The sequence below is a fragment of the Paenibacillus sp. J22P169 genome (assembly GCF_059691995.1).
In genome coordinates this window covers 115,343-173,013 of the sequence record NZ_JCAUAO010000003.1, presented here as the reverse complement: position 1 = coordinate 173,013, position 57,671 = coordinate 115,343, and the positions used below count along the sequence as shown (strand labels likewise).

General features: G+C 46.0%; 55 protein-coding genes (2 of these 55 running past the window's edge). 6 read left to right on the top strand and 49 right to left on the bottom strand.

Annotation, left to right across the window (positions count from 1 at the left end):
• The 10 genes from AC58QG_RS18645 to AC58QG_RS18600 form a co-directional block, all read right to left on the bottom strand.
• On the bottom strand, nucleotides 1–323 hold the 5' end (the start) of the coding sequence (locus AC58QG_RS18645; RefSeq protein ID WP_497363630.1) for an MFS transporter. Its footprint begins 1,123 nt before the window's first position; the window shows 323 of its 1,446 coding nt (coding positions 1–323); its start codon is at nucleotides 321–323; its stop codon lies off the left edge, out of view.
• A 225-nt stretch (nucleotides 324–548) separates the two neighbouring features.
• Complete coding sequence (locus AC58QG_RS18640; RefSeq protein ID WP_497363629.1) at nucleotides 549–1,070, bottom strand: TetR/AcrR family transcriptional regulator; 522 nt, start codon at nucleotides 1,068–1,070, stop codon at nucleotides 549–551.
• Between the two features lie 309 nt (nucleotides 1,071–1,379).
• A complete protein-coding gene (locus AC58QG_RS18635) occupies nucleotides 1,380–2,630 on the bottom strand; it encodes a hypothetical protein (RefSeq protein ID WP_497363628.1) in 1,251 nt (416 codons plus the stop codon).
• A 670-nt stretch (nucleotides 2,631–3,300) separates the two neighbouring features.
• Entirely contained in the window at nucleotides 3,301–4,272 is a 972-nt protein-coding gene (locus tag AC58QG_RS18630; RefSeq protein ID WP_497363627.1) for a 2-hydroxyacid dehydrogenase, read from the bottom strand.
• A 190-nt stretch (nucleotides 4,273–4,462) separates the two neighbouring features.
• Nucleotides 4,463–5,755, bottom strand: coding sequence for a glycoside hydrolase family protein (locus tag AC58QG_RS18625; protein WP_497363626.1), 1,293 nt, complete (start codon nucleotides 5,753–5,755; stop codon nucleotides 4,463–4,465).
• Nucleotides 5,756–5,791: 36 nt separating this feature from the next.
• Entirely contained in the window at nucleotides 5,792–6,190 is a 399-nt protein-coding gene (gene rbsD / locus AC58QG_RS18620; protein ID WP_497363625.1) for a D-ribose pyranase, read from the bottom strand.
• Nucleotides 6,187–7,008 carry a sugar phosphate isomerase/epimerase family protein gene (locus AC58QG_RS18615; protein ID WP_497363624.1) on the bottom strand — a complete coding sequence of 274 codons (822 nt, stop codon included), beginning with the start codon at nucleotides 7,006–7,008 and terminating at the stop codon, nucleotides 6,187–6,189. The genes rbsD and AC58QG_RS18615 overlap by 4 nt, the downstream gene beginning before the upstream one ends.
• A 15-nt stretch (nucleotides 7,009–7,023) precedes the next feature.
• Nucleotides 7,024–7,986, bottom strand: coding sequence for a sugar phosphate isomerase/epimerase family protein (locus AC58QG_RS18610; protein WP_497363623.1), 963 nt, complete (start codon nucleotides 7,984–7,986; stop codon nucleotides 7,024–7,026).
• Nucleotides 7,987–8,033: 47 nt separating this feature from the next.
• On the bottom strand, nucleotides 8,034–8,912 hold the full coding sequence (locus AC58QG_RS18605) for a carbohydrate ABC transporter permease (RefSeq protein WP_497363622.1): 879 nt from the start codon (nucleotides 8,910–8,912) through the stop codon (nucleotides 8,034–8,036).
• A complete protein-coding gene (locus tag AC58QG_RS18600; protein WP_497363621.1) occupies nucleotides 8,912–9,823 on the bottom strand; it encodes an ABC transporter permease in 912 nt (303 codons plus the stop codon). Before AC58QG_RS18600 ends, AC58QG_RS18605 begins: the two co-directional genes overlap by 1 nt.
• Before the next feature lie 317 nt (nucleotides 9,824–10,140).
• Here AC58QG_RS18600 and AC58QG_RS18595 point away from each other — a divergent pair, with 317 nt between their 5' ends.
• A complete protein-coding gene (locus AC58QG_RS18595) occupies nucleotides 10,141–11,673 on the top strand; it encodes an extracellular solute-binding protein (protein ID WP_497363620.1) in 1,533 nt (510 codons plus the stop codon).
• A gap of 58 nt (nucleotides 11,674–11,731) precedes the next feature.
• On the opposite strand, the gene AC58QG_RS18590 is transcribed toward AC58QG_RS18595, so the two are convergent.
• The 3 genes from AC58QG_RS18590 to AC58QG_RS18580 all read right to left on the bottom strand — a co-directional run bounded on the left by AC58QG_RS18590 (nucleotide 11,732) and on the right by AC58QG_RS18580 (nucleotide 15,853).
• Nucleotides 11,732–14,014 (bottom strand): helix-turn-helix domain-containing protein, encoded by a 2,283-nt coding sequence (locus tag AC58QG_RS18590; RefSeq protein WP_497363619.1) that lies wholly within the window; start codon nucleotides 14,012–14,014, stop codon nucleotides 11,732–11,734.
• A gap of 101 nt (nucleotides 14,015–14,115) precedes the next feature.
• Nucleotides 14,116–14,748 (bottom strand): GntR family transcriptional regulator, encoded by a 633-nt coding sequence (locus tag AC58QG_RS18585; RefSeq protein ID WP_497363618.1) that lies wholly within the window; start codon nucleotides 14,746–14,748, stop codon nucleotides 14,116–14,118.
• Nucleotides 14,749–15,712: 964 nt separating this feature from the next.
• On the bottom strand, nucleotides 15,713–15,853 hold the full coding sequence (locus tag AC58QG_RS18580; protein WP_497363617.1) for a hypothetical protein: 141 nt from the start codon (nucleotides 15,851–15,853) through the stop codon (nucleotides 15,713–15,715).
• 599 nt (nucleotides 15,854–16,452) lie between these two features.
• Here AC58QG_RS18580 and AC58QG_RS18575 point away from each other — a divergent pair.
• From AC58QG_RS18575 to uraA, 4 genes are all read left to right on the top strand, one after another.
• Nucleotides 16,453–17,046 carry an ArsR/SmtB family transcription factor gene (locus tag AC58QG_RS18575; protein ID WP_497363616.1) on the top strand — a complete coding sequence of 198 codons (594 nt, stop codon included), beginning with the start codon at nucleotides 16,453–16,455 and terminating at the stop codon, nucleotides 17,044–17,046.
• Nucleotides 17,047–17,059: 13 nt separating this feature from the next.
• On the top strand, nucleotides 17,060–17,371 hold the full coding sequence (locus AC58QG_RS18570) for a hypothetical protein (protein ID WP_497363615.1): 312 nt from the start codon (nucleotides 17,060–17,062) through the stop codon (nucleotides 17,369–17,371).
• Nucleotides 17,372–17,436: 65 nt separating this feature from the next.
• Nucleotides 17,437–18,018 carry an ATP-dependent Clp endopeptidase proteolytic subunit ClpP gene (gene clpP, locus AC58QG_RS18565; protein WP_497363614.1) on the top strand — a complete coding sequence of 194 codons (582 nt, stop codon included), beginning with the start codon at nucleotides 17,437–17,439 and terminating at the stop codon, nucleotides 18,016–18,018.
• A gap of 161 nt (nucleotides 18,019–18,179) precedes the next feature.
• Entirely contained in the window at nucleotides 18,180–19,463 is a 1,284-nt protein-coding gene (gene uraA, locus AC58QG_RS18560) for a uracil permease (RefSeq protein ID WP_497363613.1), read from the top strand.
• Between the two features lie 169 nt (nucleotides 19,464–19,632).
• On the opposite strand, the gene AC58QG_RS18555 is transcribed toward uraA, so the two are convergent.
• The 13 genes from AC58QG_RS18555 to AC58QG_RS18495 form a co-directional block, all read right to left on the bottom strand.
• Nucleotides 19,633–20,820, bottom strand: a complete 1,188-nt coding sequence (locus AC58QG_RS18555) for a M24 family metallopeptidase (RefSeq protein ID WP_497363612.1) — start codon at nucleotides 20,818–20,820, stop codon at nucleotides 19,633–19,635.
• 421 nt (nucleotides 20,821–21,241) lie between these two features.
• Entirely contained in the window at nucleotides 21,242–21,697 is a 456-nt protein-coding gene (locus tag AC58QG_RS18550; RefSeq protein WP_497363611.1) for a hypothetical protein, read from the bottom strand.
• Nucleotides 21,698–21,740: 43 nt separating this feature from the next.
• Complete coding sequence (locus AC58QG_RS18545) at nucleotides 21,741–22,166, bottom strand: hypothetical protein (RefSeq protein ID WP_497363610.1); 426 nt, start codon at nucleotides 22,164–22,166, stop codon at nucleotides 21,741–21,743.
• Complete coding sequence (locus AC58QG_RS18540; protein ID WP_497363609.1) at nucleotides 22,163–22,309, bottom strand: hypothetical protein; 147 nt, start codon at nucleotides 22,307–22,309, stop codon at nucleotides 22,163–22,165. Before AC58QG_RS18540 ends, AC58QG_RS18545 begins: the two co-directional genes overlap by 4 nt.
• A 16-nt stretch (nucleotides 22,310–22,325) precedes the next feature.
• The gene (locus AC58QG_RS18535) at nucleotides 22,326–22,475 is read right to left on the bottom strand and encodes a hypothetical protein (protein WP_236289339.1); all 150 of its coding nucleotides are present in this window, start codon (nucleotides 22,473–22,475) and stop codon (nucleotides 22,326–22,328) included.
• Nucleotides 22,476–22,499: 24 nt separating this feature from the next.
• Nucleotides 22,500–23,399 carry a hypothetical protein gene (locus AC58QG_RS18530; protein ID WP_497363608.1) on the bottom strand — a complete coding sequence of 300 codons (900 nt, stop codon included), beginning with the start codon at nucleotides 23,397–23,399 and terminating at the stop codon, nucleotides 22,500–22,502.
• 13 nt (nucleotides 23,400–23,412) lie between these two features.
• Nucleotides 23,413–24,345 carry a hypothetical protein gene (locus AC58QG_RS18525; protein ID WP_497363607.1) on the bottom strand — a complete coding sequence of 311 codons (933 nt, stop codon included), beginning with the start codon at nucleotides 24,343–24,345 and terminating at the stop codon, nucleotides 23,413–23,415.
• Complete coding sequence (locus tag AC58QG_RS18520; RefSeq protein WP_497363606.1) at nucleotides 24,342–25,853, bottom strand: ATPase, T2SS/T4P/T4SS family; 1,512 nt, start codon at nucleotides 25,851–25,853, stop codon at nucleotides 24,342–24,344. The genes AC58QG_RS18525 and AC58QG_RS18520 overlap by 4 nt, the downstream gene beginning before the upstream one ends.
• A gap of 23 nt (nucleotides 25,854–25,876) precedes the next feature.
• On the bottom strand, nucleotides 25,877–27,112 hold the full coding sequence (locus tag AC58QG_RS18515; RefSeq protein WP_497363605.1) for a CpaE/TadZ family protein: 1,236 nt from the start codon (nucleotides 27,110–27,112) through the stop codon (nucleotides 25,877–25,879).
• A 42-nt stretch (nucleotides 27,113–27,154) separates the two neighbouring features.
• Nucleotides 27,155–27,862 carry a CpaB family protein gene (locus tag AC58QG_RS18510; RefSeq protein WP_497363604.1) on the bottom strand — a complete coding sequence of 236 codons (708 nt, stop codon included), beginning with the start codon at nucleotides 27,860–27,862 and terminating at the stop codon, nucleotides 27,155–27,157.
• A gap of 358 nt (nucleotides 27,863–28,220) precedes the next feature.
• Nucleotides 28,221–29,240, bottom strand: a complete 1,020-nt coding sequence (locus AC58QG_RS18505; protein ID WP_497363603.1) for a PfkB family carbohydrate kinase — start codon at nucleotides 29,238–29,240, stop codon at nucleotides 28,221–28,223.
• A 15-nt stretch (nucleotides 29,241–29,255) separates the two neighbouring features.
• Complete coding sequence (locus tag AC58QG_RS18500; protein ID WP_497363602.1) at nucleotides 29,256–29,843, bottom strand: TetR family transcriptional regulator; 588 nt, start codon at nucleotides 29,841–29,843, stop codon at nucleotides 29,256–29,258.
• 24 nt (nucleotides 29,844–29,867) lie between these two features.
• Complete coding sequence (locus AC58QG_RS18495; RefSeq protein WP_497363601.1) at nucleotides 29,868–31,031, bottom strand: YhgE/Pip domain-containing protein; 1,164 nt, start codon at nucleotides 31,029–31,031, stop codon at nucleotides 29,868–29,870.
• A 541-nt stretch (nucleotides 31,032–31,572) separates the two neighbouring features.
• On the opposite strand from AC58QG_RS18495, the gene AC58QG_RS18490 reads away from it, so the two are divergent.
• Nucleotides 31,573–33,237, top strand: a complete 1,665-nt coding sequence (locus AC58QG_RS18490; RefSeq protein ID WP_497363600.1) for a P-loop domain-containing protein — start codon at nucleotides 31,573–31,575, stop codon at nucleotides 33,235–33,237.
• Between the two features lie 1,365 nt (nucleotides 33,238–34,602).
• Here AC58QG_RS18490 and AC58QG_RS18485 read toward each other — a convergent pair.
• From AC58QG_RS18485 to AC58QG_RS18375, 23 genes are all read right to left on the bottom strand, one after another.
• On the bottom strand, nucleotides 34,603–35,748 hold the full coding sequence (locus AC58QG_RS18485; RefSeq protein ID WP_497363599.1) for a glycerate kinase: 1,146 nt from the start codon (nucleotides 35,746–35,748) through the stop codon (nucleotides 34,603–34,605).
• 31 nt (nucleotides 35,749–35,779) lie between these two features.
• Entirely contained in the window at nucleotides 35,780–36,643 is an 864-nt protein-coding gene (locus AC58QG_RS18480) for a fumarylacetoacetate hydrolase family protein (protein WP_497363598.1), read from the bottom strand.
• A gap of 23 nt (nucleotides 36,644–36,666) precedes the next feature.
• Nucleotides 36,667–38,907: an RIFT barrel domain-containing protein gene (locus AC58QG_RS18475; RefSeq protein WP_497363597.1), complete on the bottom strand. Its 2,241-nt coding sequence runs from the start codon at nucleotides 38,905–38,907 to the stop codon at nucleotides 36,667–36,669.
• A gap of 18 nt (nucleotides 38,908–38,925) precedes the next feature.
• A complete protein-coding gene (locus AC58QG_RS18470) occupies nucleotides 38,926–40,359 on the bottom strand; it encodes a sulfatase family protein (protein WP_497363596.1) in 1,434 nt (477 codons plus the stop codon).
• Complete coding sequence (locus AC58QG_RS18465) at nucleotides 40,356–41,513, bottom strand: oligogalacturonate lyase family protein (RefSeq protein ID WP_497363595.1); 1,158 nt, start codon at nucleotides 41,511–41,513, stop codon at nucleotides 40,356–40,358. Before AC58QG_RS18465 ends, AC58QG_RS18470 begins: the two co-directional genes overlap by 4 nt.
• 19 nt (nucleotides 41,514–41,532) lie before the next feature.
• Nucleotides 41,533–42,450: an aldose epimerase family protein gene (locus AC58QG_RS18460; RefSeq protein ID WP_497363594.1), complete on the bottom strand. Its 918-nt coding sequence runs from the start codon at nucleotides 42,448–42,450 to the stop codon at nucleotides 41,533–41,535.
• The gene (locus AC58QG_RS18455) at nucleotides 42,447–42,704 is read right to left on the bottom strand and encodes a YciI family protein (protein WP_497363593.1); all 258 of its coding nucleotides are present in this window, start codon (nucleotides 42,702–42,704) and stop codon (nucleotides 42,447–42,449) included. The genes AC58QG_RS18460 and AC58QG_RS18455 overlap by 4 nt, the downstream gene beginning before the upstream one ends.
• Nucleotides 42,701–43,468, bottom strand: a complete 768-nt coding sequence (locus AC58QG_RS18450; protein ID WP_497363592.1) for an SDR family NAD(P)-dependent oxidoreductase — start codon at nucleotides 43,466–43,468, stop codon at nucleotides 42,701–42,703. Before AC58QG_RS18450 ends, AC58QG_RS18455 begins: the two co-directional genes overlap by 4 nt.
• Before the next feature lie 17 nt (nucleotides 43,469–43,485).
• Nucleotides 43,486–44,502 (bottom strand): zinc-dependent alcohol dehydrogenase, encoded by a 1,017-nt coding sequence (locus tag AC58QG_RS18445; RefSeq protein ID WP_497363591.1) that lies wholly within the window; start codon nucleotides 44,500–44,502, stop codon nucleotides 43,486–43,488.
• A gap of 5 nt (nucleotides 44,503–44,507) precedes the next feature.
• Nucleotides 44,508–45,476, bottom strand: a complete 969-nt coding sequence (locus AC58QG_RS18440; protein WP_497363590.1) for a C-terminal binding protein — start codon at nucleotides 45,474–45,476, stop codon at nucleotides 44,508–44,510.
• A complete protein-coding gene (locus AC58QG_RS18435) occupies nucleotides 45,473–46,258 on the bottom strand; it encodes a creatininase family protein (RefSeq protein ID WP_497363589.1) in 786 nt (261 codons plus the stop codon). The genes AC58QG_RS18440 and AC58QG_RS18435 overlap by 4 nt, the downstream gene beginning before the upstream one ends.
• 75 nt (nucleotides 46,259–46,333) lie before the next feature.
• Nucleotides 46,334–47,641, bottom strand: coding sequence for an aspartate aminotransferase family protein (locus AC58QG_RS18430; protein ID WP_497363588.1), 1,308 nt, complete (start codon nucleotides 47,639–47,641; stop codon nucleotides 46,334–46,336).
• Complete coding sequence (locus tag AC58QG_RS18425; RefSeq protein ID WP_497363587.1) at nucleotides 47,638–49,116, bottom strand: M81 family metallopeptidase; 1,479 nt, start codon at nucleotides 49,114–49,116, stop codon at nucleotides 47,638–47,640. Before AC58QG_RS18425 ends, AC58QG_RS18430 begins: the two co-directional genes overlap by 4 nt.
• Before the next feature lie 21 nt (nucleotides 49,117–49,137).
• Nucleotides 49,138–49,980: an SMP-30/gluconolactonase/LRE family protein gene (locus tag AC58QG_RS18420; protein ID WP_497363586.1), complete on the bottom strand. Its 843-nt coding sequence runs from the start codon at nucleotides 49,978–49,980 to the stop codon at nucleotides 49,138–49,140.
• Between the two features lie 27 nt (nucleotides 49,981–50,007).
• Nucleotides 50,008–50,775, bottom strand: coding sequence for an IclR family transcriptional regulator (locus AC58QG_RS18415; protein ID WP_497363585.1), 768 nt, complete (start codon nucleotides 50,773–50,775; stop codon nucleotides 50,008–50,010).
• Nucleotides 50,776–50,896: 121 nt separating this feature from the next.
• On the bottom strand, nucleotides 50,897–51,499 hold the full coding sequence (locus AC58QG_RS18410) for a carbohydrate-binding family 9-like protein (RefSeq protein WP_497363584.1): 603 nt from the start codon (nucleotides 51,497–51,499) through the stop codon (nucleotides 50,897–50,899).
• Between the two features lie 16 nt (nucleotides 51,500–51,515).
• A complete protein-coding gene (locus AC58QG_RS18405; RefSeq protein ID WP_497363583.1) occupies nucleotides 51,516–51,887 on the bottom strand; it encodes a RidA family protein in 372 nt (123 codons plus the stop codon).
• Nucleotides 51,888–51,954: 67 nt separating this feature from the next.
• A complete protein-coding gene (locus AC58QG_RS18400; protein WP_497363582.1) occupies nucleotides 51,955–53,079 on the bottom strand; it encodes a hypothetical protein in 1,125 nt (374 codons plus the stop codon).
• Nucleotides 53,080–53,107: 28 nt separating this feature from the next.
• Nucleotides 53,108–53,854 carry an SDR family NAD(P)-dependent oxidoreductase gene (locus tag AC58QG_RS18395; RefSeq protein WP_497363581.1) on the bottom strand — a complete coding sequence of 249 codons (747 nt, stop codon included), beginning with the start codon at nucleotides 53,852–53,854 and terminating at the stop codon, nucleotides 53,108–53,110.
• Nucleotides 53,855–53,906: 52 nt separating this feature from the next.
• Nucleotides 53,907–54,749: a carbohydrate ABC transporter permease gene (locus AC58QG_RS18390; protein ID WP_497363580.1), complete on the bottom strand. Its 843-nt coding sequence runs from the start codon at nucleotides 54,747–54,749 to the stop codon at nucleotides 53,907–53,909.
• A complete protein-coding gene (locus tag AC58QG_RS18385; protein ID WP_497363579.1) occupies nucleotides 54,742–55,584 on the bottom strand; it encodes a carbohydrate ABC transporter permease in 843 nt (280 codons plus the stop codon). The genes AC58QG_RS18390 and AC58QG_RS18385 overlap by 8 nt, the downstream gene beginning before the upstream one ends.
• Before the next feature lie 106 nt (nucleotides 55,585–55,690).
• A complete protein-coding gene (locus AC58QG_RS18380; RefSeq protein ID WP_497363578.1) occupies nucleotides 55,691–57,013 on the bottom strand; it encodes an ABC transporter substrate-binding protein in 1,323 nt (440 codons plus the stop codon).
• Nucleotides 57,014–57,295: 282 nt separating this feature from the next.
• Nucleotides 57,296–57,671 carry the 3' portion of an InlB B-repeat-containing protein gene (locus tag AC58QG_RS18375; RefSeq protein ID WP_497363577.1) on the bottom strand. 5,345 nt of this gene lie beyond the right edge of the window, so the window shows 376 of its 5,721 coding nt (coding positions 5,346–5,721); its start codon lies off the right edge, out of view; the stop codon is at nucleotides 57,296–57,298.

The following is a 57,671-nucleotide window of genomic DNA, read 5'->3' as shown; positions in this document are numbered from 1 at the left end:
GAGGTAGCCAGACCAGCCGCGGCCGACGCAAGTGCGAATCCAGTGACCCCGATCATGAATAACTTGCGATGCCCGAAGCGATCCGACAGCCTTCCGCCGAGAAGCAGCAAGCCCCCGAAGGGCAATACATAAGCCGTAATGACCCAGCTCAGTGTACTAGTGCTCAGATGAAGCTCCGAGCCGAGAGCGGGAAGCGCGATATTGACGATGGACGCATCCAGCACTACCAGGAATTGCGCGAGGGCCAGCGCGATCAGAGCCCACCACCGATACTTCAACGTGTAAGAACGATTCACGGCTACCGACTGAACCATAGAATTCATAATAATCTCCTCCTGTTATTGATTGATTAATTAATTTCTTTTAAAAATTTTTATACAGTCTAACCGTTTGTAAGTAGGGGGCATTTAAATTCAACTTCGTTTACAGCGTGCCTTGATCACCTCGCCCTTATAATTTGTAATTGATCAATCACTAACTGATTGACTCACTATAACGAATTGTTAGTGATTGGTCAATAACTATTTTTCAGAGAAAAAAATCTCCCCTTATCCCTTCATCAATTCGGGCAGATTAATCGCGACGGCGACATTGCACAGCACTCCGCGTGCGAGGAACAGCATCGCCCGCTCTTCAGCATTTTCCATACCGGCATCACGGAACGCCACCAGAATCATATTGCGGATATCCTTATAGGCATTGCACATCGTCTGTTGGATGGCGTCCTCCCGAATGGTCTGTGCCTGCATCTGCAAGAGCATCTCGTTCTGGTACATCGCCTGAATGTTCACATACTCCTGAATAAGCTTCGTCTCTAGCAATTCCGGAGAAGTCGTCTCCACCACCTGGCGGAACGATTCAATTACCCGGCTCCAAGATGCCTCCAGCGCGGCTAACAGCAGAGTTTCCTTGGTCGCAAAGAATCGGAATACGTAGGGCTGAGAGATTTTCGCCCGTTCGGCCACCTGTGCCGTCGTAGCGCGAAAATAACCAACCTCCGCGAACACTTCGATCGCCGCGGAGATAATATCGGATTTGCGATTCACCGATGTTGCTTCTGATTTAGCCATCTTTATTCTCCTCCAATCTGAGAGTGATTGATCAATTATAAATCCAGTATACAAAGGCTGCCATGACAATGCAACCGTGTTAGAAATTTCAATCTCATATGGAGGCTTCCTAACTGATTAATGTCGGTAACCTTCGAATATTCATTATTAAACTCTCGGTATCCGTTAGTTCAACGATCGTTTCCCGTTAGTTCAATCCCTTATTACTTGCCAACCCATTCAACTAACAACTTCTGAATCCTGAATCTTCCATCTAGCGGAATTTAGATGTTCTATATTCCAGCCCGGGATCTCCTTCATATGCGTCTATTACGAAAGGTTATTATAAGGGTCATCATCTGGATCAGTTCTTAAGTAGCCAATCTCACCACCACGATAATATCCTTTCACTTCAGTTCCATCTACCCTAGTGTAATCTTGAACATCATGGGGTTCAACATGATGAATCCCTGGATCCTGTTCATCGATTACAAAATCGCTGTCTATATCAAAATCTAGATCGATTGTTCCAGGTAATAATAAAAAAACGGATCCAGCAGCTGTCTTTGTCACGAGACTTTTCACTCCTCTTTTTACACGTACTTCATCACCACTTACTACATCTCCAACACTCTTCACGGTATTGGATATGCTTTTTACCGCTCCCCTTATTACTCTCTTCCCGGCTTTTTCAACTTGCGTCATTCCACGATTAATTTGCTCATGATCACTCGCAATAACGCCCGAAATAATATCTACGGAACCGTCAATAGCAGTTGCAACAGTATCTATGGATCCTTTCGTTACATTTGCCAACAACCTCCCAACGTCACCTATTGGTTCAATTCCAGTTATACTTTCTATTAATTCGAATGGGGCTTTAATTATACTTGCCAGTAAGTTTCCGATAAATGAGCCAAACGATTCGATAATACTAGGTTCATAATAATAAATGTTCGTCTCATACGGATTTTCACTTATTCGTTTGGTAAGAATCAATGCTTCTTCGCGAGCTTCTTTTTGAACTTGACACTCTTTTGCTCGAATACGATTGATAGCTTTCTCTGTATGTCTTTCAGCCTCTTCTTTAGCTCTTTGTTTCTTCATTTCAATACTAGCAATCGCTCGATCTATTTGTTCAGATAAATTGTTGTTATTTGAAGGTTGGTAACGTTTAATTGCTATTTGAGCTGCTTCTTCAATATTTTGTAGCGTTTTCTTTCTTGCTACGTTTACAATTTCAATAGTAAGTTTGACACGCTTTTCAATCTCCTCTCGCACCCTAATTTCTGAAGCACGCATTCGCTCATAGACTTCCTCTATTTGCTGTTCTCTAGCAATTGCTTCCTTTTCCCGTTTCTCGAAGATTAAATCAACTTGTTCATTTATATAATTAATTGTATTCTGTCGTTTTTCAATTATTGTATTATAAGTCGCATTTGCCATTTCCTGGGCTGCTGCTTTCTTGTAGTTCATGCGCTCTATCATCTCTGAAATTACTTGTTCGTTTTTTTTCTTTTTTTCAAAATATCTTGTGATAGCTTCATCAATTTGCGATACTTTATGGTTCTTTTCCTCCATAATTTCTCCTCGTTATTGTGTTTACAACCAAATTATCACAAATAGGATATTTGGAACAGCGGGAATATTAAGATCGTTTATTAAAATCGTTGTAGTCAAAGCAATTAGCTTATAAATTAGAGCCTGACATTTTTTCTAATCCTTGCCGTCCCACACTCAATAATTTTCCATTGTAATTTAATGAATTCATTCCTAATTTTCTTTCTTTCATTTTTAAAAATTGAAAACTAGATTTTACTATACAGGAATATTACCTTAACTTTTGGTTGAATTTCCATCAAACCCACCTCAATTCCCCGGTATGTTATTTCTTTTTTTATCAATTCTTCGGCTTTAATAAAACATTTTATTGAAGAAATCTGCCCGTTACTTTAACGAGGCTGCCTATTTTTGTTACTTCAAGACTTTATTGTCTACTTCAAAACCTTAATGTCCCCCAACAACAGCCACCCAGCAGCACCCACCTATTAGGTGACAAATAAGTTTTGAAGTGCAAGAAGCCAGCAAACAAAGGTTTGCTGGCTTTTCTAATAAAATCGAGTTACAAATTAAGTTTTGAAGTGGTGTTTTGGAGTGAAAAACCCGAATTACAAATAAGTTTTGAAGTACTTTTGACAAATTGAAAGTAGTTGCAGGTTTTGTTCATAACAAAGCCCGGCTGCCTTCTCCACTATCTCTTCAACTCCGCGACAAGGCTTGGAGGCATTTCCCCCTGCAAGCCCTTCACCAAATTATTCGCAGCAAGCATAGCCATATCGAAACGCGTCTGAGGAGTAGCCGATCCGATATGCGGTAGGGTTACGACGTTAGGCATTTGCAATAGCTTGTTATCCGGATCTACTGGTTCTTGCTGGAAAACATCAAGACCTGCTCCGCGGATGCTTTCTTTTTCCAAAGCTGCAATTAGTGCTTCTTCATCCACAGTTTGCCCACGAGACGCATTTATAAAGATGGCAGTTTTCTTCATAAGTGCCAGTTCTCCACGGCCGATGAATTGAGTTGTTTCAGGTGTTAATGGCGTCATGACCACTACAAAATCAGACTCTTGCAGCAGCTCCTGCATGGAGCGGTAGACAACGCCAAGCTTTTGCTCGGCTTCCGTTTTTCTGCTGCGATTGTAGTACACGACATCCATATTGAATCCGAACTTCGCCCGTCTGGCAATTGCTTCCCCGATACGCCCCATACCAATTATCCCAAGTTTAGAATGATGAACGTCTATACCGAAAATGTGCTCTTCGCTTCCTTTTGTCCATTTGCCAGCCTTCACGTAAGCATCGAGCTCCGGAATTCTTCTCGCTGTGGCCAAGATAAGTCCGAAGACCGTATCCGCCACCGTTTCATCCAATACACCCGGAGTATGAGTCCCCATTACGTCCTTGGCCTTCATTGCCTCTATATCGAAATTATTGTAACCAACCGAGACATTACTAACAATTTTGAGCTTCGGTGCATGCTCCAACAGTTCCTGATCAATGCTTCCGCCAGACATTAAAAGTCCATCCACATCGGACAGTTCCTCTAAAAGCTGTTGACGAGGAATTTCCTCTTCCCTGTCCCACATCCGATAATCGCAGTGCTGAGCAATGTACGCTTCCACTTCACTTGGAACTTGCTTTGCAAGAAATACTTTTGGCCGCATCTCCAAAACTCCCTTCCAGTCTACGCATGCATCATACCAAAAAAACAATATTCATAGAAATTCTTTTTGCCAATCATAAACGGTATACCATCACAAAGTAGAAGGTCAGCCAGCCGCCTCTTGTTCAAGACAGAGGCTGCCGCCTCAAGTAGATCCACTTGAAGTGACAGCCCCTTTTTGTGAAAACCCGCTACTTTAATACTGTTGCACCGCTCAGCTTCACGGAACGCTCCAGCGTGCTGCCGTCAGCCAAGACAATTTTGGCAGTCCACTCTTTATCCTCCGCAGTCACCACCCAAGGCTTCTGAATCCAAGTGGTTTCGTTGCGAATCATAAAAGGCTCGTTATATGCTGTATCGACCAGTTCCCCGTTACGGTAAAATTCCACGTAATTGATCGTTTCAGGGTACAAGCTCGCCAACCGGATCCACCTCTTATTGTCGATCGTGATCAGGGGCTCGAAGCCCTGCAAATAATATTGCTCTTGAACCGGTAGAGGATCGAGTTTTATGCCGACCCCTTCTGCGATCCGTCTGGCGAAATACTCATCTTCACCTTTCGTGACGCCCCAGATAGCCGGTGGTTCCTGCTTCGTCAAGTTATTGTAATACCCCCACGAGGTCTGTGTCCGGAACGCCACCTCGATCATGCCGACGCAAGGAGAATCCTCATTGCACACAATCGGTTTGTTTAGGCCCCATCCGCGTACTTTTTGAATCATATTGTAGTATTCCTGACGCGTTAGGTCATTGGCGTGAATCAAGATCACATCGCTCGCTTCGGCCACCTCCCGGTTGACAGCTCCGCCTCCGAGGCTGGACCCGACCAGCATGCCGCCGGAATATTCCCGCGCCAGCTCAATTAAATACGACATACTTTGAGGCTGCTGAATTTGCGGTACGGTTTTCCATACACTAATATCGAATTCGTTTGCTACCTCGATGATCACATTGGTATAATTGTTCTTCTTTAAAATACCGCAAGCCGTCTTGATTGCGTTGCGAACCGCTTTGCCATCGCGGAAACGGATCGCCTGGGACCAATAAAATAAGCTGACTATGACAATTATTCCCAGCTCGTCTGCGGCTCTGACAAGCCGGTCCAGGCGGCGCTCGTACGCAGGATCGAACGTCAACCCGTCTTCGCTGAACGGATTGTTGCCTACAGTCGTCCAATCTTCGATTGTGAACACCGGACCTCCCCCCTGCAGCCCAACGGTAATCGCCCTCAGCCCGTGCCGGTGCCACTCTGGCAATGCCGCGATCAAATCGTCCGTATTTTTCTCCGGATCGTAGACGGATTGACCGAAACGCGCAAAACGCTCAGGGGCCGCCTTGTCATCGAAAATGCCCTGGATAAATCGGGCATTCATCAATAGCCCATGGGACGAGGGGTTGCTTCCTTCAATCTCTGAATAGGTCAGCTTGCCATTGATTAAAAATTTTTCACCTTGAATCCCGATTTGTGTCACGCTCATGTTCATCGACCTTTCATATCGTTGGAATATAAACTGCAACTGCTAATTGACGGAGTAGCCGGCTTGAAACACAACGTTGGAAAAAGGCACATTTTCCCCGGTCCGCACAAAGCATTTGGAGGAAGCGGCCCGCTTTTTGAGCGTTTCGTTCGGAACCGCCTCAACAACTTGCTCAGCAAAGGCGGTTCGGATAAAACCGTATAGCTCCGGATTGCTCGCTTCCATTTCGGTTGCGATGACCATTTTTTCAATGATGATTTCATTGTTAATCGCCTCAAGCACTACGTTCATTTTGGGCACGCCGCGAATCAAAGCCATATCGATAACTTTCGCATCCTTAGGAATGCCGTATAAGCATGATACTACACTCACCTGGTCGTAATGCCCAATGGCTGCGAGGAAAGCCCCCAGTTCCTTGTTCAAAACTCCGCTTCTTTTCATTCAGCCGTCTCCGCCATATATCTCCGGGCCGTATCGACACTTTGCCTGATCCAGGCCAGTTCGTTCCGAAGAGTCTCATCGTGGCTACCGGCCGTGCTCATCCACTGCTCCAGCACGACATTCACATTTCTTCCTGCAGCTTTTAGGAAATGCAGGATAGCGGTAATGTCCTGATCCCCCTGGCCTAATGGAGCCCCATCGACGACAACTCCGATTCCCGCTGGATGCGCCTGAATCTTATAATCTTTTAGATGAAGCGAAATGGCCTGCTCTCCGAGCAGCCGTACCGTCTCCATCGGCCATTCCTGCTGAACGATGGAGTTGGCCGTATCTAGGCATATGCCAACCAACGGATCATCCAGTTCACGGACAAGCGAAGACAAATCGTCCGAGGTCATCGTGAAATGGTTTTCCAGTGCGATCGCCACACCTGCTTTATGGAAATAAGGCAGCACCTCTCTTAATACTGCGGCCGTTTCTTCCTTAGTCACATGGGTGTCTGGAGCGTGTGGAGTCAACCGGAGCAATCTAGCCTCCAGGCGTTCGGCAATGGACAAATAGCGCAGCAAACGTTCCTTACGCGCACCCGCCGTTCCGGCTTCAAGCGTCATGTTTCGATTCCGGGCAGCATTCCTTACGGCGTCCAGCTCAGCGTCGCTATAGCCTTCTAACGGTAAATTGTCAGCAAACTGCACAAGTTCGAAACCGAGATCTGCAGCCTGCTCCACAAGACGGACAGCGTTCATAGGTTTATCCGGTTTAAAAGTATCTGTTCCTATGGAATAACGGAACAAGTAGCTTCCCGCCCCTAACAGCATGGTCGTTACCCCCTTCTACTTGAAAAGCTTTTTAAACATATAGTCGAACGTACGGGCAGGCACCCCTTCATCAATTAAAGCTTGGATTTGTTGACGTCCGAGTTTATCGATCATTTCCTTGGCTGTCTCCATAATCCGGAAAGTAACGGCAAACGCTTCGGCTGGATCTCCGTGCCTGCTGTAAACGTCATAGGTCAGCCAACCTGACCAGTTCATCCGGTCCAAATAATACAGCGTCTCCACCAGATCCCACAGGTTCACCGAGCCCGGAAGCATATCCCAGTCCCAAGCGCGGTCATTATCGTTAAAATGAACGTAGAAAAGTCGGCCAGCGTCGTTCGCCATACAAGCCATTGCAGCCGGGATTTCACGCGCCCCAAGCGCATGGCCGACATCCATCGTGACGCCAACGTTAGGGAGCCCAACTTGATTGCACAAATGAAGCGTCCGGCCCATATCCCCCAAGATAATGTTATTGCGTACTTCGTACGGCTTATATTCCAGACTGACCTTAATATCCGAACGGTGTAATGCCGCTTCACGAATGCCTTCCACCAGCCATTTCCACTGATTTTGATAATCGACCTGGAAGTTGTAATCGCTGCCGTCGATCAGCGGACAGCACGTAATCATGTCAGTACCGAGTTCGGCTGCCAAATCCATAGCTGTTTTAATGTACTGCACCGCTTCGGTACGGACATTAGGATCGGGGCTGGTAAAAGAACCGGACCGAAACTTAGCCTCGCCCTTGACGTTTACGTTGACCGCAGAAACCGGAAGTCCGATAGCTTTAATGGCCTTAACAGTCTCTCCAGGATCGGCGAAGTCTTGCGGATATACCACCTCAATGCCTTCGATGCCGGGAATGCTTGCAGCAACCTTTAGATTGTCAAAAAACGTACGGGCAGGCTGGTATTCATGAAAACGGTCAGCATACCTCCCTAAAATCGGTACAATAATCGAGTTTTTCAAATTCATTTCCCTTGCTCCTTTGCTTATATGTGGTATTGCAGCGAAACCTCGGATTAACCTTTTACGGAGCCCAGCATGACTCCTTTAGCAAAATGCTTTTGCATAAACGGATAGAACAACAAGATCGGTACGGTGGAGATGACGATGACCGCCATTTTAATAACTGCGCCGGGCGGAGTCGCAAACTCGGAGTCGACGCTAGCCGAATCGCCAAACCCGCCCTGCGAAAGAATAACGATTTGTCTCAGCCATACTTGAATCGGCCACTTCGTTGAATCGCTAATATACAATATTGCGTTGAAAAAGGTGTTCCAATGCCCAACCGCATAAAACAAAGTAAACGTCGCCAATGCTGGCTTCGATAGCGGCAAGACAATGCGGAGCAGGATGGCAAGATCGTTGCAGCCGTCAATCTTCGCTGATTCTTCAATTCCGTCGGGCAGCTGCTGAAAAAAGTTTTTCAATACGATGAGATTAAACGCGCTGATCAAGCCTGGGATGATAAGCGAGGCGTAAGAGTCAACCAATCCAACGGTTTTGACGATCAGAAACGTAGGAATCATTCCTCCGCTGAAAAGCATTGAAAATACGATGGCGAGCATAAATACTCGCCTGCCGCCCAAATCCTTGCGCGCGAGGGGGTAGGCCATTAGTGCGGTGAATATCAGATTCACCAATGTGCCGACAACGGTAATAAAAATCGTGACAAACAAGCTGTTTAATATGGTGCTGGTAGACAATATATAGCGGTAGCCATCCAGCGAAAAATGAGTAGGAAATAATACGAAGCCCCTGCTGATCAATTCCTCGGAAGTGGTAAACGAGCCGGCTACAATATAAATAAACGGCAGCAAAGTAATGAGCGAAAGCGAGATTAGAACCACATAGTTGAAAGTGCTGAATAGACGGCTTTGCAGCGAAGTATCCGGCATCAGTACACTCCCTCCTCCCCAAATTTTTTGGCCAAGTAATTCGCCGACAGCACGAGTACTAGCCCAATCACTGATTTAAACAATCCAACGGCGGTGCTGTAACTGAACTGGCCTTGCTGGATCCCGCTGGTGTAAACATAAGTATCGAACACCTCGCCGACCTCGCGGTTCATGGCATTCAGCATTAGAAAAATTTGCTCGAAACCTAGGTCGAGGAAGGAGCCGAGCCGTAAGATGAGCAGAATGATTATGGTGCTGCGAATGGCGGGCAGTGTAATATGCCACAACTGCCTAATCCTGCTTGCACCATCGATTCGCGCCGCTTCATATAAAGTCGTGTCGACACCGGCCAAGGCAGCAAGAAAAATAATCGTTCCCCAACCCGATTCCTTCCAAATGACTTCCATCATGATCATGGTCCGGAACCATTCCGTACTGGCCAGAAATTGAATCTTGGCGAGCCCTATAGCGGAGAGCAGCTCATTCACAAGTCCCCCCTCCGTCGTAAAAAACATATAAACGATACCAACGACGACAACCCAAGATATGAAGTGAGGGATGTAAACAATTGTTTGCACCGCTCTTTTAAACCATTCGATCCTCACTTCATTCAGCATCAATGCGATCAGGATCGGCAGCGGAAAAAAGAACAGGATATTATAGAAAGCCAAAATCAATGTGTTCGCAAACAGCTTCCAGAAGATGTCGTCTTCGAAAAAAAGCTGAAAATGCTTGAGACCTACCCACTTGCTTCCGCTAAAACCTAGGAACGGCTGATAGTCTTGAAAGGCGATCAGTACACCCCACATGGGCAAATATTTAAATACTAGAAAATATAGCGCTCCAGGAAGGAGCATCAGATAAAGCCAGCGATTGCGGACCAGCTGCTTTATCACTATGGAATTACTCATTTTTGATCACCTCCGTCCGTTTTCCGTCTGATAATGGATTCACTTCTTGCAGCAGCTCACAACTCGAATATTAGGGGACGCCTTGACAACCGTCTATAATCATTTACCGACTTGGTCATAAACGCACTACCCAGTGATATTTCTGGAGGATAAGCAATTTCGGACTTCTCTATGGGAAATAAACTGCTGCAAATGAGTATGTGCATCCGGGACTTTATCTGGGTCCGAGTCGGAATATGATCATTGACTGTAATAAGGTCGGACTATACGATTAGATTGGTTACCGGGGCCAACTTTAAATCGAGGGGGATTTACAAATGAGAATTGCCAGGATCCGTACAAAGTCTGCCGTTTCCGCCACTTTGGCAGCGGTCTTGACCGTTGGCACGCTTGCCGGCTGTACGTCAGCCACTGGAGGTACCAAAGATACGAGTAAAACCGAAGCCAAGAGCAGCACACCGCTGGAATTCAGCATGATGGCCACCCTGTGGGTAGCCGATCCGCCTAAAATTGACGGCGAACCACTGAAGATCATCCAAAAGGCAACGAATACGAAGTTGAACATCAATTGGGTGCCGAGCGGCACTTATAATGAAAAAGTGAATGCAACCATTGCGACAGGGCAGCTGCCGGATGTCATGACCGTGCAGCAAGGGTATGACAAAACGCCAGGGTTCATTAATTCCGTGCGATCCGGTATGTTCTGGGAAATCGGTCCGTACTTGAAGGATTATAAAAACTTGAATCAATACAATAAAAACGTGCTGACGAATGCATCTGTGGATGGCAAGCTTTATGGCCTGCCCCGCTCCCTACCGTTACCGAGAGCGAAAACGTTCATGTATCGGAAGGATTGGCTGGATAAGCTGGGGCTGCAAAAACCGAAGACACTAGATGATATTTACGAGGTGTTAAAAGCGTTCCGGGATAAAGATCCTGATGGTAATGGCAAAAACGACACGCTTCCGATCGTCGAGAGCCAAAACATCGATTTGTTCTATGCCGTGCTTGCAGCCTACGGCGGCCCGGATCTATGGGAGCTCAAGAACGGCCAGCTGGTTCCCGACTTTATGACCGACGAAAACATGCAAGCACTGAAGTATATGAAAAAGCTGTACGACGAGAAATTGATGAATCAGGACTTCGCCACCCTGCAAGGCAATCAAAAGAACGAGCAATTTCATAAAGGGACGACTGGGGCTTATGGAGGAATTGTTTCAGAATCGGCGAATCTGAAGGCTAACACCGCCAAAATTCCCGGTGCCGATATCGACTTCATGACCCGAATCGCAAGTGCCAAAGGCGATCGAATTTTCAGCAACGTCGGGTATGATGCCCTCTACGTGTTTCCAAAATCAAGTATTAAAACAGAGGAAAAGCTAAAACAGATTTTGGCGTATTTCGATAAGCTGGCGGATCCGGAAGTGCTTCAACTCATGAGCTGGGGAGTGGAAGGCGTTCACTTCAAGACGGAGAACGGTAAGCCAGTTACGACGGATTCAGCCAAATTTGAGGTTGATATAAATCCGCTGCGGGCGCTGCGCGCAACGTGGGATACCATCTTCCGCTCCAACGTTGAGGGCCTATCCGAGATTCGCCAGAAGATGACGAAGAGTTATTTGGACAACGAACCGTATGTAGTCACCAATCCAGCCTACGCTTTAATTTCGGAAACCTATGTAACCAAAGGCGCGGAGTTGGATAAAATCATTAAAGACGCGCGGATCAAATTCATCATGGGTGCGATTGACCAGAATGGATGGAACAGTGCGGTCGAACAGTGGAAGAAAGCAGGCGGAGATAAGGTTATTGCAGAACTTAACGCCGAGCAGGCGAAGTTGAAAAAATAAACCAATATAAAAAGGGGCGATCCAGCATGACGAACCTGGATAACGCCCCTTTTATATTTCAGCCGTTCTGCCGCATATCGCGTCCCCAATGTTCCTCGCGGAATTTCCCCGGGGTTACGCCCTCCAGTTTACGGAAATAACGGATAAAATTTTGAGAACTATTGTAGCCGAGCTTTGCGGATATTTCACTTATTTTCAGATCGGATTCAGCAAGCATCTGTTTCGCAATTTTGAGACGCAGTTGGGAGACGTACTCGCTGAAGTTGATACCCATATGTTTGCGGAATACTCGGCCGACATAATCCGGGTGATAGTTGATCGCATGAGCGAGTGTTTCCAGTGTAATGTTCTCATGAATTCGCTGCTGCGAAATCCGGGTCACTTCCTCGCACAAATGCTTGTAATGCTCTTCCCGATATTCCTCAAGCTGTTCGAAGATTGGTGTAATGATCGCCTGCTTGAACCAGGTTTTAATCTCCTCGGCGGTTTGAAGCTCGAAAAGCTGAGCGAATAGATCCGTTTCCCCATATAATGGGGCGAACGCCAGACCCTTGCGCTGAACCAATCGGGTTAAATCCATCAGCAGCTGAACGAGAAACAGCTGGTATTCCCGAGAACTAAGCGGATGATTGAGAATTTCGTCGACAAACCGATCCAGCAAAGCTCCCGCTTCTTCAGGCCTGCCTCCTTTGATCATCTCGACAATATCCTGGACCAAAGCCTCAGGAAAAACCTGCTTAACGGGGTACACAGACTCGATATCCGCGATGTTAATCACGGCTCCCTGCCCTAGTCTTAACCGATAAGATAACGCCTCAATCGATTCCTTGAAGGCTGTGGATGAATGCATGAAATCTGAATAAGGCCGACTAATTCCGACACTCACCTTTAAATCAAGAACCTGCGCGATCATTTGCTGAATCTGAGTGATACGCTCATTGACATTGGCCTTAAACACATTCCGAGACTCATCATGCCCGCCGATAATGGTTATCTGATATTTATCAAACGGCAGCGAGGCGATACGCGCTCCCCCGATAAGCAGTTCGTCAACGATGTTATTGATAGCGAACAACAGCAAATCTTTGTCCTGCTCGCTGTAGCTAGAGTTGATCAGCGTATCAATCTGGACTGCGCAGACACACATCCAGCTGACATCCAAGTTGTATCCGTACTGCTTTGTTTTGTTTCGAATTTCCCTTTCGCTTAATCTCCCATGAATTAAATTGCCAAGAAAAAAGTTTTCTAGATCTTTGGACTGAACTTGCACCTGATTCGTTAGTTGAATGTTGGACTGTTTCAGCGAAAGCACCCGGTCTTTAATAAAGTGAAGCTCATCCGTCCTCGGAGGAACAGCGTCTTCCTGCTTACCGTCTCTAACCGAATAGTACAGGCTCCTTATTGGCGAATACATTTTTTTAGCGCCGCCATACGACAAAATAAAGATCACTGCCAAAATGACAAGGCAGGTAATCAGCGTAAACCAGCCGATCCAACGGACATCCCGCACGGCTTGCTCCAGAGGCACAACAGAAACGTACAGCCAACTATTGAAATCGCTCCGCTGGTAGGTTACTGCAACGTCATTGCCCCCTAGTTTTGTCGTGTGGTGACCGGACATGTCCGCTGTTTTCAGTAGCTGCTCTTCATTAAACAAGCTTATATCCTGAGGCGAGTCGTCCGATGCTGCAAGCACCTTATACTTGTCATCAAGCACAAAGATCGTGCCGAAGTCGGACGATCGCCCAATCAACTTCTGGATCTCTGCGATGTCAACCGTCGTCACGATGAACCCCTGCGGTGTCATCGAATTCATCGGGAGCTTCTTAACGAGGACGATATCCCGCTCTCCGGTATTTTTATTAATGACAAGATCCCCATGCCAATCCGAGACGTGCGGAAGCTTGGCATAAGGCAGTAATGATTTCATATCTTCCTCGGAGTTGTAGCGGATTAAACCTTCATTGCTAATCGACCACCTTTTATCAAGGTTTACCAGCATGATGTCCTTAATCCCAAGTTCAAATGTTTGAATGGAATGAAGCTGGCTTTTCAACAGATCTACCGTTGTAAATTCGCTGATATCCAGAGTCTGGTCCATAGCTGCATACGCAAGCGGGGACCCGATAAACTGACTGACCGAATAATCGATAGTCTTCAGCACTTGCTCCATTCGCATTTGCGTCTGAAGGAGAACGTGATGGCTTCCTTCGTCCACCTTACGCTGAATTAGCGTTGAGGATTCCCAGAACGAGAAGCTCCCCAAAAAAATAACGGGAAGCGTGCTTAAGGTCAAACTAAATATGATAAGGCGGTATAGAAAGGATCGTTGAAAGTTCATTTTTCCCTCGCGTTAAAACCTTTTATGCCCATTGCATACATTGTATACATTGAAGGGTTGATTTAAATATTATAAAATAGCCTACCTTACCCTGCAACCGTTTATTTCCTCAAGAATGGGATCGATTTGCGCAAATGCTCAACCATCATTCGCTCAGCCTCATCTTCATTCCTTTCCTCCAATGCAGCCAGTATCCTTAAGTGCTCTGGGTACGTTTCGGACGGCGAACGAAGTAACCCTTTGCTGAGCGAGACGGTAAGTACATGTGTGCCTTCCAGCGTTTGCTTTAAAATTGGATCTCCGGACAGCTCCAGTAATCCCGTGTGAAATTTTATATCCGCAAGCCGATAAGGTTCCGTCTCCCCCTTCTCTTCCCATTGGCGGTATGAACCAGAAAGCAAAGTGCTGTAATAGGCAACGGTAGCCTCGTCAATCCGCGAAGCGCACATACGACAGGCCAGGCCTTCGAGCACAGCACGAATTTGCCACAACGATACAAAAAATTCGTTGTTAAATTGCGCGACGCTAAGCCCCTTAGGACTTGATTCCAATAGATGGTCACGCTGCAGCTCAGCAAGCGCCCGCCTCAGTGGAGTGCGGCTTACTCCGATTTTGGCCGCAATCTGCTCTTGTGTAATCGGGGCACCGGGAGGGAGTTCTCCGTTCATAATCATTTCCTTTATTTCATTGTATACCTTTTTCTCTAAATAACCAGTTGCGGCAACTCTTGACAAGGTATAACCCTCCGTTTCACGATTTGTTATTCGATACCCAGCATATAGTACTATATTCTTTGCTGTTTTGAACTTTTCCTCTATGGAGAATCATTTTTCTCCTAAATGCTCCTGTTTTCTTAGAATTTGGCTCACCTCATTACAGAATTTAAAAACCTAAAGAAAAAGATTGCCACGTGTGGGCAATCTTTTTCTTTAATCATGCATTTTTTTGCCGGACCTCAAATCATGCATATCCCTGCCGAAGTGGCACAATTATGACTGATTTCATAATCTTGCCCGTTACTTTAACGAACAAAAAAGAAGCTGCCGCGTGGCAACCTCTTTCACTATCGTTTTCCGTTAGCGTTATCACTTCTTGAATATTTTTGGGTTTTTAACCCTCATTGAAATTACCTCTCCACAATCTAAGCAAATGGTAAGAAGAAGTGGAACACCTAGGCTAAAGAGCTTATTTTTGGGATGAATATTACCTTCGCCTCTTGTTTCACCTTCACCAAAATTAGTTCCACCACAGTTTATACAAGGTCTCATTAATCAAAAATCCTTTCATTGTGATTTTCACTTCATCCTTGGTTAAACTCTCGTTATCCGTTAGTTCAGTAAGAGAAAAGCTCTATTTTGATGTGTTAGTATGTTCCAGGGTTTTGTATTTACTATTAGTTAGGTTGTATTCTCTTAATTCATGACCATGCCCATAATCTATATAAACACATACCTTATTATCGTTGATTATTTCTTGATATTCAGAAAATGGTACATTGATAAGTTGAAATTTATCATTATCACCTTCCTGGTAATTGAAAAGATTTTTCCTGATATAGATTTGATTTTCATCTCTATTTACAGCAAATTTGGTTATGTTTTCCCCTACACTGTTAGCGATGTAAAGAGTTTTGTCTATATCTATTGAAATACCAATACTCTGATAAACTCCATCTTTTTCTAAAGAGACTTTATTCGTTTATTCGTCTAATACAACATCAAATTCATTTTGCATTACACTTGGTAGTTCATCAGTAATAGGAAATTTATCTTTAATGAATACAATATAAATAATTAATATTAAGGCACTTAGAAGGATTACTTTTTTCGTTTTTTTCAAAATACTCCCCCTTTTTTAAAGAAACACATGATTTTAGAACTTTTCTTAGAGACAGTTCATTGAACTATCGTTCTGCGACATATTAGGAACTAGAAATATTAGTAAGAATACTAATATTTTGATCATTTTCTCACCCATCCAATTGTTCTGATTTTATTAGCGATTTTCCGTTATTCATCTAACTCTTATTTATGATCTTCTTAGATTCTCTGATAACAGGTAGTATTCGAGAAGAGATGGAGTTATCCTGTTCTATGCCAACCGTATATTCGAATTCACGTTTACCGAAACCACCATAACTGCACGTTCTTTTAATCTCCCCCTGCCCTGGATACGCTAAGGACTTCCTCCTCCCTCCATACACAAAATAAAATAGGCGTTCACCCGATAGAGTGAACGCCTATTTTATTTTCAAAACTTAATTTGTTACTTCAAGACTTTATTGTCTACTTCAATACTTTAATGTCTACTTCAAATCCTTAATGTCCTCCAACAACAGTCACCCACCACCACCATCCATCGCCCATTGACTTTCCCAGCTCCACGTAATAAAATATTTGTACGTAACATATACTTTGTACACGGAGGCTATCCACTCCATGCCACTAGACAAAGAGATCCAAGACAGCTACTACATCGAGTCCCCCGAGCAGGCAACGGTGCTGCTTAACCCGCTTCGCGGAGAAATCATTGCTCAGCTTCTAGAGCCTGGATCCGCCGCGGAAGTGGCGCGCACTTTGGGTGAGACGGCTCAACGTATCAACTATCATCTCAAAGCGTTGGAGAAGGCCGGCTTAGTACAACGCGTAGGCACGCGCCAAGTACGCAATCTGGTCGAGGTGCTCTATCGCTCAATCGCCAAAACTTTTGTGCTCGCGGAATCCCTCAGCATGAAGCCTGAAACCTTGCAAAAGCTGAAGGATCAGAGCTCACTCGCTCATCTCGTGACCACTTCCGAGCGAATCCGCCGAGATGCGATGTTGCTCATGGAGCAGTCTGATGTCGGTGAAGTGATTCCAAGCGCGACGCTGCAGCTTCAAGTTCAGCTATGCACGGAGCAGCAGCGACAAGCGTTCATTGAGGAATATGCGGCGATGGTCCAACAGTTAGTGGAGCGTTACTCAGGTGTTCCGGATATGGCTCAAGACGCTTACCATGTGCTGCTAGCCGTTTACCCCAAACCGAAGGATTGAGGAGGCATTAACTATGAGTCAAGAGCAAAAGCAAGAGAAACAAACAAGTCTGCCACAGCATGATGCAGCTCCGTCATCAGTATCACCTGTTATCGCTTGGGAACAGTCTCATACAAGATCAACTGATTCCTCGACTAGCAATGTCATCTCCATAGATACCTATCGCCGACAAGATGCCACTACTATAGATTCCGAAGCAACCGTTACCGTACGCGAGTTTCCAGCTTTGCATAATGAGGAGCCTGTTCGACTCATCATGGTTTCGTCTGGTTTTGGACAGAAGATTACGGTGCATGCCAACACGATCCAATGCAAAGCCGCTTAATGGGCTAAACCATTTAGCAGCTTAAATAAAATAAACCTATTTTCATATAGGAAAGGATGATTTCAATGAGCTTTATACCTATGGTTGTCGAACAAACTGCGCGCGGAGAGCGCTCGTATGATATTTACTCCAGATTGCTGAAAGACCGCATCGTGTTCCTCGGCACAGAGGTTAACGATCACGTAGCGAATGCGATTATTGCTCAGCTTTTATTCCTAGCCGCTGAAGATCCTGAGAAAGATATCTCGCTATACATCAATTCCCCTGGCGGTTCTACGTCAGCTGGTCTCGCTATTTATGACACGATGAACTTCATTAAACCCGATGTATCCACGATCTGTGTAGGTATGGCGGCTTCCATGGGCGCTGTTCTTCTAACCGCTGGTGCGCCAGGCAAGCGTTTTGCTCTTCCAAATGCCGAAGTCATGATTCACCAACCTTGGGGAGGCGCACAGGGTCAAGCAAGTGATATTCTTATCCGTACGCAGCACATTCTCAAAACACGCAGCACACTCAATCGTATTCTTTCCGAAACGACCAAACAACCGATCGAGAAAATCGAACTGGATACGGATCGCGATTACTTCTTGGAAGCTGAAGATGCGCGCGTATACGGGTTAATTGATAAGGTAATTACGCGGATTTAACCTAACAATAAATGAAGCATATCTAATCTGGGCAGCCTCAAAGTAAAGTCATTCCATTGACTTTCGGGGCTGTCCATTCTTATTTATAAAACCTTCCATAGTTAATCTCAAAATTTGGGTAATATATCCTTATGAGAGATTAACATCAAGGAGGTTACAGCATGTCTCGAATCATTCAAGTTGATGAACGCCCCTCCATCGTGGAAAGTATTCCACTTAGTTTGCAACATTTATTTGCGATGTTTGGCTCCACCGTGCTCGTGCCTATCTTATTCAAAGTGGATCCTGCCACAATACTGCTCATGAACGGAATCGGCACTTTGCTATACATTGTGATAACAAAAGGGAAAATTCCCGCATTTTTAGGATCCAGCTTCGCGTTCCTCTCGCCCGTTTTTATTGTATTAGCTTCCAAAGGTTATTCATCTGCCTTGGGTGGATTTCTAGTGGTTGGATTGATTTTTACGATCATTGCCATGTTGATTCAGATCGTGGGAACTGGGTGGATTGACGTTATGTTTCCACACGCCGCAATGGGAGCCATTGTTGCCGTGATCGGTTTAGAGCTGGTACCCACAGCAGCTGGCATGGCGGGTCTTATTGCACCAAACGGTGCACCGGCGAGCTGGTCGCCTAATCCCACCGTAGCAACCGTATCTATTTTTACGCTAGTGGTCGGGATTGTCGGTTCGGTTATTTTTCGTGGCATCTTCAAGGTTATTCCGATTTTAATCGCCATTATTGCTGGCTACGTGCTCGCCGCCTTCATGGGCTTGATACAGATTGGAGATACTTGGCGATCAGCGGACTGGTTCACAGTCCCTACCTTCTATAGTCCGACATTCGATTGGGCGAGTATTTTGATCATTGCCCCAGCATCTCTAGTTGTGATTGCCGAGCACATTGGACATTTGATCGTCACGGGAAATATGGTAGGCAAGGATCTATCTAAGGACCCTGGACTTAGCAGATCTTTACTTGGAAATGGGATCTCCACGATACTCTCTTCCTTAGTTGGTTCAACTCCAAATACAACCTATGGTGAAAACATTGGTGTCATGGCGATCAGTCGTATTTATTCCGTTTGGGTGATTGGAGGGGCTGCCGTCATGGCGATTGTGCTGTCCTTTATTGGTAAAATAGCTATTCTCATTCAGACTATTCCAACGCCTGTCATGGGGGGAGTATCCTTGTTGCTTTTTGGTGTTATCGCCTCGTCTGGCATTCGGATGCTCGTGGAGACCAAGGTCGACTATTCCAAACCCGTCAACTTAATTCTAACCACCGTTGTTCTTGTTATCGGCCTAAGTGGTGCGACGTTGAAATGGGGGCATTTTGAGATGAAAGGGATGGCGTTGGCTACTGTCGTTACCATTATTCTCAGTCTGTTCTTCAAGCTTTTGGATATCTTTAAGCTATCGAATGCCTATGGTTCAAAAGAATAGAATCTTAAACATGATAAGGCTGTCCATAAAAAGTAGATACTTCTACTTTCAGGACAGCCTTATTATTGTGAGGCATGACAAAGCACCGAAAGAAAGGGAATGAGGATTCGCTTATAGCAGTAAATTATGCATCCACGTTCCCTTACCTAGTGGGATAGCCCCTTCGCACTTATATATGCCGTACCCCATCACGAGATACGGTCAATTTCTCGTATCCATCTTCGGTGATCAGATACGTATCTTCAATACCGACAACACCTCGCCCAGGGAAGGTGATCTTGGGCTCGATCGCGATGACCATGCCAGGCGCCAGCGGGTATTTGAAGCCCTTGGCGAGAACTGGCAGCTCGTCGATTTCGAGCCCGATGCCGTGACCAAGGAATTTCACTTGGTCAACGCCGTACCCCATAAAGTGGGCGCCTAGTCCAGCTTCCTGCACTTGATCCAGCGCGAGCAGATACAGATGCTCGGCAATCGTGCCTGGCTGCAGTCTGGTTTCCGTTGCGCGGAGGACAGCCTCCGCCACGTCATAGGCTCGCTGCAGCTCAGGATCTAGATCCCCGATCACGAGCGTACGCGTCTGATCGATCAAGTACCCGTCGATGGTGCAACCGATATCGACGAGAATTGGGTCGCCGCGCCGAATCAGCGCGCGGCCTGAGCTTTGCGGGCTGGACGGGTGAAGCCCCGTGCCCCCGGCCGGCCCGTCAAAATAAGTGGGCACCGCTGCCGATGCGCCTGACGCGACCATTCCGGTGATTAACTCGGAATTGTACGCGCGCATGCGCATCAGCCCTTGGTGCCCGCGCAGTCTGAGCTGATGCTCAATGAGCGCCATCAGCTCAAATTCCGCCATCCCCTCACGAATGTGGGGGATGACCGCCTCCAGCGCGTCGTCCACGACGCGCGCTGCTGCCCGAATCGCCGTGACTTCGTCCGGCGATTTGATCATGCGCTGCTCTCGCACGAGCAGCGAACCCTCCTCCCAGACCGCGCCGGGCAGCGCGGTCTGCAGCTTCAAGTGCAGCTGGACGGGTAACACGTCCAGCTCCGTCGCTATACGCAGCGGCTCAGCCGCCGCTGCGTCACCGCCGCCCACGCGAGCACGAAGCCGCTCGCCGAGCGTCTTCCAAGACCCGAGCGCTTCGACAGCCGCTGCCGCTTCCTCCTCCGCTCGGACCAAACTTCGACGGACGAGATAGATCGCTTCTCCCTCCGTCGGAATGAACAAATACCCCATCTGCATTGAGCCGCAGTAGTAATATATATCGACATTGTGCGTGACCAGGAAGCCTGACCACCCTCGCTTACGCATCTCATCTTGAAGCCATTGCTGCCTTTGCAGAAAAATCGTCATCGAAATCGACTCCTATACGCCGTAGATTAACACCTCACTTTCCATTATACATTGAAATTCCCTTTCTCGCTCTAGCGGCACTCTAACGTTACTCTAATAGCACTCAATCGGCACTCTTCCACTAGCTCCATCTCCATCTCTACCTACTCCGATGAAATAGATGGATTTCCTGTACCTAATTAGTTCATTTTCGGGCTCATTTACAGATTAACTGGATTTCCTCCCGTTATTTTCTTTGAAATTCGACGATTTGAGTGATTACGAGCAAATTACCTGTACATTTTCCATTTATACTCAAATACTCTTCTTTTTCAGTCGAATTAGCTGTATGTTTTCCAGTTAAACTTCGCTGACTAAAGCGATCTCACCCTCGCCTCGCCTTGTCTTGCCTTGTCTTGCCCTACCCCGCCCTCATTCCCCCTCAATAAACCATCTCCGCAGAAGACTTAATCGTCCACGTAATCGGCTGTAAAACCGTATAAGTTCGCGGAAACGCCAACCGAATAAACATAATGACCCCAGGACGTTTCAGCGTGACCGTGTAGTCCTGCGCATCATCTCGATACGTGTAGGGAAATATTTCCCCCTCGTTAACAACCTTAAATAAGTCAACCACCACCGTACTCTGCAAAAACGTATCCAGTAAGGGCTCATTACCCGCATTTAATCGTAAATTGGTCTGCAAGTACGCCATCGCAGCCTCTCTGGCTTTCGCCTCATCAATCGAATGAATACCTTGTGCCAGCTTGGCCCCATCACTTTGCTGAGCAGCCGCATGTACCGCATTGTTTAGCCCATGTTTTCCCTGAAACACAGTATGCATTGCTAATTCTTCATCGGTTTGCAGGGCATACAAAGACATAAACACCACGCTCATTAACATCATTAAAAGCAGCTTATACACGCCATTCCCTCAACTCTCAAGGCACATATTCACTCATTTTCATGCCAGTCGCCCCCATGCGATCTGATGCAGTAGGAACCGTAATACCGACAAGCAGATCAATGACAAAAAGCCGCTGATACGGATACGTGATCGTTAACCGCAAGCCCGTTCCTCGCCAGACAGGTGCGTTCGCATCCATTCCCCCAACACCAGAGTTGGTGTCTACAACATACACAATCTCGCCAGCCATGAAGCCTTTTTCAGTCAACCGATTTCTGGACTCCTGAATCATCGCGTCATTGATATACCCATGCCTGCCATTCGCTCCGATCTCAAGCAAATAATCGACTTCCTTTTGCAGCACAGCCTGCCGAACAATAATGATATGCTTATAGACTGGAGAGAACATGAACCAGCAGAGCATAGTCGCAAAAAGGATAAACACCAAAATCTGCTTCATGGATTAATCCGCTCGATCGACACATTTATTCTTGCCCCGCTATCACGAACCTGCCTGCGAGTTCCCGTACTTCCCCCTACAACTTCGAAATAAATACTAATGACGACAATCATCAACAGCACTGTAACAAGAATCGATCTCATACATCGCCTGCCTTTTCTAGGGTTGAAGTGCCGTAATGTTCGTATTTGCAGTCGTCCCATGGGTTCCGATATTTTTCCTCATCCCTGTCGATCCATCATTAATAATCGTTGTAAACAATAGAGCCACCACAATCAGCATCATGACCGTTACCAAAATATTTCTCATTTTTTTTTGCTCCCCCATCACATTTTAGTTAATTGCATCAAATAATCGTTGCCCTTCGGCAATCCAAGGATACATAAACACTCGAAACGTATTCAAAATCGGTAAACCAGCAAGCACAAAGAGCACATACGATACCGTTTCTTTCTTGCTGTCGCGAATTAGCTCCATCTTCTCTTTATAATCCTGAATACGCTGCTTCAGCAGGTCATAATAGCCCACGTGCTCATTTAACCTGAGTGCATTCAGCGTCTCACCAAAGCTATGAGCTTCTTCGGTTCCTAGTCTCCTTTTAAAATGAGCAATCGCTTCTTCAGCACCCTGATACCATTCATTTAACAGCAGCTGGACATGAGCTCGAATTGACGTAGTCTGACCAACACATAAGGACAGTTTGTCATGTAAATTCAATTTCGAATCGTTATAGTATAAGAGCTGTCGACTGATCGCATAAATATCCCGCACGATACGCTGGGACCGCTTTTCTTTTAGCTGTGCAAGTACTTTCCCATCCCATATAAGAAAAATCGACACCACCACGGCGCTAACAAGAACATACGCAGGCTGTATATGCAGAGCGATCCAAGGATGCTCGAAAGCCGCATATCCCATAGCAGCGATTAGAATCGCCCCACCTAAAATCAACCTTCTCGCACTCTCATACAAGTTCGCATTCATCCAAATCCCACATCCTAACAACAACTGGCGCTTCGCCTCTACTGCTTTCGTACTCATGCCCAACATTGTATACAACATTGAGGGGATTTCAATCTCTCTCAGTGTGTTTTTTACATGTAATGATCGCCATCTCTTCTTGCGGACCGGTATGAGCTTTAGGCCATGATAGATCATCACCATCAAAAGAATAAATAATAGGAAACGCGTTGCGTACTGCAGCATAAGCAGCTGGGTATTGACCATAACCACGGTATTCACCTCCTCACATTCTTCGCATCGATAAGTAGATTCCCATCAAAAAAGATACAAAAATCAACAACAGCGCATCCAAAATCATATTCCGACCAGCAGGGTCAATCACATAATACAAATAAGCGTTATCTGCATTTACTTTGAAGTTAATCCACATGAATAAGACCATGAATCCGATTGGCGTAAAATTGGCAATGCGAATTTCCAATAGTCGATTTCTTTCCATTTGATCAAAACGCTGTGCTTTACGCATATCTGTAATAAGCTCCTTCAAACTATCCCCTACAAAGCTTCCCTCTTTCAACGCTACTCGCATAATCCCCGTAAAATAGTCCGCCCAGATATGACCAAGCGTCAGAGAGAAAATTCGCAAGCTATCCTCCGTATCCCTTTGCGTCATCAAATGACGATATAATTGCTCGAAAACAGGCTTAATCGGATACAAAATTCGATTTTCCTCTAGACAATACTTCAGCGCAATTTTTATATTTTGATTAGGATCCATCATGTAAGACTGGAAAAAGACTTCAACAGCAGGTAGAAACTCTAGCCTTGTTCGCAAACGGACACTCACCAGCCTCACTCGAAGCAGCAAATAGGGCATCGAAGCACCGATCATCGTCATCATAAAAGCACCTTTTACGGATTGAAAAAACACGCCACCAGCCAACAAGCCGAATAACAACCCAAGTAGACTTATCGTCAGCATCGCCTGCATGCTTAATCTCGATTCGACGGATTCCAGCAACTCCTTGATATGCTTATATACCCAGCCCCATGTCTCCAAATAAGAGGTTAATCTCGCGCTAACTGTGGCGTTTCTTACATAGTAAAGCCTGAACCTCGCTTTGCGTTGTCGGATAAGCAGCTCTAGCAGCGCTTGAAAACCCACATAAACGAGCACAAATAACAACAAGAGAAAGACATATTTGGCGAAAATCACTGCTCAAAACCGCCTTCTTTCCCTTCATTTTCAATAAATCCGTGCTCCCTCAACAGCGTATAACTCCTTATATCGGCCTTACTTATTTTTTGCGATGCATGAAGCGACAATTTCCCGGGAAATGTCCATTTGTCTGTCGAGTTGTCATAAAGTGCTAGATTCGTGACGAAAACGCATTCATTTTCGTAGCGATATTCGACGATTCGCACAATCTTTCTTTTCCCGTGAACAACCTGCATTTCAATGCCGATATGTGTCACATATTCCGTAATCCTTTTCGTCAAACGCTTCGAATCCATCCCTCTGCCATCCAACATACACATGTCAGTAATCGCATCGGGCACGTCTTCCAGCTCACTCACATGGACCGTCGTCAAACTGCCCTCATGACCACGTGTACAAGCGCGAACATACAAATTAGCATCTTCGTCCCTGATTTCTGCATGACAAATACGCTTCGGAGACTGCCTTAACGCCAGCTTAAACGCCTGTAAACCTGAATGTCTCGGATCTTCCTCGTCTATTTCGTATTCAACGATATTCTTATGGGGAAAATCTCGCTTTAAATTCAACTCAAATCGGGATTCAATCGTAATAATTCGCTCATTATCGTCCATTTCGGCAATGATCGCTTTGATAAGGTTGGTTTTTCCAGAGTTTGTCGGTCCAATGACGACCATATTGAAATACGTGTGGATAAAACAACGAAGTAACAGCTCCATGCGAGCATCCATTGTGGCCAGGTCTGGCGAGGTAAGCGAGGATAAATCAAATCTTTTTACCGTGTAGAAGCGTATTGTCAACGTTGGTTCCGCCGTGAAGCCGAAGCCTGTCATCGTCACACGCGAACCGTCTTGCAGAACAACCTCTGCCCAACGCTTTCTAGGATTGAGGGTGTCATGGTTAAACAATACCAAATTTTGCTGGATTCTCTCTAATTCTCGGATGGATGGAAGCTCATAAGCAGAGGGTTTAGCCATTCCTCCACGTACTTCAAAAATCTGCCTCCCCACAACCTGAATCTCCTCTAATCCTTCCTTCTGTTTGAGGACGAGTTCCAGTACATTTAAGCCGATAATTTCGGCAAAAATCGCTTCAGGCAATGTCGTATAACCGCTGGTCTGAGGAGGAATGTCCGAAAGTCTTCTTTTCGATACGAGATCATGAATGATGGCCAACAGCTTGCCACGGTCCTCTTCATAGCCCAAAATTGCCCGATTCAGTGTCTCGTTATATAACTGTTTTTCACTCTCTGATCTGCCTTTCAAGGCAACAAGTTCACTGCGAATTTCCTGTACCCATTGTTGGAAAAAAGCTTCCTCACCGGCTCCCGCATGATCTTGACCGCTTCCTTTTACACGTGCTTCATTAGTCCGTTCGCCAGCATCATCATCGGGATTTCCAATGCCTGCGGCATGTAATTTCGGATAATGATTGAATCCAACCACAGCCTCTTCCGTCCTACGTTCGTGCATGTAAGTAATCATCGAAAACCTTTTCCCACTCACTCCCTTACCCTCCTGAAATGGATTTAGCTAACCACGCGTTTGCCGGCGATAAGCTTCTGAAACCATGTCGCTTGCCGCACATTTACCCTCGAAGGGAGCTTATAAAAATCGGCAAATTTCCTTGCTACAGCCTTCACCTCTTGATGCATGGGATGTGCGGGGTTCAGCATCTCCAAGAGCTTCCCTTGGTTACAACGAGCGAGGGCATCCCCATGCCGGCTGACATGTCCAATCAAATGTAGCTGCGTTTCTTTGCGAATATCTTTGATCGTGAATTCACTTTGCTTCGCATAGCGGTCCGTTTGCACAGCCATAAGCTCAAAAGCATCCGGCTGCAAGCCAAATACAGACCCAACCTGCCTGATCCACCTCGAGAAATCCTCCTGAAAATGTGCAATATCCCCTGTCGTGACGACAATTTTGCTGTCTGCTTCAAGCAGCCCGCTAACCGTCGCCGCATTATCCCAATACGCGCTCACTTCAATAATACAGATGTCAAAAGCACCACGTGCCACCCGCAGCAAATGGATAATTTCCGATGGCGTGAAAAACTCCGCCTGCTCGCGCAGCATATTCCCGTAAAGGATATGCAAGCCTTGTGCCTCTTTCGGCTTATCACAAACGTGGAGCAACCTTTCTGGCGTTAAGCTTTGAGCCTTTAATTCCGCTCTCAAACCATCCAACGTAAAAAGGTGCTCTTCGCGCCCCAGATAACGATGGAGCTTTGAACTTTTGAGATTTAAGCACAGATAACCCACCTTCTTCGAAGTCTCCATCGCTAACATATAAGCCACACCAAAAGAGGCCAGCGTCGTACCAATATTCGGTGTAGAGCCAACGAACGTAATTAACTTACCAGGAAGCGCCTGATTCGCTTGTCCCCCGCTTGCCCCATCTACCCATGCGCGAATTTCATCCGCAATCACAGCCGTACTGCGTCCCGGGAGAATATAATCCAGCTTCATCAGCTTGCACATTTTCAAATACTTCTCATTGATTGAGGCGTCATGATAATTCGAAAGTAACACCATGATTTTCATTGCTGACTCTTGCCCCTGCAAGCCTTCAAGTAACTCCTCCAGCTCCCCGTACGGCAATTCCCGATCTGAAAGAATGATGTGTGAATAACATTGTCCTATTGCTTTAGGTTGTAAATCATTCGCATCCGAAAATATTCGCCACCCAAACGGTTTCGCATACACCACATTCGTAAGCTCATCAACCAACCGCTGATCCGTCGAAACTAGACCGATTTGCACATGGTTTCACCTCTCTTTCTGTAAATTACATCCTACTTTGGACTACTCCTCAACAAGAATCGACGTGGAACTAAAAGCAATCACCAGCTTCGCCTTCTTTGCTGAGCATAATTGATCGATCTGGAGCCATTCGTTTTCCGTCAAATTCAAATTGATCTGATCTATGGCGCCATTGGCTTCCAGTCTGGAGGTATACATCTTTTGTTCATCCCCCTCAACCTTAGATAGCAAATTGGAGTTCTTCGGGTTGTCTACCTCCACATTGGCGGATGACTTCACTGAGGCGACGGTAATTTCCTTCTCATCGAACAACCTGAGCGAACTGCCATCGGTCCCCGACACATATATACGTACCCGATCTCCCGCTCGGATGCCATTGGAAACAGAAAGCAGATACTCTTTGGGAATTTGAAATGTTGCCTGTTGCTCATTCGGTAACAGATGATAACGATTCACCTTCCACTTCAGAATAGGCTCCAGTGTCCCCAAAGGAATCATGGACTCCTTTCCTACAACATCAGTAAGCTTCGTCATCATCCCCGATGTGTAGCTACCTTTCTGAATTGCCTTGAACTCGACCATATCGTCACGAATAAGCTGGCCCGCACGAATAAAATCCTTCGGAACCACAACCTGTACCGTCTGCTGCAGCTCCACCTGGTTCACTTGTAACACATACACACCATATACGAGCATCCCAGCTAGCAGTGCAGCAGCTACACTAATCAGCAGGCTTCTCCTGCGATTCAATCGATCACCTCCTTCCTTTTCTCCTTCGAGCACAACAAAAAACGCAAACCTCGGAAAATCCATCTCCGAAATTTGCGTTCTTCGCAAATCAAACCGTATGATCATAAGTTCGAAACAATATAATTAAAGTATCACATAAACTTCCAATTTTCAACATCTTTTTACAAATAAATGGGTTTCAACAGAAGGTCAGAGGCACTCACTCTTTCCCGCGTTCAATCTATGTACACTATCCCTTCGACTCAGGAAGATGTAGATACCTCAGAAAATCGATTCGTGCGATAAGTTCACACTGCACTGAGCTTTTGCTTATTCAATTGTAGTTATCGCAGAAAGAGAGCAAAGAAAAGAGACCCAGCTACAGCTGGACCCCCTCATTAACTTCTGCGAGTGTTGGCAGGGCAGGTATGGCTCCCCTGCGCGTCGTGGTAATAGCGCCGACGCGATTCGCGAAGGCAAAAATACGTTCAGCAGCTCCGGCTTCAGCCAGTGCATCCACAATAGAAGCTGGCGTCACGCCTAGTGCCGCCAGCTGTAGGAGCATGCCGCCGACGAAGCTGTCGCCGGCGCCGGTCGTATCGACGGCTGCCACGGGCACGCCGGCGATCACGACATCCTGCCGCGCGGTCACAACGCGGCACCCCTGCGCCCCCAAGGTGATAACGATCACCTTGGGCCCGCGCTGCAGCAGCTGCTGCGCACCTGTGGTCACATCCACACCGAGGAGGAATTCGATTTCCTCCTCGCTGACCTTGACCACATCCGCAAGCCCTAGCTGCGCAAGGATCTCAGTCCGAGCTGCATCCGCGCTCGGCCATAGGGCTAGCCGCACATTGGGGTCATACGACACCAATGCGCTAAATTCTCTCGCTCGCCGTGCAGCGTCTAGCGTAGCTGTACGACAAGGCTCGGCGATCAGTGATACCGAGCCGAAGTGATAGACCGCGGCATCTTCCAGCCACTGCGGCTTTACTTCGTCAGCACGCAGCAGCATGTCCGCCGCCGGGTCGCGGAAAAACACGAAATCGCGCTCCCCGTCCGCGCGCAGCGAAACAAAGGCCAGACCGGTCTTCGCCTCATCGGTCTGCAGCACAGCCGTTTGCACGCCCACATCCTGGAGCGTGCGCAGCAAGTAATCGCCGAAGGGATCTCGGCCGATTTTGCCAATAAACCTTGCGTCGCCGCCTAGTTTGGCGACCGCAGCAGCTACATTGGCCGGCGCTCCGCCCGCTGCCCGCCCGAAATTCGTAACGTCAGCTAGCGCCTGACCGTTCTCCTCTGGCACAAAATCAATCAACAGCTCCCCCAAACAAACAATAGTCGTTTTGGCTAGCTTGCTTGATGTGGTTGATTGAATTGCTTCGTTTATTTTTCCCATATCGCCAATTCCCCTCTATTTGTGATAACCGAGCGCGCGCATGACAAAAGCTGTTGTTTGCTCTATCAGCGTTTCCATATCAGGCCGTTCTTCCGTAAACATCGGTTCGAAGAACTCCCGTTGCTTGTAAAAAAACATAGCTCCCAACACAAACATGAGCGTACTGTCCAGCGATTCAAACTCATAAAGCCCATCTTGTCTGCCCTTGTCCAATAAATCCCGAACCTTTTTCCACAGTGGGAAAACAAGCTCCCTCACTTTGTCCACACGCGGGGTAATCGTGATAATCTCCACCTGAATAAGGCTAATTATCTGCGGATCTTCATTTCGAATTTTTACAACTTCTCTAATCACCATTTGAATACCCGCAAGCGGATCTTCCACTTTATAAAATTCGGTTAATCTATCCATAGGGAGAAACTTATTAAATATTTCATAGAAAACGCTCTCTTTTCCACCAAAATAATAGGAAACCAGAGCCACATTGGCCCCGGCCTCCTCACATATTTGACGTACGCTAGTGGCGTCATAACCATGCTTTGCAAACAACTTTTTTGCAGCCAACACAATTTTCATTTTCATATCTGACTCTTGATGAACCATGCCTAGCGCCCTCCTAATCAATCGTTAAGCGTTTGATCGGACTTGATTTGTGGACAGTACTGGCTTAGCCTGTTTAACAACCACAACCAGCATATCAATGACAAGCGCTACCGCAGCAATCAAAATTAAAAAGCCAACTTCGCTGCCAACACCAGGTCCACCGAACAAAATATTCATCAACCCGTTAACCGCGTACGTTGCCGGGAAGAAATTACTAATAGAATGATAGAAATTGGACAATAGTTCTCTCGGTACAATCGCGCCAGATGAGACCAATTGTAAGGATAACATAGCAATGTTAAATAGCATACCTGCGTTCCCAAACAATGTCAAAAACATTTGTGCAACCAAAGCAAACGTTAATAAGAACAACGATTCAAAGCCCCAAAGCGCGACAAATCCTTTGTCTACCGAACCACCTAAGGCAACAACCATAGTGGCACTGATGAGACCAATGACAACCGCAGCAATCACAGTTATGCCGATGCGTGCGGCCATTTTTTGCGTTTTGGTCAGAGAAGCACCTATGAGATTGGTCGTTGCGCTGAAGTTCATCCCCATAATCATCGTGCCCACGATCGAGGCTAGAACAAGCATCATCGGCAGCATTTGATTCGGCATATCCTTTACTTTATTGGTGCTTTGTATGTCCGAACTTACCTTACTCGACAGCCCTTGTGCAATCAGAGTCGCTTGCTCAGCCGGAAGCTGTGGATTCATCTGTGTCAGGACAGCCGATGCCCCTGCTGCCACTGCTTCTTTATTTACCGTTGCCGTAATGTTCGCAGCCACGGACTGCATGATCGACTTCGTCATAGATGGATTCGACTCATTTACTGTATAGCTGATCGGTGCTGTCTGCCCTGGTGTTTGAAGTTTTTTTGAAAAATCCGGTGAAATATGCATAACCATCTGTACTTCGCGCATATTTAGTTTGTTTTGAGCTTCCTCATCGGAAGCGATAACTTCTGTCTTAAAAGGCAGATTACTCTGCAGGCTCTGAACAATTTTGCCACCCATTGCCTGATCTTCATTAACGATTGCGATCTTCAAATTCTTCGTATTATCGGAAACTCCCGAGTACCCGGTCATCCATATAATACTAAACAGCAATTGAAACGTAATCGCTGTGATAATCCCTACCTTTGTTGTTGCAGGCTTTAAGAAAGTTGCTATTGTCTGTCTCACGTAACCACTCCATTTCATTAAACGTTCATTTAAATTAAACGTTTGTTTAAATAATAATAGAGTTACAAAATTTTGTCAACTCACTGTTAGCTTTGAGTTAATTATAATTAATCTTTCCCTATATTGCGAATGATCTTAATGTTATGATTCTGTTGCTATAAAAATAAATCGTAACGAGGTGAGGACAATGAAAACAAAAAAATATACGTCTTATCCTCATGTTGCTTTTTAGTTATTCTTTTACGAATACATTAGGCTCTGAGGGTAGGATTCACTCTCAGAGCTATTATATGTGGCAGAAGGAACGTTTAAGCTTTCTTGCCGGTCTATGACAGCCACTTACGGAGTGGCTGTTATTTTTTTAGGAAAAAAGGTTGATCAAGACAATAATGGTGGTTTTATGGGGAATATGTATTGTACTACTTAGGATGGAATTCATTTCCCGTTATTCACCCGCTTTCCAAATATGAAAGGATGATGCTTTATTAAAAGACTCGCTCAATATTTTCGCTCATTACAATCCACTCAGTCATCTTACAGTTTGATTTATGAAGGTTCATACTATGATCAAGGGGGGACGATATCTGACCCAACCTATTGGTATAATGATGTTGCCTATTACATTGAACGGACACATAAACTCACACTGGATAAACCATGTATCACAATAAAAGTACCTTTTGACCGTCTCGGCTTAGATGAAAATAGGGATCAAGTTGTTCTCTCAGATTTTGCATTAAGAGAATGGGTTGATCATATTGAGGCATTAAATAAATTGATTTATAACCGTTCACGTTCTGATAAAGAAAATGGTGCTTTTTATTGTTTTCGTCCAACCAATGTGGTGTTGCAACGTAATGCATCCTTTGTCGAAGTCATCTCGGAAAAATGGTATCTATGCTTAATGATTACAGTTCAACTTCCATTCAAGAATAATGATAAAGCTATGCGCATGCTCTGCAAAATGCTTCCAAAAGAAGTGGAGGAGTTAATTGCCAAGTTTGATCTCAACAAATTAAATGCTGCCTATGCATTGGTAAACAAACAAAACATGATTCGCGAATGGCTGAAATCCAGTAATTATTGTGCGTTTATTGCGAATGGCAGCATTTTGCCAAGAAATAAAGACAACAGCGGGCCACTAGAGGGTGCCTTGCCTTTTACATCCCCGGAAGATATTGAAGTTGAAATTTGTGGTTTGCGAGGAATGGGAATAAAACATGGTGTGACGGTCATCACTGGCGGTGGTTATTCGGGTAAAAGCACAGTACTGGATGCACTAAATTCGGGGATTTACAATCACAGCATAGGCGACGGACGAGAATTTGTGATTACAGATCAAAGTGCAATGGAAATATCTGCAGAAGAAGGCCGCTCCATAAAAAATATCAATATTACGCCTTTCATAAAATGGATACCCAATAGTTCGGCTGAACAGTTTTCGACTGACTACGCCTCAGGTTCCACATCTCAAGCCGCAAATATTATGGAGGCAATCAACGTCGGGTGTAAGCTTCTTCTTATTGATGAAGACAGAAGTGCGACGAATTTTATGATTCAAGACATCAAAATGCGTTCATTAATCAAGCATGAACCCATTACACCTTTTACGGAACGTGTCAGGGAGCTTTATGAGGCTGCCCACGTATCTTCCGTTCTTGTTATTGGAGGTAGCGGTGAATTTTTATCCGTTGCCGATCAAATCATCCTGATGGACAATTTTGTGCCAAAAAACGTAACCCAGGAAGCAAAAAATTTATGTGAACACGATAAACCACGCGAACGTATCCCTCATACAAAATGGGAGATAGAAAGAAAAATAACCACCGATCACTTTTCGAGCTATCCACAGGGCAGTGGTACAGAAAAGCTGATGGTTTCAACCATGGGATACATCATGATAGGTGATGAACAGGTTGATATCAGAGGGCTTTACAATATCACATCACACGCCCAGCTTGCAGCTATTGCCTTTTTAATTCGAAAAATGGCTATAAGTAATCAGGATCGGCTCATCTTTCTTCATGAAAAGATCAAAAAAGCTCTCGAAGATATGGAGAGAGAAGGAGTTGATGTTGTATTTTCTTCCTTTTTTCCTGGTTTCGAAAGATGGCTTGAATTACCAAGAATTAATGAAGTATTATCTGTCATAAACCGAATGAAACATTTGAATTTTATTCAGCTTGAGCCTTCTGAACACCTCTAATTACGACTAAATATACGTGTATTCAATTAGGAGACGGGTTGAAGTGAAGGATGGCTGTAGGATAGACTCTGAGCTAACCTAAAACAAAGGCCCCGCTCGATACTGAGCAGGGCCGTGTCCGTGATAAAGAAGGAAATCAAGGGAATATGGATTGATCCGATGACTATTATTCAGATTATTCAGCTCATCTGCCTGTTAGTTGAGTGCTGCCGCGTGAGTCTAACAGTTTATTTTCTCTCCAACTATATGTTTCCAGTCTAATACTTCATTTTCAAGGAATAGCATGCTTTAAAGGAATATTCATGTCGCAAAGAAAACGATAAGAAAATCTCTACAAAATTCAAGATATTAAAAATCTTTTCTGAAGGACTATATTATAGTGAAAAAAAGCCCAGACGCTAATTTTTCGTCTGGGCTTTTCATTAATAAATTTTATTAATGGGTTGTTTTACTTAAATGTTTGTTAATTTTAGTTATTCGCTTTCTTTGCACTATTGTTTGGCGTATTGTTTCAATAAATTTAAAACATATCCAAAGAAAAATATTGTTATGTATGACAGCCATTTTATAAGTGGGATACCTTGCATGTATCAATGATTTATGTAGTTCATCTATTTCTCCTTTATCATTCAAATATTTAAATCACTATAGGATACATCTTGCGCTGGTGTCACATAAGACAAGAATCTCCACATCCTTACCCATCGAAAGAAAAAGAAAGCGCCTTCCACTCCGCAACAAGAAGTCGATAAAGTGTTAAACCGTAATTTTCACGCAGAAGGGTCACTTAGACGCGCTTACTCCATTTGCGATCATCATCAATGATATATCTATTAAAGTTATATTCTTCTTCAAATGATTAATAACCGAGTCATCCAAATGGTTAGCTGATCATCTGATGGAGTGGCTTATTTACCTTTTACAAAAGAATCTATACACATTCATTGTAAGATTCAGACAACACTAAGTGCGTCAAGGATATAAGTAATTTCGACTGCGAGTAATAAAACGATAATTCTTTTCATTAGGGTATCCTCCTCGATAATGTTAAAATTACCGATATATACCTGCATCTCATTTTAGCAGATAATTTCTGTTTGTGGTATCCATACGACCACTACTATTTAATCGTTTTTGGCTCGGCACCTACGAGATCTGTGTATTGCGTCATACATTCTATCTTCGAGTTAATCAAAAGACAAATAAAATCATCATGGACATCCAAATAAAAAAATACCTATAGTCTAAACACAATGATAATAGTGCATAGGCTATAGGTATCTTTTGGTATGAATAGAAGCCGGAATTGGCGTTAGTTCACTATTGGGAGACCTGTGTGTAGTTCTCCTTGTTTATTTAAATGATCTATTCCTCCGTCCTTCTCCCCGCTAAAAAAGTACGCATGATTTGCTCTGCTTTCTGCGCTAACAGATCAGATGTACGGCTCATTGCCTCCTGAAGCGATATCGGTCCGTCCACGATACTGTGGATACTCATCATGCCATATTCATAAAGCTTCTCAATCCCTTGGCCGACTGAGCCTGATAGGACGATGACCGGAATGCCAAGCTGCCCTGCAGCCTGTGCAATCCCCATTGGCGCTTTGCCGGAAGCGGTCTGGGCATCCGTCTGCCCTTCGCCGGTAAACACGAGACTCGCATCCTGCAGATGCTCATCTAGCTTAGACATCTCGATCACCACATCGATACCGCGTTTCGTGCTCGAGGGAAAAAACGCTTGAAACGCACCGCCAAGCCCTCCCGCTGCACCAGCCCCCGGCAGCTGATGAACAGCTATACCGGTATGCGTTTCTATGATGTCGGCCCAATGGGAGAGCGCTCCATCTAGCGCTTCAACCATCTCCGGCGTCGCACCTTTCTGCGGTCCGAAGACATGCGATGCTCCATGTGGGCCAATGAACGGATTCGTGACATCTGAAGCAATTGTAAATTGCGATTCACCTATACGCTCATCCCATCTAGAGGCGTCGATGCGCCTAATGTGAGGCAGGTCTTGTCCGCCAACCCCAATCTCATGCCCTTCTTCATCCAAAAGCTGTAAGCCCAGAGCTTGCAGCATGCCGCAACCACCATCATTCGTCGCGCTACCGCCTAGCGCAAGGATGAAGGAACGATATCCCTGATCGAGCGCATGCCGGATCAATTGACCGGTACCGTACGTTGTCGTCACCATTGGGCTTTGGTGCTCCGCTGGAACTAAGATTAATCCGGAAGCGGCCGCCATTTCAATCACACACGTGACGCCGTCACCGAGGACTCCATACGTGGCGGTCACCTCATCTTGCAGCGGGCCTTGCACAGGAACGGAAATCTTATCGCCCTGTGTTGCCTGCACAAGGCTATCCACTGTTCCTTCTCCTCCATCTGCTATAGGAATAAGGACGGTTTCTGCCACTGGCATAGCCCGCAGAATCCCGTCTCTTATCGCCATGGCTGCCGCTTCTGAGCTAAGGCTGCCTTTAAACGAATCTGGTGCAATCACGATTTTCATAAGTCAGCCTCCCGCTCGGACAGCATATCCATTAGCAATCTGCTACAAACGTATTTCGTAGTGTACCAATTCCCTCAACCGTCGCTTCAACAACATCACCAGGCTTCAACCATACCTGAGGCTTCTTGCCCATTCCGACTCCCGGTGGTGTTCCCGTACTGATGATATCACCTGGTTGAAGCGTAATCGTATTAGAAAGAAACGAGATTAAATGCGGAACATCGAAAATCAATTCCTTTGTGTTCGAATTCTGCATCACTTGTCCGTTCAACGTAAGTGAGATGTTCAGTTTTCCTGGGTTTTCAATCTCATCTGCGGTAACAATCCACGGACCTGTCGGTGCGAACCCGTCTATGGCTTTTCCACGCGTCCATTGTGGTTCGTTCAGCTGAATATCGCGGGCACTGACATCATTCAACACCGTATAACCGAAAACGTAATCCATCGCCTCTTCTTTGGATACCCTTTTCGCCGTTTTACCAATGACGACTGCAAGTTCAACCTCGTAATCACATTGAGAAACTTCGCTCGGGATCGTAACGAAATCTTCGTGTCCGGTTAAACAGTTGTTGTACTTTGGAAAAAGCACAGGAACCTTCGGTACCTGCATATTGGATTCAATGACATGGTCATGATAGTTGAGTCCGATACAAATAATTTTCTCTGGGTCTGTCAGAGGTGAAGCTAGTTTAACATCCTCCAAAGCATGAACAGCACCATTTTCCGCAAGTGAACTGAGGTATTCTTCGGCACTCTTACCAGATATAGCAAGCCCCCGAATCACATCACGTGAACTGCCAGATACATTCAATGCTTGAATGGTGTTCTCACCTTTTACAACTCCGACTTGCAACTTATCTGAGTCCTGCTTTGTGTAAAATTGCAGTAATTTCATCCTATTTTGTCTCCTCTATTTGTTTATTTAATATCTCGATGCATGCCAACCTTTAAGATTGTTTGGTAGTAATAGAAAATTGGGTAGTAATATTGCGCAAACTTCTTCGGACTATCTCCCCAGAAAATGAGGGCATCACCAGAGATTTCTCTACCTTCTCCCTCACCCCCACGGATATCAATGCCTTCGCGGAACGTAGCTCGACCCGCTTCCAGAAACTTCACTTCGCCGGTAAATTCATAGGCATAGGACAACGCCTCTAGACAGATCGGATTGCTGTGCAGTTTCTGTGTACTAGGTAACTCTTTATAGTAAAATAAGCCCGTTTCTTTCACATAACAATGCTCCAGATAATCGTCCATCACGTCCACGATCATTTGCTTAATTCTTTCTTGTGGGCGGATTTTATAGTAGCGCATCAAGCTGTTGACCGCGACGCAAATCATGAAGCCTGACCGGTAAACCGTGTGATCCGTAGCAGGGGACAAGAATGTGCCGAATTTATTTTTCCACGTTTCAAAATGGTCGACAATGCGATCTGCAGCTTCCAGCCATTTCTCTTCATAGGTTTCATTGTATAAGGCTGCGAGACTGCGAAGCGCCCAACCACTTTCTCTAGCGGCAATGCCTCCCTCACCTTGGTAACGAGGCGTACTAAGGATCAGCCTGACATTGTCACCAATACCAATGGCTGCCGCAAGCGCGGATTGTTCGCCAGTCATGTGATAATAATCAAGGAGGCCTTCGACCCACTCGTGACATATTTTAACGACTCCTGTTACATGATTAGCTGAGTGCATGATTTGCCCATTTTGACGCAAAGGATCCTCGCTATAATGGCAAATATCTACATCCATCCAGTGTTCAGCGCCTCGCAGCATGTAATCATAGAATCTGCGTCTTCCGGTTCTCGCGAACAAATGCATCATCGCATGCGGAAGGTCATACTCGTTGTTCACCCAAACCCAATCACCGCCGCCTCTGCCTTGGAACGTATAGTTCTTGTCAGGCGCATCTCCCCAATGCAGCATGCCAAAGGTTTTCGCTCGACCGTCCGCCATTCGATAAAATCCACGCTCGACCCAGTCGATGAATTGATCGCCTGGGATGGCCTCGATAATACCCGCCTGCTCATAGGCTCCACGCTCAAGTACAGGATGATCCGGCATCTGCATTTGCAGACTACGTACGTTAACCTGCTCCAGTGTCTCCTCCGCTCCATGCACATGCAGGAAAAACCGATGTGTTTTGGCCATCCCCTGCATTATGGTGATAGGATGTCCCGCAGGGATAATGCCCACGTTAATTTCTTCGGATGTCACATCCAGAGATTTAGGCAAGTTTTGTGGTGCCTGGAACAACGTAACACTAATTCCACCATGATTTTGTTCATGGATATCTGCCCAGAATGTACCGCAAAATGTTTCCGGTATGTCTTCGATAAACTCTTTTTTCAGAGATTCGGCCGTAAAGGCATACGACAAACGATCTCCTTTTACTCCGCTCTTAGACAACCTTTTATCCGCTCCAAAACGACTGATTCCTAATCGAAGCTGTTCGGATTGCAGAATGTCCTGCGCAGATTGAATACGCAGCTCGGCAGCATGAATCACTTGCTCCTTGTCCGACTCCTTGTTAATAATCTGATAATCGACCATCAACCACGGTTTTCCGGCAAACGCATAGACCCGGACAACAAAATCGAACCAGCGATTCTCGTCAGCACTGAGATGCTTCCCTTTCGCTTCAACCGAGCACCGAACAGGCCCTGCTTCGAGAACGCGCCAGCCATCAGCGGAAATTTCACCTACATACTCCTGGTTTGATGCATCTCGAAGCGACGGACCTACTACGCTATGCGTCGGAAAGCCATCCTTGCGCTTCAACGACTTGAATATGCCTGTTTCGCCCGGAGCTGACAACTCAGCTTGCAGCGCACCTGTCGTGATCACAAGCGATCCATTGCGTTGCTCAAGCCCAACTGGTTCCGATGGCGAAACCGTTTCATGATCCGTTGAGATTATGAATGACTTTCCAAGATTAGCCGGAAGATCCGCAAGGAAGTGCAGCAGCAGCCACTTCACAGAGCCATCCGGCCACGTTGCCGTTACTCGGGACTGCGTCGGTACGACCTCGTTGCCGTCTAGAACAGAGACTTTTGAGCTGTCAGACAAAATCCCTTCCGCAAAAGGAACAGCAATCGTGCTTGGTTCTTCATGGCGCGGAAACTTAGAAAGCTTCTCAAAACTCAATGAAATGTTCATCGTATTCTCCTTCTTCCTCTAATTCTTAATACTCATCCTCATCTGCTTATACTCATCGTCAATTCTCTTCCGTTCAGGATGGGTTTCTACCGTCGTTCTTTGTTTAAGCAAGCTCTGGCATTCCAACATATGCTCAATCAGTTTGCTTTTCAGATCACTCTTTATGCCAAACAAAGTATCATCCTTCGATCTATTCGTAATCTCTTGTGGATCTTCCTGTACATCAAACAGTTCTTCGCCACCAGAAATATAATGAACATATTTATATCTACCGTCATACACCATGGAGCGTCCCAGGAATTCACTAAAAACATAATTATTAATGGGCTTCTCAGGGTTCTCGATTAATGCCATTAAGCTTTTCCCTTGAACCGTTTTCGGTTTGGGAGCCTGACAAATATCCAAGAACATCGGCATCAGATTAACCGTGCTTACCAGGGAATCGCATGTGCTGCCTTTCGAGACACCCGGTCCATACACAAGAAGTGGAACTTTGACCATCGATTCGTAAAAGAAATATTTATAGGATAAACCATGGTCACCTAGCGCATCGCCATGATCGCTTGTAAACACGATATACGTATCTTCCAGCACGCCTTTTTCCCGTAATACATCTATCATCTTGCCAATGCCTTCATCGATTAGGGAGATTGTCGCATAGTAATGCTTCCGCCATCTTCTAATTTGCTCGGGAGTTGCCTTCGTAGGATCAATTCTGAAAACCGAATTATTCTCCGTATCCCTGCAGAACGCCAATTGTTCTTCTAACATATAGTTTGCTTCTACAGAACCTTGAATCGGCTCAGGAATGTCGCATTCTTCATACATATCCTTCATTTCTGCAGGCGGGTCGTAGGGATCGTGCGGGCTTGGAAAACTAACCCAAACAGCAAAAGGCTCATCACCATTCGTTCCCAGCCATTGTGCCGCGCTTTCTGCAACAAATACATCTGGGTGAAACTTCTTTTCATGAATAAAATAAGGCGCTCCGAGTGATTCCTGGTATTCAGGAAACTCAACCGGGCTCGAACGATCCAACCCGTTGTGTTTAAGAAATGTATAGTGGTCATCTGGCAAATAAAAATGCCGTTTATCCTCACAAATAATTCTCTCTTTAAAACCGCCTAGTTGATCCCATGGGGTAAAATGCATTTTGCCAATCGCAGCCGTTTGATAGCCTTCCCTGCCAACAATCTCCGGCCATACCGGTGTTCCTTCAGGAAGATTGGTATCGTTGGATAATGTCCCGACGACAGAAGGATACTGCCCACACATCATGGCTGACCGGCTGGGTCCGCATACTGGAGCTGTCACGTAACAGTTGTTAAATACCATGCCATTATTAGCAATCCAATCCAAATTGGGCGTTTTCATAAAATCCAACCCATAACATGGCAGTGAATCCTGTCTTTGTTGATCCGTTGTAATAAACAATAAGTTCTTTTTTTTCATTTTACATTTACCTCCGTTACATACAGCTGTATCGTTCCGCTTCGGTCGGAGGCGAATAAAATGCTGTCAGCCTTCCAGCTGAACGTCGGATGGCAATGCGACATCTGGGATCCCCATGAGGTGTGGTGCGTACATAAGGTTTCTAGCTCCGTTTGACCGTTGTTCAATGCAATCAGGACTATATCATCGACTTCATCCCCGACCAGTAGGCTGTTATCGTTATTGGCATGATAATGATTGCAGTAATGCGGCATTGGGATCGTCTTGAGCACTTCGCCCTTCTCATCAGCCAACCCGATATATGGCGTTTGCCCGCTTTCCTCCGCAACGATCGTAGCCTGCGTTCGCTTCGAGGTAATGGTGCCATCATGCCCTTTTCTGCGATTATCGAAGAAAATTAATCCGTCTCGCGTCCAAAACTCATGTCCTACGGAGTCGTCCTCCTCCTGCCTGAAGCAAGGAGTTACTTTACCCGAGGAAACTTCCAGCAGCCAGATACGTTGATGAACTTGGTTCCATGGACCCTCATGACAGAACATAGCAAGATCGCTGTTATGAGGGGAAAATTGAAAATGCCCCAGCCAGTGTGTGTCTTCAAAAGCATTATAGACCTTGGAACCATCCAAATGGGCAATCGTGACAAAGCCCCGTTTGATCGCGTACATCGTCTCCTTGAAGCCGGCGTAATTGTTGCCATATGTAATGGAGACATCCTCGTTGCGGCAAAAGCCAACTAGCTTTTTATCGGGACTTATAAAAGGTGACCATAACGTCATACCCTCGGTTTCTTCGTACACAACGGTTATCTCTCCCGTTCGGGTATCCACCTTTTTGATCTTGTTGCCTGTAATATAGACTAACAGCTCGCTGTCTGGTGTCTTCGTGCTGAAGCCGGTATAGCCGACGCCTTCGGGCTCGTCAGTCAACTGTGTGATTAGACCTGAGGCCAGATCCATCTTGAAAAAGTTGTACAGCCCTCGGTCACTTCCGCGATCGGAGAGAAAGTAAATTTCCTCATCCCCTAACGAAAAGGAATTATCCGTAAAATAAAGATGAACATTGTTGGAGGAGCCTTCGGTCAGCTGCCACACTTGTTTTCCCGTTTTTTCATCGTGGTACGACTTCTTTTCCGATGGATATACTTTACCTATCAATGGGTTCACTCTCCTAGATCTAGCTGATTTCCAAAGTTAACTCCCACTCATTGACGCCGCCGCCCGGCAATACCATGCAGCTGTCCCATGCATGAGCGATGCTCACATTATCCAAATACCCTGTCGCTGGCTCCAACGCAAGGTGATAATGATCATTCCAACCGCCGCCATTCATCCAAAAGGCCAAATAAGGGATCGTTTTTACATCAAAAATAAGTTTAAATTGTTCTCCAGTAGCTTCCTCGACAACGGAGCACCAGCCCTCTTGGAGGGGGGCCTTTACATAAAACTTATCGGCAACGCCGGAATTGCGGGCAGGCATCTTATCGATTTCTACGTTGGTCCCGTCCTCGCCGATAAATGCTGGCCATGCATGTTCCATGCCCCATTGTCCCAAACGCTGATCTAACGAAACGGTCGTTATGATTTGGTCAACAGATGGCGGCAAACAGATGCGCATAGATTCCGTAGCAGCAATGATCGGATGTGGAGCCCACAAATAAGGCATATCATGCTCACACAAATTGGTTAAACGATAAGAAAAATGTATCTGACTATCTTTCAAAACGATCTTTTTCTCCAGTCGGTAAGGCAGTTCACGTCCTTGAACAACACCCTGCATCTCTAGGTCGGAAACTTTGTTACACGCCCACGGCAATGCCCATACTTCTCCGTGATCGGGAATTTGGACGTGTTTCCATGGATCAACCGGATAGGAACAGCTATCTATGCTTGGAAATAACTCATCCCAACCGCATCGATCCCATTTCTCCCACAAGCTGCCATAGCGAGGCTCACGAAACTCTCCCCTTCCTTCAGGTCGATCCATCCATTGCTTTCCCGTCTTTTTATTGATGAGCGAACAGATTTTAGTTCCGAGTGCAGGAATGATGTCAATCAACAGATACTCATTTTCCAAGCGGATTTGTTCCATCATACAATGAGCAGTTCGTGGAACTCGCATGAGCGCGCACCATGGATAACGAACGGGTCTTGAGAGGCAAGTATTTCAGCTTCTTCCAAAGAATTAGCGTTGTAAATCACCATGCCACCGGCGCCGTCTACAAAACGAGCTTTAAGATAGATGGAGCCCTTCTTTTCCAGATCCTCCAAATACGCCAAGTGTGCTGGGCGATGGAGTCGATTCTTTTCCTCATCAAGCATAGGTAAAATCGCGATGTACTGTTTCATAGCTCAGCCAACATCCCTCCGTCTATAACTACACCCGTGCCAATCATAAATCGCGCCTCGTCGCTTGCCATGAAGCAAATGAGATTGGCAACTTCCTCAGGTTTTCCGATTCGTCCAAGCGGCTGGGCATCTTTCCATTCCTCATTTAGATCAGCGCCATGCAATCCGCCCAATTCCGCATATCGATTCAACATGCCCGTATCTGTCGCGCCGGGAAGAACCGCGTTGACGCGAATTCCTTTTTTGGCATAATCGATCGCCATACTTCTGGTCAAAGCCATCAACCCGCCCTTTGAAGCCGCATAAGCTGCATAGTTTGAAATTGTTGCTTGCGCGTGAACAGAAGCGACGTTAATAATGACGCCTCCACCACTGTTGATCATGTGTGGAATGCCGTATTTTCCTAACAAGAAAGCGGATGTTAAATTCACATTGATCGTGTTGTGCCACTCCTCCTCGGACAAATCGACAACACTAAGCAACGATTCAATCGCAGCGCTATGGACAATGCCATCCAGCCTGCCAAAGGTATCAACCGCAGTCTGGATCACCCTTTGTATATCGTTAGACTGTCCCACATCGGTTTTGACAAAAATAGCTTTTCCTGCCGAGCCTTCCATCTGCTCCAGCGTTTCCATGGCGTTCTTTTCAGAACGGTTGGCTATAACGACATTTGCCCCTTCTTGGGCCAAACGCAGGGAAGTGGCTCGGCCAATGCCGGTTCCGCCGCCGGTAACAATGAAAACCTTTTTCTCAAATCGCATGGTATCGCCCTCCTTATTTAAGGATGTAAAGTAATTTTGCTGAATTCGGTTTTACCTTCTACTAAAGCTCGAAAAATGTCAGCTCCATCTGACAAATTGCGTCTCGCCAGCCAACCTTCCGTTCTGATTTTCCCGCTGACCAGCATCTGAACCGCATGTTTAAAATCCGCATCGGTATAGGAATAGGAACCAAGGATGTTAACCTCTTGGCGGACAAGATGATTCATTTTCATGGGAGATTCATCGCTTCCCAAGCCAACGAGCACGATGTTTCCGCCAGGATTAATCAGTTGCAGCGCTTGCTGTCTCACGGCGGTAGCACCGACGCAATCTATAATCGTATCGATTCCCCGCTGAGCGAACAGCTCCGCCACTTTGCTTTCCACTTGTTCAGGCGTCGCAATCTCAGCACCTAGAAGCTTGACATGATTAAGCCGCACTTCCTGCCGATCTACAACCAACACTTTATTAGCCCCCATATTCAAGGCCGCCTGCAAAGTCAGCAAGCCTATCGTCCCGGCTCCATAAATAATGAGATCATCCAAGTACGGAAGACCGAGCTTAATCGCATGGATGCATACGGCTAGCGGCTCAGCCAACGAGGCGACAGCGGCGTCCATTTCTTTGGGCACGGAGTACAGGCTATTCAAAGGTACGGCCACATACCCAGCGAAAGCACCCGGCCGATGAATGCCTATCAGTTCACGGTGACGACATAGATTGCGCCTGCCGATTAAGCAACGGTCGCAAGCGCCGCAAGAGATCAGCGGATTGGCTACAACTTTATCTCCAATGGAAAAACCTGCATTTGCACCAGCTGTTCCATTATGTGTGTCAATAATCGTGCCGCAAAATTCATGCCCCATAATTAACGGTGGAATTCTGACACTGCTATGGCCCAGATAGCCTTCCAATTCGCTACCGCAAATCCCTGCGGCCTCGACTTTGATGATGGCCTCTCCTGGAAGCGCGCGCGGATCTTCCATGTCCTCCAGACTTAATTGCCTCGGTCCGTTATATACCAGCGTCTTCATGCGGATTATACCTCCACACCATTGACGATATGCTTCGGACGCTCTCCGTTAAATATGCGTTGTACTTCCAAAGCAGCGTGACGCTGCAGTCGGTTTAATGAACTTTCCGAATACCAAGCGCAATGGCTTGTAATCAAGCACTGCTCTAATTTCAACAGAGGACTGTCCAGCGCAACCGGTTGCTGCTCCAGCACATCGAGGGCTGCACCAGCTATTTGGTTACTCGTTAGCGCTTCAATCAGGCTTTCGGTGTGAATGACCGCTCCTCTGGACGTATTGATCAGATAAGCCGTTGATTTCATACGCTCAAAGGCATCTCGATTGAAAATATGCTTCGTATCCGACGTTAAAGGAAGATGAACGGAGATCATATCGCTTTGTTCCAGCAATTGATGCCAATCGACCTTTTGCGTGTTCATTTGCTCAAAAACAGGCTGCTGCACATATGGATCGTAGCCGATCGTGTTGATACCGAAGCTCTGCGCTCGCTTTGCCACATCTTTCCCGATATTGCCGAAGCCGGCAATACCTAACGTTTTCCCTTGAAGTCCCATAAGAGGACGGCACGGCGTTATTTGCCATACGCCACGGCGTACTTGGGCAACAATTTGTGGAATTTTACGGACGCTCGAAAGCAGCAAGGACATGGCATGATCGGCGACTTCCCCCGTCCCATAGTCCGGAACGTTGACAACAGGAATATTTCTGGCCTTGGCCGCTTCAATGTCCACATTGTCGACACCGACGCCGTATCGGACGATGATTTTACAGCGCTCCAGGCTGTCGATGACTTCCTTCGTAATCGGTGCTCTTTCCGTAATAATCGCATCCGCCTGTTTCGCTATTTGCAGCACTTCATCTGGCGTTTTGCATTGACCCGAAAGGAGTTCGACACCCATTGGCAACAAGACATCCTCTTCTTGCTTTAAATCCGGAAACCCATAATCCGTCACTACTACCGTGTATGTTGTCATCCCTTACACTCCTTTTCCATTGTCGCATAGCAATCTACGAACCACTGAGCCACACCATCTACGATTGCAGCTAAATATGACTGTCCTTGCTCGGCGGATGCGGCCTCACTGCTATCTGTAAACCCATCAGCACCGGTTAACTTGCCATGACAGCCGATAAAAGTGCCAGCTCGCGCACCAAATATCCAATCCAGCTCGGGATGCTCCTGCGGAATGAGATCCTTACGAACAAGTCGCTCATCAAGCGCTAGCATCAGCGAAGTTTCAAAACGACCGGCATGCCCTGCCACCATCCCCCGATTTTCTTCCCGAGCAGCTGTAATTGCTTGCCCAGCTGCGTTCCAATAGGAAGCGGAAGCGACCCACACCGGATATTGGACAGCTAAGTCCTGTGCCGCCTGGTTCATCATGTTGGCATTGCCGCCATGCGAATTAATGAAAATGATCTTGCGGAATCCGTCCTTGATTAAGCTTTCTCCGATTTCCTTGAGCATCCGTAAGTACGTTTCCGAGGAAAACGAGAGCGTGCCGCCAAAGGCAAGATGATGACTGGAGCAGCCGATCGACAATTGCGGAGTCAGCAGCAGCTTCGCTTTTCCTTCTGCTGTCGCTTTACGCACAGCCTCTGTGCTCACATGCTCGCAAATCAGGCTATCGGTATAGACACTAAGGTGCTTTCCGTGCTGCTCCGTTGCCGCTAGCGGCACAACTGCGGCGTAACCGGCCCTTGCGCATTCCGTAATTTCTTCCCGGGTCAAATGGTGAAATAGGAATGTATCCATAGCATGAACCTCCATTTATGGTATTTAGCCTATCTTTCATCCCTTTAATTATAAATAAAACCATTATATGTAATATTATAAATGAGCTAACACGCGATCCATTGCAAGCAATGTCTCTTTAATATCAGATCTACTGTGTGCCGTGGAAATGTACCAAAGACCATTCGGACGGAGTAATACACCTTCGTCCAGCATTAATTCCGCGAAGCGGCTATATTTGGCTGAGTCGCGTTTATTGAACGTATCGAAGTCGTTAACTTCCACGGCATCAATAAACATCATGTGAAGCACAGGCCCGATTTGGTTGACTACACCAGAGATACCATGCCTGCCCAGCAAAACGCGTATTCCGGTAGCAAGCTCAATAAATAACGCTTCCATTTGTTCATAAGCAGCACCGTTGTCTTGCGCGAGGTGGCTAATTGTAGAGATGGCTGCTGCGGTAGACACACAGTTTCCGTTCAGTGTACCCAGATGGCTTACTTTACCATCATCCACGAGCTTCATAATCTCAGATTTACCGGCCACAGCACTGATGGCGATGCCGCCGCCCATCGCTTTGCCGATAACGACCAAGTCAGGTAGGATACCAAATCTTCCGTGAGCCCCTCCCAAGCTAAGTCTAAACCCGGTAATAACTTCATCCATAATCATGACGATATGGAGCTCTTCGGTCAGCTTGCGGATCAACTCTAGATAGCCTGGCTTAGGCTGGATACAGCCGGAATTGCACATGACCGGCTCCGTAATGACAGCTGCGATTTCATGACCGCGGGTGCGGAGCACCGATTCTAAGGCAACAGGATCATTCCAAGGAAGTAGGATGATATCATCCAGACTGTTTTCGCTTTGTCCGAATGTACCAGGGGGGATTTTAGACGCTTTGTCGTCAGAAGCTTTTTGACTCATGTCCGAGCTGGGAAAAGAGGTGAAGATCGAATCCGACCAACCATGGTAATGTCCATGGAAGCGCACGACCTTTGTTTTGTTCGTGAATGCACGAGACAATCGCAGCGCCAGCATAACAGCTTCAGTCCCGGAACCGCTAAGCGATACTTTCTCTGCACAAGGAAGGACCCGTGTCAGCATATCAGCAAGCTGAATTTCACCATCATGCTGAAGCCCGTAGGTAGATCCATTGAGCAAGGCTTGATGGATACTTTCAGTTAGACCGTCATGCGCATGCCCCAGAATGAGTGGGCCGTAAGCAAGCAAGTAATCAATATAGGCATTGCCATCCACATCTCGGATGCGTGCACCTTTCGCTGACCCTGCATACAAGGGAGTTGGTTTCATCGATGCACGCAAAGAGCTGGCTACACCGCCTGCAAGATGTTGTTTAGCTGCTTGATACTTAGCAATGGATTTGTCATAAGTTCTCATTGGGATGCCTCCTTGTAAGACATGGAATCGAGCGGATATATAGGGCGTGTTACATGTACATACTGAAAGTGGAAGAGATTTTCTCCACAACAGCCTGGCGTATCGACCTGTATGATTTTTTTGCACATGGTGCCAAAAGCGGTTTTCCACGCAATGGCCGATTTCACGACGATGGCATGAAAGTCTTCTGGACGTAAACCTACCGACGTGACATGACCAAGATCCCAAGGTGCTGTACGTTTTTCTGTTAAAATAACGGTTAGATTTCCAGCTTCGATGACAGCTGTTTTCCCCATATCTGCCCATTGTCCAGTCATATAAGGACCAATATGCGTATATTTACCATCAAACAAAAGACGGATAACACCTGTAATTGGGATCGGCTCACCATTCAATTTATCGCTTTTACCACCAATTGCTGCATCAAAAACAGCACCAGCACCTTGTCGATGGGCATATTGGGCAGCTTCTGTATCGCGAATCACAATGAGGCATTTTTTCGGTGCGTTGATAAGATGCTTCAATACGTTTGTTGCATCCGCTGGAGCGCCTCCTCCTACATTATCTGCACCTTCTACGAGGATGACCGGTCCATGCTCTTCGGCAAAAGCCATCGCAACAGCTTCAGCGGCCGGGTATCCATTGCTTTGTAGCTTATCACGGAGTTCCCATGCCAGTAGGCTAAGTTCTTCCGCATATTGGTCGGCAAGCGATTGATCGTTATTCGTCGTTACTACAAAAGAAACGCCAGTATCAGGGACATCGCTGTAGGGAAAGCCACCAGCTACGGTAACATTGAGCACCTTCGGATCACGTTCAATGGCGAACGCACGTTCCATTATATCTTGCATAGGACCTGCTACGTCGGTCAGCATCACCTGCGGCACAAGGAGTAGACGAGGTTGAACAAAGGAACTCATGGGCTTGATCTTTCCGCGAATCGTCTCCGCTAATAAATGAACGGCCTCCACCGCTCTTTCATGGGCATCTACATGCGGATAGGTGTCATAACCTACAAGGATGTCGACGTGATCCACCAGTTGAGCGCTGATATTGGCATGCAGATCCAGTGTTACTGCTATGGGTTTGGAGAGACCTGCCTTTTCTCGGATGCGGCGAACGAGTTCACCCTCTATATCTGGATATCCTTCGGCTACCATTGCGCCATGCAGAATGGCAACGATTCCATCAGCTGATAAATCAATAGAGGAAACCACTGAATCGAACAGAGCCTCCACTGTTCTACGGCTGACCATTCCGCTTGGAGCTGCCGCGGTGTACAAGCCGCATACTAAATCCGCTTTCTCCAATCGAGCCCCATCGATAACGCCACCCATGGATGTTCGCGTATGCTCATATCTTTGATGAAAAAGATCGTTACCTTGAATCCATTCCGGAGCAAAATCGTCCATTTCGGTCATACCTGGTGCAAACGTGTTCGTTTCATGAAAAATGCCGACAATTGCTAGCTTCATATATGATCTCCTTCCATTAGCTCAATCCTCTTGGAGTAACTGCCAGCACCTACCGGGAAGATCTGATCGAAATACTTGGATATTGCCTACATCAGCAACTGTCACAAAACACGTGCGCCCGTCAGGCCCGCCAAAAGTCAGGTTGGTGCAGTCTTTGCCCGACAATGGGACTTCCAGAAGTATCTCGCCGCTAGTTGAAATTTTGGCAATACTGCCTTTTCCATGACGGGTTACATATAAATTTCCAGCGATGTCGCAACGCATCCCATCCAAACCGAAATCAGGGAATTCGATAAGGAGCCGTTTATTGCTTATTTGATAGTCCGCAGATAGATCGTAGGCCCAAATTCGGCGCTGCCTGGTTTCATTGACATAAAGCGTCTTCTCATCTGGACTGACTTCTATTCCGTTGGTAGTTCCCATGTTGGCTTCCAATAGAGCGGCTTTACCACTTGTATCCACGCGCCAGAGTTGTCCCGTGGAGTCTTTCCAATTCGGGTCGCTAGCAAAAATAACCCCGCTTGAAGTAATCGCAAGATCATTCGGTTGATTCATCGCCGGTTCATGAACATAGACGGAGATTTGGCGCGTTGCAATATCGACTTTGAGAATATTATGGCCGGTATGATCCGCAATGAACATGTCTCCTAGCCGATTCGTACGGATCCCGCAGCCAGTGCTTCCATCTGCCAATTCAAGAAATATGGAGCATTCGGCTGCAGGCGTTACCTTGCCAATTGTATGTCTACGGGCAAAATTCACAGCATACAAATTGCCTTCTCGATCGCAAGCAGGTCCTTCAATGCTCTTGGTGAAACCAAAGGGTTCTGTAAAAGACCGACTAATAAAATTGGAATCACTCATCGAGGGAAGCTTCCTTTCCATTCAAAGTTACCGATATACTTTTTGACTTAGTTCTTCGCAAGCCCGCTTGATCCATACATGCACTTTATCCCAGATCTCTTCCGTAATACGCACCTCAGGAACAGATATGCTTATAGAAGCTACCGTTCTGTTAGCAGCATCAACGACAGCCCCTGCGACACAATGCACGCCGAGCACCGTTTCACCTAGGTTGTAACCAATCCCTTGCGTTTTTACTTTTTCTAATTCCAGTTGTAACTGCTTGAAAGAGGAAATCGTTTTACTTGTCACTTGTTCCAGCTTTTCTTGCGGATAAAGCGTGTGCAATTCCTCTTCCGTGAAGTCGGCAAGCAGAATTTTACCGGATGCAGTCGCATGCAAGGGAAATACATCATTCTGATTGGGCGTAAACCGCAAGGCCTGACTGCTTATCTTCTCTCCAAGATACAGCAGCTGGTTCCCGCTTCTCACGGATAAACTAACTGTTTCATTTAAATCCTCCGAGATCTTATCGGCAATTTGATAAAACTCGCCAGTTAAACTCGTATTCTGAATATAACGATTGCGAATCGTAAACAATTTATATCCAATACGGAATTGCTTTCCGGACTTGTCAGTCTCAAGGTACCCACGGCTCAACATGTTCTGTAAAATGAGGTAGGTGCTGCTTGCAGGCATATTTAAATTTTTGGCAATTTCCGATAAATTATAGGAATCGGTCCCTCCGGTGAATAACTCAAATATGTCCAATACCCGGTCTGCTGATTTGACTTTATGCGCTTGATTTTTTTCCAATTCGCAAATCCCCCTTTGAAATCATTTCACATATATGAAATATCTCTATTCATTGTAGCTTATTGGATTGCTTATGTCTATTTCAAAAATAGTAAGATACCGCTTTCATTCACTCTTCGGTTCACTCAAAAACAAGCATTCCGAATTTCGCCGGAACATGGAAATTCCTCTGTGCTCCAGTTGGCGACCAAGACCAATAATGGCGCTGGCCTGTGGGATCTTCATCAATTCGGTAAAGATTGATTCTCCAGGTCATGCCTGGAGCAGGAGATGGGTCGAAAGAAGCGACAGGAAGCGCCATGTCATACACGGCCTTTCCCTCTTCTGGCCACGTTACCTGAGTCAGTAATCCGTCTAAGTTCCAGCTAACATCGACCTTCTGTTTCTGTCCCTCTTCTTTATCAATGAGGGCATCGAAGACAACGCCACGGGGACTCAGCTCGAATTCTTTATAAAACCTACCCTTACCGCTCTCATCAATGAAGATTTCTACGACATCTTCCTTATATATGGGGTCGTCCCGATTCTCATACGTGGCAACGATATGATCGTCGGAGCATTCGAAGCGCACATGAATATAGCTATCGGTGCGGCAGATTTTCACGGTTGTGTTTAAACGCGCCTCTTCTCCGGTTACGGTATCAACAAGCGGTATGCTCCCTATTTCCTCCCAGCGCACTTCGGTTCCACTCTGATGGATGCAGTTGTATACGTACGCAACCATGGGCTTCTTCTCTCCCTTATTTCCGAATCTGGGCGATGACATCAATTTCAACGAGCAGGTCATAATTCAAGTCACAATAGACAGCTGTACGGCTAGGAAACGGGCTGGTGAAGAATCGTCTGTAAATGTTATTGAATTCCTCATACAACTTCCTATCGCTCAAATAAATATTACATTTCACCACATCGTCCAAAGTAAGACCAGCAGCAGCGAGAATCTGCTTAATGTTATCCATCGTCTGAACGGTTTGCGATTCCAGATCACTGCCAACTACGGAGCCTGTCAGAGGATCAAGACCACCTTGCCCCGATACGAATACCAATGAATCCGTTTGAATAGCTGCAGAGATCGGTTTGCTGCTGCTTGAACCCATTACCTCAGTTCGCATAAGTAGACCTCCATTATTTTGGTTTGATATAGCTATCTCTTTTATTCTCGTTCTCTTTTACAATAAATTAATTCTCTACATTTCCAGTAATTACCTTTAATTCTCTTGGGTCATACACAACGCTCCATGCATCTAAGGACAACGGATGCTTGACATATAAGGATTCCATTGCCGTATTGATGAGGTACGTTGTCAACAGGTTCCTTTCAATCGGGCAAGGAGGTGTGCCATGCAGGATCATCTCTTCGATCAGTTCGGTCAATTTGGTAAAATGGCTATACGGCCGCTCTCGCCCCGTATTGCAGTACGCTGCGATACAAGCGTCTGCTTGATCCTGAACAGCAAAGCTCCACCTCGTAGCGAATTTATGAAGCTGCGCCACATAACCCATCGTGCCGTCTTTATACGTGACAACGAATAGCGCGGGATCTGGACATTCATTGCGCGGATGCCTTCCGGATAGCTCCGGCTCGAGTGCGAGTGCTTTCATCATCAGCGCCTCCGGCCATTCCGCCCGATCCATGGCTTGCCACATCTCATCACCAGCTAAGGCATGAACGGACGCGACACCCGACTCGGCACCAAGCCGATGCTCAGCCAAAACCTGCAGTACTTCCATGCCATGAAATCCGTAGGATTCATGCCCGCCATGACTGACGACAAAGAAAGTACGGCCTCCCTGCAGAAAGGAACGATCGAAGTGAGGCACATAATCTGTATATGGAATGGAGGATCCTGCCATACATGGAATACCCCGACGCTTAACTTCCTCATATATCCACTGCGCATCCTCATTATCGTAAGAAAAATGCTTATCAAGGAATATCGGTACGCGGATTCCGTGAGAATCCATTGCAGCTAACGTCTCTTTCATAAATCGCAGCCTTGGATACAAGTGCTGTTGTTTCTCATTCCATGGGTAATCCCCATGTTCCCCGATGACGACAATGCCGTCGATTTTCCGTTCAGGAGCGCCCCAAGCAACAGCTTCCTCAATGGTGGCGCAGATCGATACGCCATGCTTAGCCGACAGCTCGCGACTCAAGTCTCTATCCGTTACTTGCTCAACGTACATAGCAACCAGCTCGACATTCGGTTCATAGCCAAGCTCGCCGAGTAGCCTGCTAACAATTACATCTGCGTGCGAATTGAGCTTATACTGGGTAATGATCGCTGCGACTCTTTTCTTCATCCTTCAGCCGCCTCCATCTTCATCAGTCTCATATCCGAATCCCTCCGTCTATCGTGTACAGTGATCCTGTAATATACGAAGAAGCATCAGACAGCAGGAACGAAGCAAGCTCGCAAATCTCGTCTGGAGTGCCGCTGCGTCCTAACCAGGTACTCTTTCGTAGCTCTTCCGCCTTCTCAGGCGACACCGGCTTCGGTTCTTTAACATCTCCCGGTATGATCACGTTAGCTCGTATGCCGTGAACGGCATTCTCGGCAGCGATGACCTGCGTCAAGAAATTGACCCCGGCTTTGGACGACCCGTAGGCTCCTTCTCCTGCCCTCGGTTTTACGCCAAGGACGGAAGATGTATTAACGATTGACCCGCCTCCGGAATCCTGCATCAACAGGATGGCATGCTTGCATATGAGAAATGTCGAAGTGAGCGTGCCTTGGATAACTTGATTCCAGTCCTCCAACGTATATACCGCAACCGGCTTACGATTCTGTGTATAGCTATTATGGAATGACCCATCCAAGCGGCCAAACTTCTCGCGGATTTGCTGGAACATGCCAGCGACCTGATCTTCATTGCTCGCATCGGCCTGCACGAAAAGCAGGCGATCTGGACCATACTGCTCTTGAAGCGCAATCATGCGGAGAGACTCCTCCGCAGCTACCCAATCATTGGCGATGACCTTAGCTCCTCTGGCCAAAAACATCCGTACCGAAGCGAAGCCAATCTTGCCAAGCGCACCGGTCACAACAATGACCTTTTCCTGAAGCGGTAAATTCATTCAATTACCTCCTGCTTTAGACAATAGGGGACACTTCTGGCCCCCTTCCAGCTTATCCCTTCAAGCCGGTCGTTGCCATCCCCTGAATAAATTGCTTCTGGGCAAACAGGAACAAGATGACAACCGGTATGGTTATAATGAACGCAGCAGCCATAACGATCGGAATTTCATTCGGTTGATCATTAACCGCCTTAAGAAACAAGAGGCCCAGCGGCAGCGTGAACATTTTGTTGTTCGTTAGATACAATAAGGGACCGAGTGTATTACTCCATGCGCCGATGAATGTAAACACAGCCAACGCCGAAAGTGCTGGTTTGGACAGCGGGATATAAATGCGCCAGAGCACTCCCCATGGGGTGTAGCCATCTATAAGTGCTGCTTCAAAAAGCTCCCTTGGCAATGTTTTATAAAATTGATGCATGAGAAAAATACCGAATGCCCCTCCCAGGAAGGCTGGCACAATCAACGGATAAAAGGTGTCAAGGGCATTAAGATTTTTCCAAATGAAGTATTGCGGAACCATGGTCACCTGACCAGGTAAGATCAAAGTCGACACCATCGCCAGGTAAATCCATTTTTTTAATTTAAACTCAAACATGGCAAGCCCAAATGCGATAACAGCACAAGAAATCATCGTTCCGGCGACATCGAGAATAGTTACAATTGAGCTATTAAATGTGTAACGGGCAAAATGCACATTTTGGCTGTTCCATGCGGCAACATAATGCTGCCAAGTCACCGGATCAGGAATCCACTGCGGCGGCATCTGCAGCACTTTCGCTCCAGTTTTAATCGAGGTCACTACCATCCAATAGAATGGAATGAACATGCAAAATCCGCCTATGATTAGAAACGAATAAAGCAATGTTGCGCTTAGTTTTGATTCTTTAGTCATAGTGCACCCACCTCTTTTCCATCGTACGTTGGAACATTGTAATGACCAGGATCACAATGAATAGCAGCCATGCCATTGCGGAAGCAGGTCCCATTTTGAATAAAACAAAAGCATCACGGTAAATCATAATGTTCACTGTCAGCAATTGGTCCCTGACTGAGCCCGGTGAACCGACCAAGGTAAGGAATGAATCAAAGGCGTGGAATGCGGAAATCGTCGAAAGGATAAGTACCATATAGGCCATCGGTGAGACGAGCGGAACCACAATACGTCTGAACACTTGCCACTTGGAGGCACCATCTAAATCTGCCGCTTCATACAAGTCTTTCGAGATATTTTGCATACCTGCCAGCAGCAACACCATGGAACCCCCCATACCTTTCCATACATTCGCTATGGCTACACTCCCAATGACTACCCACCAATTCGGATTATCGAGAAATTTATACGGTCCCAAGTTAATGTAACTGAGAAGCAAATTGACTACACCGAAGTGAGAATTCAGGATCCATGACCATACCATACCTGCTGCGATCCAGGGCGTAATAACAGGTAAAAAGAATACAACCCGGAAAAAACCTTTGAAGCGGATAGACTGGTTTAACACATACGCTGCGATGAACGCGATACCTGTTTTCAGCGGCACAAAGATCAAAGCAAAATAAAAAATATTGCGAAACGAATAAAACATTTGCTTCTCATGAAAAATCGATTTCCAATTTTGGAGACCTACCCACTGCGGAGCATTGAACATATCCCACTTCGTGAAGGTTAAATACAAAGAAAAAACAAAAGGATACGCTGAGAAAATGAGAAACCCGATGACAAATGGCAATGTTAGTATATATCCCCAATAATTGTACCTTTGTATGACACAACACTCCTCACCTTCATAAATAAAGGAGGGGAGGCTTTACCTCCCCCAAAAAATTGCGATATAGTTACTTGTTGTTATTAATGACCGTTTTTAACTTTTCGTCAGCTTCCTTCAAGCCTACCTCTGGCGTTTTGTTCCCTTTGAACATTTCGATGAAGACTGGCTGGACAGTCGTTTTCATTTCGTTCCAGAATGCCGTTTCATCCGTAGTCACACCAGCTTGGGCAACTCCATCCGTAAATGCTTTTTTGTTTTTCGGATTACTGTTTACATCTAACTTGGCATTAGCCGAAATTTTAAGGGGAAGTGAAGCTCCGCTTGTAGCCAGATGCCCCTGAGCTTCATCACCTAAGAAGTATTTCAGGAATTCCCACGCTGCATCCTTCTGTTCCTTTTTCGCTTTGGAATAGATCATCCAGGAGTTCGCAACAAACGGAACATTTCGTTTGCCATCGTAGCCTTTAGGAACCATGACTGTATCGTAGTCTAGATTCGCATAATCTTTCTTAAACGGCAGCTGTCCGCTGTATTGCATAATCATCATGCCAATTTTGTTTCCGCCGAACATTTGAGTAATTTTCCCGTTAGCTTCCAAAACATCGAATGTCGGAGCAATTCCACTCTTCATTGTATTTTGCCATGCCGTAATACCCTGTAAAGTTTTTGGATCCAGGAGCATTGACTTTGTTTTTGTTTCATCCAGCCAGCCGCCTCCGTAAATCTTCGACCATGGGTAGAAGCCTTGCGTCAGATTGTTTTCGACGGACATGCCGTAAATATCTGTTTTACCATCGCCATTGGTGTCTTTCGTCAATTTTTTGGCTGTGTCCAACAAATCCTGGTAAGTCCAGTTATCTGTTGGAGCATCAATGCCTGCGTCTTTGAAAATTTTCTTGTTATACGCCAGCGCAGTCGGATTCAAGCCGTGCGGTATGCCCCATACCTTGCCATTCGCGTCCCTAGCTGCATACAAGGAGCTGACATAGTCGCTCTCTTTAAGATCCCGCTTCATATAAGTTGTGAGATCTTCTGCTACTCCCCGCTTCCCGTAACCAAGAATAATCGCATTTTCCTGGAACCAAATATCCGGAGGATTGTTGCCGGCAATTTGTGCTGTAATTTTTGTAGCAAATTCAGCCCAAGGTGCGTCCTGAATTTCTAGTTTAATATTTGGGAATTGCTTCTGAAAACCATCGATAATCTCTTTTTTGGTAACGTCATAGCTTCCTGGCAAACCTACTTTAAGTGTCACTTCTTTAGGTGCGGCAGTTCCCGCAGTCGCAGGTGCACTGCTGGCCGTTACCGCCGTTCCTTCTTGACCATTGCCGCAAGCTGCAAGCGTTGCTACCATCATACTGCTCAATATCACCATACTCGTCTTTTTCAAATAAAACCCTCCCATATATGTGTACTTGTAATGTAGAACACCTAGTTGGAATCGCTTTCTTATGTACTTTGATTATATCTCGCCTATTAATTCACGTCAATGAAATGTTTTCACATTTATGAATAAAATATCATTCTGACGCGATGAATTCCAAACGACTGAGTAGGAAAAACAAAAGGACGGCTGTCTATAGCCGCCCTAAATGTAAACTTTATTATAGGCAACGTAATTTAACCAATAAAGTGAGAAAGGAGTGGCTTATTTAATTTACTGTGAGTTAACCTACTTGCTCGGTTTTATCTCAACAGTGTTGCTTCTTATAGTGCCCGTTTTGTCTGTATATTCGATATACGCATAATAAGTCTTTTCGTTTGTAAGTCCCTTGATGTGCGCGCCATTGGCGTTGTAATTGACATTGCTGTATTCTGTGAAATCTCCATCCTTGCTGTCTGCTATAAACACCTTATAACCCTTGCCGTTCGCTGAAACAATGGCAAAATTCACATTGCCTTGCCCATTACCCGGGGACACACTTGTAATTTCTATATCATAGTTTTGTGCCCATTTCGCTATCAGTTCAATATCGCCTATTATTGGCGTGTTGTTGAAGTCGAACGCTTCTCCTGCATCGCCCTCGAACCAACCTTCGAAATTATAG

Bases quoted from the DNA above. Each gene is read 5' to 3' on its own strand.
- uraA (WP_497363613.1), top strand. From the start codon at position 18,180: ATGTCTCGAATCATTCAAGTTGATGAACGCCCCTCCATCGTGGAAAGT.
- AC58QG_RS18480 (WP_497363598.1), bottom strand. From the start codon at position 36,643: ATGAAATTACTGCAATTTTACACAAAGCAGGACTCAGATAAGTTGCAA.
- AC58QG_RS18410 (WP_497363584.1), bottom strand. From the start codon at position 51,499: ATGGTTGCGTACGTATACAACTGCATCCATCAGAGTGGAACCGAAGTG.
- AC58QG_RS18425 (WP_497363587.1), bottom strand. From the start codon at position 49,116: ATGAAGCTAGCAATTGTCGGCATTTTTCATGAAACGAACACGTTTGCA.
- AC58QG_RS18640 (WP_497363629.1), bottom strand. From the start codon at position 1,070: ATGGCTAAATCAGAAGCAACATCGGTGAATCGCAAATCCGATATTATC.
- AC58QG_RS18435 (WP_497363589.1), bottom strand. From the start codon at position 46,258: ATGGATACATTCCTATTTCACCATTTGACCCGGGAAGAAATTACGGAA.
- AC58QG_RS18455 (WP_497363593.1), bottom strand. From the start codon at position 42,704: ATGAAACAGTACATCGCGATTTTACCTATGCTTGATGAGGAAAAGAAT.
- rbsD (WP_497363625.1), bottom strand. From the start codon at position 6,190: ATGAAAAGAAGCGGAGTTTTGAACAAGGAACTGGGGGCTTTCCTCGCA.
- AC58QG_RS18505 (WP_497363603.1), bottom strand. From the start codon at position 29,240: ATGGGAAAAATAAACGAAGCAATTCAATCAACCACATCAAGCAAGCTA.
- AC58QG_RS18545 (WP_497363610.1), bottom strand. From the start codon at position 22,166: ATGAAGCAGATTTTGGTGTTTATCCTTTTTGCGACTATGCTCTGCTGG.
- AC58QG_RS18600 (WP_497363621.1), bottom strand. From the start codon at position 9,823: ATGAGTAATTCCATAGTGATAAAGCAGCTGGTCCGCAATCGCTGGCTT.
- AC58QG_RS18400 (WP_497363582.1), bottom strand. From the start codon at position 53,079: ATGAAGAAAAGAGTCGCAGCGATCATTACCCAGTATAAGCTCAATTCG.
- AC58QG_RS18555 (WP_497363612.1), bottom strand. From the start codon at position 20,820: ATGACGATTTTTCTGCAAAGGCAGCAATGGCTTCAAGATGAGATGCGT.
- AC58QG_RS18590 (WP_497363619.1), bottom strand. From the start codon at position 14,014: ATGAACTTTCAACGATCCTTTCTATACCGCCTTATCATATTTAGTTTG.
- AC58QG_RS18445 (WP_497363591.1), bottom strand. From the start codon at position 44,502: ATGAAGACGCTGGTATATAACGGACCGAGGCAATTAAGTCTGGAGGAC.
- AC58QG_RS18390 (WP_497363580.1), bottom strand. From the start codon at position 54,749: ATGACTAAAGAATCAAAACTAAGCGCAACATTGCTTTATTCGTTTCTA.
- AC58QG_RS18420 (WP_497363586.1), bottom strand. From the start codon at position 49,980: ATGAGTGATTCCAATTTTATTAGTCGGTCTTTTACAGAACCCTTTGGT.
- AC58QG_RS18535 (WP_236289339.1), bottom strand. From the start codon at position 22,475: ATGAGAAATATTTTGGTAACGGTCATGATGCTGATTGTGGTGGCTCTA.
- AC58QG_RS18635 (WP_497363628.1), bottom strand. From the start codon at position 2,630: ATGGAGGAAAAGAACCATAAAGTATCGCAAATTGATGAAGCTATCACA.
- AC58QG_RS18615 (WP_497363624.1), bottom strand. From the start codon at position 7,008: ATGCTGTTAGGGGCGGGAAGCTACTTGTTCCGTTATTCCATAGGAACA.
- AC58QG_RS18550 (WP_497363611.1), bottom strand. From the start codon at position 21,697: ATGAGCGTGGTGTTTATGTCTTTGTATGCCCTGCAAACCGATGAAGAA.
- AC58QG_RS18430 (WP_497363588.1), bottom strand. From the start codon at position 47,641: ATGAGAACTTATGACAAATCCATTGCTAAGTATCAAGCAGCTAAACAA.
- AC58QG_RS18625 (WP_497363626.1), bottom strand. From the start codon at position 5,755: ATGAACATGAGCGTGACACAAATCGGGATTCAAGGTGAAAAATTTTTA.
- AC58QG_RS18575 (WP_497363616.1), top strand. From the start codon at position 16,453: ATGCCACTAGACAAAGAGATCCAAGACAGCTACTACATCGAGTCCCCC.
- AC58QG_RS18540 (WP_497363609.1), bottom strand. From the start codon at position 22,309: ATGAGATCGATTCTTGTTACAGTGCTGTTGATGATTGTCGTCATTAGT.
- AC58QG_RS18485 (WP_497363599.1), bottom strand. From the start codon at position 35,748: ATGAAAATCGTGATTGCACCAGATTCGTTTAAAGGCAGCCTTAGCTCA.
- AC58QG_RS18460 (WP_497363594.1), bottom strand. From the start codon at position 42,450: ATGATGGAACAAATCCGCTTGGAAAATGAGTATCTGTTGATTGACATC.
- AC58QG_RS18440 (WP_497363590.1), bottom strand. From the start codon at position 45,476: ATGACAACATACACGGTAGTAGTGACGGATTATGGGTTTCCGGATTTA.
- AC58QG_RS18570 (WP_497363615.1), top strand. From the start codon at position 17,060: ATGAGTCAAGAGCAAAAGCAAGAGAAACAAACAAGTCTGCCACAGCAT.
- AC58QG_RS18470 (WP_497363596.1), bottom strand. From the start codon at position 40,359: ATGAAAAAAAAGAACTTATTGTTTATTACAACGGATCAACAAAGACAG.
- AC58QG_RS18395 (WP_497363581.1), bottom strand. From the start codon at position 53,854: ATGAATTTACCGCTTCAGGAAAAGGTCATTGTTGTGACCGGTGCGCTT.
- AC58QG_RS18605 (WP_497363622.1), bottom strand. From the start codon at position 8,912: ATGCCGGATACTTCGCTGCAAAGCCGTCTATTCAGCACTTTCAACTAT.
- AC58QG_RS18610 (WP_497363623.1), bottom strand. From the start codon at position 7,986: ATGAATTTGAAAAACTCGATTATTGTACCGATTTTAGGGAGGTATGCT.
- AC58QG_RS18405 (WP_497363583.1), bottom strand. From the start codon at position 51,887: ATGCGAACTGAGGTAATGGGTTCAAGCAGCAGCAAACCGATCTCTGCA.
- AC58QG_RS18475 (WP_497363597.1), bottom strand. From the start codon at position 38,907: ATGAACATTTCATTGAGTTTTGAGAAGCTTTCTAAGTTTCCGCGCCAT.
- AC58QG_RS18450 (WP_497363592.1), bottom strand. From the start codon at position 43,468: ATGCGATTTGAGAAAAAGGTTTTCATTGTTACCGGCGGCGGAACCGGC.
- clpP (WP_497363614.1), top strand. From the start codon at position 17,437: ATGAGCTTTATACCTATGGTTGTCGAACAAACTGCGCGCGGAGAGCGC.
- AC58QG_RS18630 (WP_497363627.1), bottom strand. From the start codon at position 4,272: ATGCGGCCAAAAGTATTTCTTGCAAAGCAAGTTCCAAGTGAAGTGGAA.
- AC58QG_RS18595 (WP_497363620.1), top strand. From the start codon at position 10,141: ATGAGAATTGCCAGGATCCGTACAAAGTCTGCCGTTTCCGCCACTTTG.
- AC58QG_RS18500 (WP_497363602.1), bottom strand. From the start codon at position 29,843: ATGGTTCATCAAGAGTCAGATATGAAAATGAAAATTGTGTTGGCTGCA.